This is a genomic window from Bacillus sp. FSL W8-0770 (assembly GCF_038008705.1).
Lineage (GTDB): Bacteria > Bacillota > Bacilli > Bacillales > Bacillaceae_G > Bacillus_A > Bacillus_A cereus.
Genome location: NZ_JBBOZR010000001.1, coordinates 3,020,859 through 3,078,529, shown reverse-complemented (window position 1 = coordinate 3,078,529; position 57,671 = coordinate 3,020,859). Strand labels below are relative to the sequence as shown.

Genomic DNA, 57,671 nt, shown 5'->3' with positions numbered 1-57,671 from the left:
CAGATAAGGAAAAATTGGATGCAGTTGTGAGTATAAAGATTGATTCATATGAAAAGTTTGATTCAATTAAGTTACCAGAAGGGATTCAATAATTTCAATCGTAAAAGGATAAAAAGGAGCGGAAATCTGCTCCTTTTTTATTTTTCCTACTATTTTTAGAAGATTTATATGAATATAGTTGAACGAAACTTCATTTTTTTTCTGGAATAAATGTGAAACGTTGTATAAAATAATCAAGAAAGCCAAAAATTATAGGGGGAAAGTTGTGAAGAAAAATAAGAGTTTAATAAGTTTTTTAGGAGTGTTTATTATGTTGTTTTCTTTTTGTTTTCAAGGAAATGTACAGGCAGATGTAAATACTGTTCAATCTGGAAAAATCAAATCAGGAAACGTAACAGTATGGGAAGTTGGAAATGTAGCGAAAGTATTAGCGGATGTGGAGCGCTTAAATTTAAATACAGTAAATGTACCGATTCAAGTAGATATCCCAAATGTGACTTCTACTAACATGGTAATTAATCAAGCGCAAAAGCAACAAGCTATTATTTTAATTCAAGAATTATTAAAGCGTAATATTCAAGTTATAGTGGAACCGTTCCCATATATTCAGCAGGGGAATGTTGGAGAGACAGAATGGAACCCAAGTAACATTAATGATTTCTTCTGGAATTGGAAGACGGTTATTCTGCAAGATATTTTTAATTCCATTACAAGTAAATACAATGTGTATGGACTAAAGATTGCTTCTAATTTCGTGAATATGGAGTATGCAGAAGGATACTGGAGCGATACAATTGATTTTGTTCGTAATCAGTATAAAGGAAATATTTTGTATCAAATGAACTGGTGGTTAACAGCAAGCTGGGACTCTTCTTATGAAGAGAAGTTTATAGAGAAAATAAACCGTCCGTATTTAAAGAAGGTAGATATTGTTAGTATCGATAGTTGGTTTGAAGTTTCTGGAAAAAGAAATCCGTCATATGAAGAAGTGAAGCAAAGTTTATTTGCGACGACAGTATATAATCGTGGGCAAAATGTTGTTCAGCAATTGGAACAATTACATAATGCAACAGGAAAGCCAGTTTACTTCGGTGGATTTAACGTTCCAGCACGTGAACTTGGATTACAAAATCCATGGAATCCAGATGTTTCAAATGTGTTTTCGAAAGATGTACAATTAAATGGATGGCGTGCTTACCGCGATGTATTAGAACCGAAACCATATTTTAAAGGTTTTTCAATTTGGTTTATTGGCTCTAATGATAGTACACATCCGTATCAAATACATAGTAAAGAAGCAGAGGCAGTTATTAACGGCTGGTACCGAAAATAATTTTTATAAAATAGGTAAGTTTTGAAGTTTACTACATATATTTCTAGTGAAAGGCCTTTCACCATCTTATCACCTAGGGGGCAATCATAATGAAATTTTTGTCTTACCTTACAGTAATTTTGGTGATTCTCGGCGGTTTGAATTGGTTGTTTGTAGCGTTAGATTACAATGTAGTTGAGAAATGGTTTGGTTCTATGCCGGCGCTTGTGGACACTATTTATTGGCTCATTGGTCTTTCTGCTATTTATCAAATTTTTGATCGGTTCTTCACGGACAATTAGCAATTATACTTTATTACTAGAGTGTTAAGTACGATTATGTACTTAACACTTTTTTGTATGTTTATAAAAATAGTTTGCACATGCAAGCGATTCCATTGCGTCTTGCGCCGTAATAATAGAAAACAAATTGACCACGTATTATATTTTGGGTTATAATTCAGAAAGTTTAAAAAATAATAAAAATGAGAAATAGGGAGGTTATGAGGGTAATGGAGAGAGTCTATAATTTTTCAGCAGGACCATCAATACTCCCTTTGCCAGTTTTAGAGAAAGTGCAAAAGGAGCTTGTAAATTATAACGGGACAGGCATGTCTATTATGGAAATGAGTCATCGATCTTCTTATTTTCAAAGTATTATAGAGGAAGCGAGTAACTTACTTCGTGAATTAATGAGCATCCCTGATGAGTATGATGTTTTATTTTTACAAGGCGGTGCGTCATTACAATTTTCTATGATACCACTGAACTTAATGAATACGTATAAAAAAGCTGGATACGTACTAACTGGCTCATGGTCTAAAAAGGCACTGCAAGAAGCCGAAAAAGTTGGGGAAGTACAAGTGATTGCTTCTTCCGAGCAAGAGAAGTTTACTACGATTCCTAAACTGGACGGTTTACTAAGCGATGAAAAACTAGATTATGTACATATTACAACGAATAATACAATTGAGGGGACAAAATATGTGGATATTCCACATATAGAAAGAGTGCCGCTCGTTGCGGATATGTCTTCAAATATTTTGTCAGAACAATATGATGTTTCGAAGTTTGGTCTTATATACGCGGGAGCACAAAAAAATTTAGGACCAGCGGGCTTAACGATTGCTATTATAAAAAGAGATTTAATTGGGGGAGCAGATCGCTCTTGTCCGACAATGTTAAATTATGAAACTTACAGTAAAAATAACTCCTTATATAATACACCGCCATCCTTTAGTATTTACGTAACAAAACTTGTACTAGAGTGGTTGAAAGAGCAAGGCGGAGTATCTGCGATTGAAGAACAAAATAGAATGAAATCTTCACTTATTTATCATTTTTTAGATGAATCTAAATTGTTTACTTCACCAGTTGATCCTGCGTATCGATCACTTATGAACATTCCATTTACAACACCGTCAGAAGAACTTAACAATGAGTTTTTACAAAAAGCGAAGGAACGCGGCCTTGTTACGTTAAAAGGACATCGCTCAGTTGGCGGTATGCGTGCCAGTATTTACAATGCGATGCCAGCACACGGCGTAAAACGATTAGTAGATTATATGAAGGAATTTGAGCTTGAGAATAGATAGGGAGATGGGGATATGTTTCGTGTTCAAACGTTAAATCAAATTGCAGAAAAAGGCTTGCAAGTTTTTACTGAAGAACGTTATGAAGTAGGAGATAGAATCAATCATCCAGATGGAATTTTGCTTCGTAGCTATTCTTTACATCAAGAAGAGTTTTCAAAAGCCTTAAAGGCGATTGCAAGAGCTGGCGCTGGTGTAAATAATATTCCTGTCGAGAGATGTACAGAAAAAGGAATTGTAGTATTTAACACGCCGGGGGCAAATGCTAATGCAGTAAAGGAACTCATTATTGCCAGTCTTATTATGTCTTCACGCAACATTATTAATGGTGTAAGTTGGACGAAAAACTTAGAGGGTGAAGAAGTACCACAGCTTGTTGAATCAGGAAAAAAACAATTTGTTGGATCAGAAATTGCAGGGAAACGTCTAGGTGTTATCGGACTTGGCGCAATCGGTGCTTTAGTTGCGAACGATGCGTTAGCGTTAGGCATGGATGTTATCGGATATGATCCTTATATTTCAGTTGAAACAGCTTGGCGTCTTTCTACACATGTGCAAAGAGCATTTAGCCTTGATGAAATTTTTGCAACGTGTGATTATATTACACTGCATATTCCTCTTACGAATCAAACGAAGGGGATTATTGGGGAACACGCTGTAGAGAAGATGAAAAGAGGGATGCGTCTATTTAATTTCTCTAGAGGAGAACTTGTAGATGAAAAGGTTCTTCAAAAGGCATTAGAAGAAGATATTATTACACATTACGTAACGGACTTCCCAAATGAAAATGTAATAAAGATGAAAAATGTAACAGCGACGCCTCACCTTGGCGCATCTACGTCTGAATCAGAAGAAAATTGTGCAGTAATGGCAGCACGTCAATTACGTGAATATTTAGAGACAGGAAATATTCGTAATTCAGTAAACTATCCAAACGTAGAATTGCCGTATATCGGAAAGAAACGAATTACAATTATGCATCAAAACGTCCCGAATATGGTAGGGCAAATTACAGGATGCTTAGCGGAACATCATATTAATATTGCCGATATGATTAATCGTAGTAAACATTCTTGGGCATACACAATGATTGATATCGATAACGGAATTGATGATATAATAAAAGAGAATATTGTAGAAAATATAAGCAAAATTACAGGTGTTGTAGCCGTTCGAATGATTGTGTAAAGGAGAGAGGAATGTGGCAAAAATACGACCGTTTCGGGCCATTCGTCCAGTAGAGGAAAAAGCGGCACAAGTGGCAGCTTTACCGTATGACGTATTAAATAGTGAAGAGGCAAGGGAAGTTGTAAAAGGGAATCCATATTCTTTCTTGCATGTTGATAAAGCAGAAATTGATTTAGATCCTGAACTGTCACCGTATGATGATCGCGTGTATGAAAAAGCGGGCGACAATTTAAAGCAATTTATACGAGAAGAAGTGTTCATACAAGATGAAGAGCCAGCGCTATATATTTATGAACTGACGATGCAAGGAAGAACGCAGTCAGGTCTTGTTGTTTGTACATCTATTGATGAGTATGAAGATGATACAATTAAAAAACATGAAAGAACACGTCATGAAAAAGAGCTAGATCGTATTCGCCACGTAGATGTGTGTGACGCCAATACAGGCCCAATCTTTTTAACGTACCGTACAAAAGATGAAGTAAAGCATTTAATTAGAAGCTGGAAAGAAGAACATGCGCCAATTTATACATTTACAGCAGAAGACGGTGTTAAGCATGTTGCGTGGAAGATTGCAGATGAAGATGTAATTACGACTTTAGTAAACGCATTTGAAGATATTCCTAATCTTTATATTGCAGATGGGCATCACCGTTCTGCATCAGCTGCAAAAGTAGGACTTATGCGAAGAGAACAATATCCAAATTACACAGGAGAAGAGGAATTTAATTTCTTCTTATCGGTTCTATTCCCTCATGATGAATTATCGATTTGGGACTATAACCGAGTTGTGAAAGATTTAAATGGCTTATCAGAGGAACAGTTTTTAAATCAAATTACGCAGTACTTTTATGTAGAAGAAGCACCTGTTTCTCCGTATAAACCAAATGAGCCAAAAACATTTGGTATGTATGTAAATGAGAAGTGGTATAAGCTTACTGTGAAAGAAGAAACATTTGATGCGAATGATCTTGTTAAAGGTTTAGATGTATCTATCCTGCAAGATCATTTATTAAGCCAAGTACTTGAAATACATGATCCGCGTTCTGATTCACGTATCGATTTTGTCGGAGGAATCCGCGGATTAGAAGAACTAGAACGCCTTGTGAACAGCGGCGAATACAAAGCAGCATTCGCATTATATCCGACATCTATGGAAGATTTATTAGCAATCGCAGATGCCGGAGAAGTCATGCCACCGAAATCAACGTGGTTTGAACCGAAACTGCGTAGTGGGTTGTTTGTCCATTCTTTAAAATAAATAGACTTCTTTAGTTAGAAAAACCGAAATGATTTTAGTTTCGGTTTTTCTTATTTTGGCTCAGTAAACGTTTAATGTTGATTTTAATGTTAAGATTGAAATATGTAACAACAGGTCGCTACAAAAAATGGAGGAAATACGATGAAAATGCAGCTGCAAAAAAGTTTTTATGTTGAATTGAAAAATGCAATTCGTTGTCATTATAACGAACTTTTAACAAGATGCGGTGTTGACACAATATACGGGTACTCCATATTAACAGACGATTGTGTCAATAGCATTGGACCAGTGGCAAATAAAGAAAGACTAATCAAAGTTAATAAATCGGACCCTTTATACAATTATTATAGATACGGAGCTGTTGAGTGGAGCGAATGGGACGATTTTGGAATGTTTGATGAAGTGAACAAAATTATTAAGAAATATCATAATATCGTCGAAGATGACTTTAACATACGAGTACATACACTGTTGAAAGAAACGTTAAATGTGTTAATGGAACTTGAATCAGAAGGGTTGTTTGGAGATAGAGATGATAATCGATTTATTGTCATTTGTGTAACTGATTCATCGAACGAAATCATGATTGAATCAGCTCGATTGCTTAATACATTAAAGACATACGAAGAATATGCTTCAGAATTTGCATAAGAATGAACATAAGTAAAACTGCGCTCTATAAGAGGCGATTTTCATTTAATAGAAAGTCACCAATTAATAGTAACCATTCGTTGTGACGTAACCATTGAACAATTAGAACCTGATGAAAAAACGTCCAAAGATAATTAAAATGTTTATATGTATGAATCAACTTGGAAAAGAAGTAATGCAGGGGAGCTTTTCAGGCATTATTCTTTGATTGGTAGGAAAAGTAATGAATAAGTGGGCCCCCGCTGCCTCTCAGGCTTAGAGTTTTAATTTCCCTCATAACGAAAATTTGATGTATCGTTGAATACTGATAATAAGACGTTATGTAATATACTCTGTTCTTTTCTTAACTATTAGAAAATAGGTGATGGATAAACTCGTCAACAAAAAGGACATTCCTAGTATTACAAGAAATGTCCTTTCCACTAAATTATAAGGTATTTTGCTGAAATTCAAACTCTAAAATTAGTTTACTAGTTTGACCTGTAAACTGATAATTATAGGATCCTCTCAGGTTTTCTAAGTTACCGGTAGCTTTAATAATTGTTCCTGGGGAATCTAAATTTCCTTTATCAAATATTCCTTGCTCTATAGCTGTAAATGTCCCTTGTTGCCCCTTATAAATTCCTTCAAAGTGTAAAAAACCAGAAATTTTAGCAGTAGCCAAGTGACCATCATTTATATTTGAGTCCAAATAATATAATAAGTATTCAACAAAAGCTTTTCCTTGTAATTCCCCATCGATATCATATTCAACATGAGCAATATTAATAGGGAAATCTTTTTTATTATCATCGATTGGTTTTTCATCCCACTTACTTACTGTAAATGTTACCTCCATACACGTAAATCCCCCTTTATCATTAGATAAGTAATCTCCATATCATTTAAAAAGTACTAATTCACAGTCATATCTTATAGGAGTGTTTTTATTTATTTAAGCTCTGTCATATCGTTATCTTATCTCAGAATCACCTGCGCTTCCCCATGAAGGACTTACTGTCGCCACGATATCTTCTGCTTGTAACCTCTTTGGTTTTATTAACATGTTAACTCCGCTGCTACAGAATGTAATGGACTACGATTATACAAACTGTATTATTGAAAAACATGATGTATGACATTAGTTTCTTCATCATCAATTCGTTTACCTGCTGGGATTCAAGAATTCAGTCTTAGTGTTGAATATAGGAATAACCAATTTATATTTGAAAATTACAGTATGCAACATTGTATGAGAAAGACGGTTGATATTTTCTGCAATCTGTAACTGTAATGATTATAAGTTGGTCGTATTCAATCCGAAAAATAAAATCATCATGAATGGAGAGGTTATAGCTTTTCCTGAACAAGAAAGCTATCGCCTTTAGGCATGGGAGGAAAGGGAGGTTTGATACGGATTGTCCCTAAAAATCGCAACGTTCGTGGTACTTTAAGTGTCCGAAGTATAGATAGATTCTTCGTTTTTTTTGATTTTTAGGGAATTATTCTTTAATTAGTAGATAGAGAGGTAAAATAAAAATACACCTAATTAATAGGTGTATTTTTTAGACTTGAAAACCACATATGTATTGGAGATTTCTCTTAGTTAGAATGTATCACAATAGAAATCATGTATATACATAATATTTGTTACATCGAATGGTTTCCTTGTAAGTATATGAAAATGGTAATCTAAATAGATTTTAATTTTGTTAACTTACCAACCTGTACTATGTTCAGAATTAGCAGGGGCGCCGCCAGTATTGCCATGAGATTCAACTTTCGGAGCAGGGAAATGTGTATGCCCTTCTTGTTTAGGAGCTCCACCAGTGTCGCCGATGTTTAAAGCAGGAGCGCCGCCAGTATCGTCACGGGAATCTAATTTTGGAGCAGGAGTATCACCAACATTTAAAGCAGGAGCGCCAGTATTACCATGCGCTTCTAACGTAGGAGCAAAGAAGTCAGCGTGACTCTCTTTTTTAGGAGCCATTCCTTCCCCATGAGTATTTGTATAAGAAGGAGCCCAAGTGTCGCCATGTGAATCTAATTTAGAGCTTAGATCAGCATGTGTCTCTAGTTTTGGAGCAGGAACATCGCCATGCTCTGCTTTTACAACGCCCCCATCCCCAATATTTACACCAAAAAGACCAAAGCTAAACACTGATAACCCTACAACAGCTGTACTAATTTTTCTTTTCAATCTATCTCTCTCCTTTTTATTGTTTTATTTCATTTTGTCTAAACGTGGTAGATAAAATGAAATGAATCGTAAAAAAATACAATTATATTACGATATACGAATAATTCTGTGTAATATTTTGTAAAACCTCCTTGAAATTTGAATTTTATGAAAATAAAATTCGACATGGTTCATTTTTCAACTAGTTGAATAGATTTTGATTGAGTTTTTATAAAGCTATTCATTAACCTTAGGACCGAAAGTAGATCTTAATTTCTTTATACCGTGGTCATAAGGTTATTTTAGCTTTGAATTAAATTAAAGCCCTCTTGCTTTATATTTAAAAAGTACAGTATGCATCATTGCATGAGAAAGAGGGTTGCTATTTTTTATATGCTGTAACTATAATAGTTACAGATTGGTCGTATCCAATCAAAAAAAATCATCATGAATGGAGATGTTTCATAATGGGTATGAAAAAAATAATTTTAGCAGGTGCTTTAGGGATCGCAGCATTATCAGGAACAAATGTACCAGGATTAGAACTAACAAAAGCGAGTGCAGCTTCTATTGAATCGAACTTCTCGACGTTAGAAGGACGAGTAGTAGAAGTAGATAACGGTGTAATTGTTGTAAAATCTCAGCAATATGAGGAACCTGTTAGTGTGTATATTGATTCACTTTCAAACGTTAAAGTAGGAGATGAAGTAAAAGCTACTGGATCTATGATGCGTAATTTTACAGAATATATGGTTGCAACTGCAGTTGAAAATACAACAAACAAGTTAGGTATGCATATGAAAGAAGATGGCTCACCTGATTATGTAATTGGAGAAGTAGCAAAAGTAGGAACGATGGAAGATGAGGGAGACGGTGCTACTAAATATGTCGTAGTTGAGTATCCATCGCTAAATGGGAAGAAAGATATTATTGATGTTTTCTTAACAAAGGGACAAGTATTTAATGTGGGTGAGAAAGTGAAAATTGATATGAAGTATGTAGGGTGGGGCGGAAGTTCTATTAACTGGAACACAGTTGACCATATTGAAAAAGTTCATGAAGCAAAGACGAACGTTGAAAATAATGATGATGTATGGATTTGGTCTTAATAAGGCGAGTATAAGTCGTTATTTGCAATTTTCTCCAAACAATACATGTAAAAACTAAATGTATCATGCAGTACCCATCTAATTATCATTGTGTATGACAATTAGATGGGTACTTTTTTATTTGAAATTTGTGCAAGTCAATGTTCAGCATTTCTTTTTAAGAGTAAATTACGGGTGAAATCAAAACTTTATTTGCAGTACATAATAAATAATGTTGATTTTTTATCTTATATTAAAATAAAAACAAACCACTGTTCGATTTGAATATTCCACGATATAATAGTGAGAGTTTATGGCAGAATAAATATTTACATAAGAAGTGAGGTACTGTATGAAAAAAAGAACGACAGACATTATTTTTATTATTATCGGTGCATTTCTTTTTGCGTTAGGTGTCAATTTATTTGTTATTCCGAACGAGTTTGGTGAGGGCGGGGTAACAGGTATCACGATTATTACGTACTATTTATTTGAGTGGTCACCAGGTTTAGTTAACTTAATTTTAAATGCGATTTTGTTAATAGTCGGTTATAAATTTTTAAATAAGATTACAACGATTTATACGATTATCGCTGTAGTGACTAACTCGCTATTTCTTCATTTAACAGAAGGCTGGACGATTGCTTCTGATGAAATGCTCGTAAATGCCATTTTCGGTGGAATATTTATCGGGTGTGGTATTGGTCTTATCATTCGCGTTGGTGGAACAACTGCAGGTACTACGATTTTAGCAAGAATGACGCATAAGTATTTAGGCTGGAGTATTAGCTATGGTCTACTGTTCTTCGATTTAATCGTTGCGTTTTCATCTTATTTCATCATTGGTGCAGAAAAACTGATGCTGACAATTATTATGTTATATGTAGGAACGAAAGTAATGGAATTTGTAATTGAAGGCTTAAATCCGAAAAAGGCCATTACAATTATTTCTGATAAACCAGATGAAATTGCCGGGAAGGTAACTTCTTTAATGGGTAGAGGGGTTACTGTGTATTCAGGTCATGGTTATTACACGAAAACTCCGAAGGACATTCTTTATGTTGTTATTAATAAGCAAGAAGTAGTGAAGCTAAAGCGGATTGTTCAAACTACGGATCCGGCGGCGTTCATCGCTATACACGATGTTCGTGATGTGTTCGGAGAAGGATTTGTTGATATTTCGAAGGCTTAGAAATTGTTTTTGATTAAAATAATCTTAATACTAAAACGTAAGAATCTATTTTGAATAATTTTTTTCAAAATAGATTCTTTTTTATTAAACACCATACACTTTAAGTTCAAACTTTTACATTTTAAAGAAAACTGCCGATAGAACGCTCCAGTCTGTTCTTTAATTTTGAAATGTGATAGTTGAATAACGATGGATTATATGTGATTTTTTAATCTACTCCCCATGAGTTTCGCCATTTGTTTTGCATCTGGATTTTCTTCATCGTACAATTTCTCAATAATGTTAATATAATCCGTCTCATTTCGATTTTGACTTAATTTATATGCAGCCTGGATGTCTCCCACCTTAACCTTAAATCCAACTATGCCTTTCAGTTCATTTTCTAACAGAGTAGGGGAAAGTTTATCCCATAATACTGGATTTTCACGATGCTCTTCATATTTTTTCAGCATTGTTGTTAATTCATCTATTAATTCCTCTTTATCTAAAATACTTGCTTTACCATATATATGGACAGCTTGATAATTCCATGTTGGAACTTCTTCATTTTCATACCAAGAAGAAGAGATATAAGAGTGCGGTCCCTGAAACATTATAAGAACATCCTCACAGGTTTCAAATGTTCTCCACTGGGGGTTCCCATAAGCCATATGTCCAGTAATAAAATAATCATCACCTTGTTTAGTTAACCCAAAAGGCAAATGAGTTGCGATTGGTTTCTCTTTTTTTGTTGTGACGATTGTTCCAAAAGAGTTTTTTTGAACAAAATCCCAAATTTCATCAACATTTGTGACTTTAAAATACTTTGGAATATACATAATAGCCCACCTCTCAAAAAAGTTATATGAGTGTTTTGATCATGATAAGGTCAACTTGTTCGTCATCGCCCATATAAAAGGAGTGAGAGCCAGCTTGTACAAAACCTAAGTTCTTATAAAAAGCAATAGCATTTTCATTTTTTTCCCATACGCCTAGCCAAATATTCTTTTTATTATTTGCTATTGCAATTTCAATAGCATTATTTAGTAGATGTTTACCAAGACCATGTTTTTGAAAGGAGCTCTTTATATAAATTCTCTCGACTTCAAGTGATTCATCGCCCATTTCTTCAGACTGAGCATCATCAGTATTGATCTTCAGATACCCAGCAATTTCATCGTTGAAGTAGACAAAAAAGAATTGAGAAGAGTTAGTGGATAATTCTTTTTCTAATTGCTTTAAGTTAAATGCCTTTTCCAAATAATGATGCATATTTTCGGGTGAATTTTGATGTTTAAAAGTTTCATTAAATGTTTCATAACTAATTTCTTGAAGTTTGTGTATATCTTTAAGGGTGCACTTTTCTATATGTGTAGTCATATTAATAGTTCGCTCCTTTATATAATCAATAATCTCTCTTATTTCCCTTTTTTACAAATTCCCAATCTTTTTCTATATTTTTTCTTACTCTTTGAAGAAGGTTAGAAATAGTTTCCGCTTCTGTTTCCGAAAATCCCTCTAATGCAACAGTATTTGAATAATCGTTTTCTCTTTTAATAAAAGGATAGACGTTTTTCCCTTTTTCTGTTGGGAAAAGTTTTTTGATTTTCTTGTTAGATTCATCTTCTTTCTTTTCGATAAATCCATTGAGTTCAAGCTTTTTGATAGCACGGGCTGCGGTTGTACGATCTACTTTTATCATCTCAGATAGCTTTTCTTGAATGATTCCTGGGTTTTCACATATTCGCACAAGGTACAAATACTGACCTTTTGTAAGCTCATATTCTTTAAATTCTATATTACTAATAGAATCTAATGCCCTTGCAATCATGCCAATTTCACGAAGAATTTCTTTCATAATGAACTCCTTATCTTCTGTTTTTATTGCAAATGCAACAATTTGAAGTTACATTTAATATAAAATATTTTTATTGTAAATGCAACAAAAATAACGATGAAGAGGTTGATTAAAATGAAGTATGTTTTTTATGTATTAGGAATTTTAATATTAACCCTTGGTATTTCTTTCACAATACAATCAGATCTTGGAACGTCACCTTTTGATGCGCTTTTAGTAGGACTTTCTTTAAATGTGGGACTTACTGTGGGAAGCTGGGAAATAATAATAGCTTTATTATTAATATGTTGTAACTCAATTTTAAAAAGACATAGACCAGAGATACTAGGGTTGTTAACAGCATTCATAACGGGTATTGGTATTGATGTGTAGCTATTTTTATTACGCAATTTAATTACACCTGAAATATGGTACAGTAAAATGATTTATTTTGGAATCGGATTAGTTATTACAGGATTAGGAACTGCGATATATTTACAAACAAATTTTGCTCCCATTCCAATTGATCGATTAACTTTAATCATACAAGAATTAACTAGAACGAATATCTTTATATCACGAACATGTATTTACCTTATATTCTTAATAATGGCAACGATTTTACATGGACCAATTGGTGTTGGGACTATATTAACTGTTTGTTTAGGCGGGCTATTACTGAATTTCTTTATGCCACTTACTAAAAAAGTAATAGATCACTTATTCGTACACCAGAGTACAACATCACCAAGTTATAAGAGTAATAAAGCAGCTGACCACAATGATAACAAGAGTATCTTCTAAGGAATCCTTTTCTTTTTCTTGCAAAAAATCCAATTGTTTCTTAATGTAGTGATGTAGAAGGATGAACGAGAGAGGGTTTAATGAAGATGATACATATTTTATTAGCTGATGACGATAAACATATTAGAGAGTTATTGCATTATCATTTACAAAAAGAGGGGTTTAAAGTTTTTGAGGCGGAAGATGGAAAGGTAGCGCAAGACGTATTAGAGAAGGAAAACATTCATCTTGCGATTGTAGACATTATGATGCCGTTTGTTGATGGTTATACGTTATGTGAAGAAATTCGGAAGTATCATGATATTCCTGTTATTTTATTAACTGCGAAAGACCAGTTAGTGGATAAAGAAAAAGGATTCATTTCTGGTACAGACGATTATATCGTAAAACCATTTGAGCCAGCTGAAGTCATTTTCCGTATGAAAGCTTTATTACGTCGTTATCAAATGCTGAGTGCAGATATTATTACGTTGCACGGAACGACAATTGATCGAAAAGGTGTGGAAGTAAAGTGTAACGGTCAAACAATTTTGCTTCCTTTAAAGGAATTTGAGCTATTATCACAACTTGCTAGTTATCCTGGAAGAACATTTTCAAGAGAAGAGTTAATTGAACTAGTATGGGGAATGGATTTTGAAGGGGATGAACGAACAGTTGATGTTCATGTGAAAAGGCTCCGAGATCGTTTCTCAAAACGAACGGATGATTTTCAAATTACGACAGTACGCGGACTCGGATATAAGTTGGAGCTGAAATAAAATGAAATCACTATATTCTAGATTTGTATTTATGACGGTCGGTATTATGCTACTTAGTAGTATTATCGGCTTTTTATTAACGAACGTATATTATCAAGTGAAGTTAAAACCGTATAATAGTGAAAAGATTTTAAAGTATGCGGAAGAAGTTAAATCGTTATATGAAAAGCAAAGTGAAGAAAATCAAGAGACGTATTTGCATTCTATTGCAAAGTTAGGGTATGAAATTTATATTGTCGATGATCAAAAGAATGGGAAGCGTATCGGTAATGCGTTTCGTAAGACGTCTATTAGCGATGCTACTGTTCATAAAGTATTGCAAGGAGAAACGTTTAATGGTGTTTCTACGTATCCAACGCGTCTCTTTATTACCGGTTTTTTCGATAATGAATTAATAAATAGTGTCGGTGTACCAGTGCAACACGGTGATAAACAGTACGCTTTATTTATTCGTCCCGACATTCAGAACCAATTTGGCGAGATGCGAATTTTCTTAGCGGTATTACTTGGGTTTATCGTACTATTAAGCATTATCTTTATAGTGATTGCAGCAGGTTACATCGTTCGCCCAATTCGTAAATTTACGAAGGCTACGCAAAAAATTGCGAGTGGGGAATATGAAATTGAATTAGATGTAAAACGAAAAGATGAAATAGGAACGTTATCTACAAGCTTCCAAAAGATGACGAAGAGTATTAAAGAACTAGATGAAATGAGACAAGAATTTGTTTCGAACGTTTCACATGAATTCCAGTCGCCGCTTTCTTCCATACAAGGTTTTTCAAAAACGTTGCAAACAGAAAAGATGAGTGAGGAAGAAAGAAATCATTACTTACAAATTATTGAAGGCGAAAGTAAGCGAATGTCTAGTTTATGTAAACAGTTACTTACGCTCGCTTCATTAGATAAAGAGGAAAAGGTTCTACAAATAAGAGAATTCAATCTGCAGAAGCAAATTAAAGACGTCATTTTTATGCTTGAGTGGAAATGGCGCGAGAAAGATATTGCCGTTGAATTTGATGTGCCAGATATCACTATAAAAGGTGATGAAAACTTACTTCATCAAGTATGGAGTAACATTTTCACGAATAGCATCAAGTTTTCAAACGATGGTGGAACGATTGAGTTTTTTGTCGAAGAGTTAGAGTCTAGTGTCATTATCTCTATATCGGATAACGGAATTGGTATGGAAAAAGAAGAAATGGATCGTATTTTTGATCGTTTTTACAAAGTAGATACAGCAAGGGCAAGAAACGTAGAAGGTAGCGGTTTAGGATTATCAATCGTGCAGAAGATTGTTGAACTGCATAACGGAACTGTTTCAGTTTATAGCACGAAAGGGGAAGGGACGACTGTACGGGTGGAACTTCCTAAATAGATGGAAAGAAAGAGGCTGTTTCGGAACGGCCTCTTTTTTGTTCGTTAGTCTATGTGTAAAGTGAAAAAATATGAGTCATTTTAATTGCATAATCGGATGAGTTTATGGAGTGGGATTAGGAGGAAGTTTATTTAAAAATGTAGAACCTCTACAGAGTTAGAGGGAGTGTATTAAAACTTGAACTGTGTAGGGAGGAAATTACTTTGAAACGAATTGACTTGTTATTAAACGTACTAGATTCAACATTCGACAAAGAGAGTTGGTATGCACCGTTTAAACATGCTATAGAAGGACTTACAGCTGAACAGGCTATGTGGAAACCAGCTGGAGAGACAACGAATACCATTTGGGAGAATGTTAATCATCTCACTTATTACAAAGAAAGACTTGCTGCAAACTTGGAAGGACGTGAATGGACACATAATCTTGACGGTAATGACACCTTTTATCTTACTAAGCAATCTAATAATGATACGGAATGGAAGGAAGTCGTTGAACGCTCTGAAAATGCTCAGCGTAATTTAAGACAGGTATTAAGTGCAATTTCTGAAAGAGAGCTTGAACAAAATTCACTTGAAGGTAAATTACTGGACATCATGCTTCATGATGCTTATCATACAGGCCAAATTATTCAATTAAGGAAAATGCAGGGGGCATGGCCATCAAAGCGTTAACGGAACCTTTTAGTTGGTGCTATTGTTGAATAAATTTTAGATATTCAAACGACTTCATTGTTATATTTTTAGTGAAGTATTTTACATCCAAAATGAAATAATTATATTTTTAACCCCGTCCCCAATTTAGAACGGGGTTATGTTTGTTCTGTTATAAAGCCGCACCTTTCCCGCACTCTTCTTTAAACCGAAGCTCAAAAGTATCCGCTGTAATTTCATCAGCTTTTGGAAAAGCCCGTAATTTCGGATGAAGTAGCCATACGAGGGAAATGAATAAAATCCCGATGCTAGCAAGCGCGAAAATGAGTTGGCTACTATATACATTCGCAGTGTATCCGCCAATTAAAGAGCCGAGTGGCATAGCAATTGTGCCCATGCTTCGTGTGACTGAATTGATACGCCCAAGATATTGGTTTGGAATTACAATTTGACCAATAGTCGCAAATAATATGTTGGTCGCACCAATTGGTATCCAAGCTAAGCTGAATAAAAAAATGGATAACCATTGAAACGGTACAACTGTAGAGAGAAACCAAAAGAAAGCGCCAGTCGCAAAGCTAATAATGGAGACACGGCCAACATTATGTTTACCAACCCATGAACTGAATAGTGCTCCAATTAAACAACCGGCGGATATAGCGGCTAAAAAGAAACCATATAATTTTACACCGCCTAAAGAATCAGCGAAAGAAGGGAGTATTGCCATCGTCATACCGATTGAAAAATTAGCGACAACGGAACCGATTAAGAATACGCCCATTAAGGAACGGAAGACAATTGAAAAACCTTCTTTTAAATCAGAGAAATATTGTTTAGTTGAAAGTGATGTGCCCGTTTCGGTTTGCTTTGGTATTTTCAATGAAAAGAACAAAAGGGCAGTAATTGCGAATGTGAAAGAGTCAATTACATATAAAGTGATCGCGCCAAATAGTGCTACTAATATTCCAGAAAGCGTCGTACAAATTAAATCAATGCCTTGATATGCAAATGAGAAGAGTGAATTTCCTTTTAATAATTGTGTTTTATGCAGTAGAAGTGGTAAAGCTTTTGATTGTGCGGGATAGGCGAATTGTTCAATAAAGGCTACGATAGGCATGATGATGAGTAGTAGGTGGACTGTTAGTAGGTCGAAGTAGTGTGTAATAGGAATGATTAAAATAAGAATGCATTGCAGAACTTGTGTAATGACGAGGGTGTTTTTAATGGACCATCTATCAACGAATGGACCAGTAAGAAATTGTAATGCAGAAGGTAATAACGTAAGGAAACCAGCCAATCCAGAATAAAAAGGATTACCACTTAATTTGTATACGAGCCACATCGCGGCTACATAATACAAACTATCTCCTATGTTGGTGAAAATTCTTCCTAAAAATAATAAGAGGAAATTCCGGTTTTTTAATATGTCCACTTTATCTACTCCTTTATAATAAATTTATTCGGTAAAATAAATTTGACCGTTTATGTAAAAAAAATCGTATTACGATTTTTCTTCTTTTTTAATAAATTGCTGCATTGTTCTCTCAGCGATTTGAAGTGCAGTAGTAGAAATATAATAAGGTTTACTATTCGGATCTTTATCTGCACCTTTTGTAATTTCGTTTAATTCAGCCATTAATTCATAAAACTTTTTTACCCACACTTGAAATTGTTCTGGCGTAGCATCAAATTCCCAGCAGGATGAAACGTAATTCCACTTAGCTGGATCTTCACTTGCATTTCGTAATGTAAAAGCTTCTTCTGGTGCAGCGAGAATTTGGCTTTTCGTTCTTTCTATCATTTGTAAAAAGATTTGGCGACCTGATTCGCTTACTATCTCTAAATGAGGTAATAGATCTGTAGCAGGGGTGAAGCCTTTCGCGACAGATTGATAAAACTTTTGAATAATCCCATTCTTTTCCTCTGTATAAACGATCTCTATAAGACCATTCTTTTCTAATTCTTTTAAATGATAATGAATTTTCGCCCTTGAAATGCCGAATTTCTCAGATAGTAATTGTCCAGTATAAGGACGTTCGCATAGACGTATCATCATTTCGGCACGTAGTGGATCGCTTAATGCTTTTAGTTGGCTATAAGTAGTTAGTGTTAATACGGGCTTCAAAATGATCAACTCCTTAAATGAAATTACTCGGTCAAGATTATTTGACTGAATTGTATCAAGGATTTCAATTATTTTCAATACTTTCTGAAAATTAAATCTTACCCTCTGTAATCTTCTGTTCATATTCCGTTCATATTTCTTTTTTATGATAAGTGCATAGAAAGAAAGAGGAAGGAGCGAGCGAAATGTTTTTAGCTCTGCGTGAATTAAAACAATCAAAATTACGATACGGATTAATCGGATTGATTATGGTGTTATTATCATTTTTAGTCCTTGTTATTTCAGGATTAGCAAATGGATTATCATATGATAATGCTTCATCGATTCAAAATATGGAGGCAAATAAGTTCGTTTTAGCAGATGATGCGGAAAATAAATTACTTCGTTCACAAATTAAGAAAGACGATGTAGATAACGTAGTAAATCAAGTAGGTGACAAAGAGGCAGTTCCGTTTCGTGTGAAAGTTTCAACATATGAAAAGAAAGATAGTTCGAAAAAGGTTGATATCGCTATTTTCTCAAGCGAACGAGATTCATTTTTAGAACCGAACATTGTAAAAGGTGAGAAATTAGGTACAGCAAATAATGAAATGGTTGCTGATGAATCCATTAAAGAAAAAGGAATCGATATTGGAGATACAATTATTGATCCTGTTTCAAAGAAAGAATTTACAATCGTTGGATTTACGAAAGATCAAATGTTTAGCCATACACCAGTTGTATATGTAAATGAAGATGTATGGGGATCTATTTCACAACCAAACCAAAAAGATTATAGTGCAATTGTGCTGAATACAGATAAAGAAATTAAAAATGCTCACGTTATCGATAAAAAAGAAGTACTGCAAAGTATTCCAGGATTTAAAGAAGAGCAAGGAACATTAACGATGATCATTGCATTCTTACTTGTTATCGCAGCGTTATTAATCGGTGTATTCTTCTACGTTATTACACTGCAAAAAACACAGCAATTAGGCGTATTAAAAGCAATTGGTACGAAGAACTCGTATTTAGCAAATAGTTTAGTCGTACAGGCGTTATTCTTATCAGTCGTTGCGATGGTAATTAGTATTGTTCTTGTACAAGGGTTAGAACAAATTTTACCAGCAGGTATGCCATTCTTACTAACAACACCGATGATTGCACAATACGCAGCAATCTTTATCGTAATTAGTATTTTAGGAACACTTATTTCGTTATACCAAGTATTAAAAGTTGATGCATTAGAAGCAATTGGAGGCGGGATGTAATGACTTCATTATTGAAATTAGACAAAGTAAGTAAAGTGTACGGAGAAGGGAATACGGAAGTAACAGCCCTTCATCCGATGTCGCTTGATGTGAAAGCTGGAGAGTTTATCGGAATCGTCGGTCCTTCTGGATCAGGGAAAAGTACATTATTATCAATCGCGGGTGCACTATTATCACCGTCAAAAGGGGATATTTACATTCGTGAGCAAAATATTACGAAGCTATCAGAAAAGGAAATGACAGACATTCGTTTGAAAAAAATCGGCTTCATTTTCCAGTTCGCAAATCTTGTTCCATATTTAAATGTGAAAGAACAATTACTTTACATTGCTAAGTTAAAAAAAGAAAGTAAACAAGAATCAGAAAAGCGTGCGGATCATTTATTAGCGGCATTTGGATTAGGAGAAAGAAAAAATCATTATCCAAATCAACTACCTGGTGGGGAAAAACAAAGGGTAGCAATTGCTCGTGCGTTCATGAACAACCCAGATTTAATATTAGCGGATGAGCCAACGGCAAGCTTAGACTCAAAACGCGCACGTGAAGTTGTTGAAATGATGAAACGTGAAGTGAAAGAGAGCCAAAAAGCAGCAATTATGATTACACATGATGAAAGAATGCTTGATGTATGTGATCGTATATTGACGCTTCGAGATGGACAGTTAATATAAAGAAAAAGGCCAACCGTATATGCGGTTGGCCTTTGTATCATTGTTTTTAATAAGTATAATGGCTTTATTTTGAGAATAACGTTTTAATTTTATTGCGTGTTATTAATAAAATCCCGCCTAATACAGATAGCATTCCTAGAGCCATATTGTTTGATTGCTCGCTACCAGCGTTAGGAAGTTCTTTAGCGTTATTGTTTTTAGTACTATTATCTGCTTGCGTTTGTTTAGACTGTGACACTTCATTAATCTTGTTATCAACATTTTGCTTCGTTGTATGTAACTCAGCTAATTTGTCGTCAATTTTTTTCTCAGTATGCTTAAAGTCGTTAATTTTAATATCTAAGTCTTGTTTTTTCTTTGTTAAATCGTCTGAAACAGTTTGTTTCGATTGTTTAATTTCGTTAATTTTATTTAGTAAATCTTCTCTAGCCTTTTGTAATTCAGCTAGTTTGTTTTTTACATCTTGTTTAGCTAGTTCTAAGTTAGCAGAAAGACTGTCTAAATTGCCTTTAATTTTCTTGAGTTCCTCTAACGTGTTACCAGTATTCGGCTTGTTTTCTTTTAGTTCAGCGAGTTTGTCTTCAGCAGTTTGTTTCGCTTTTTTTAACTCAGCTAATTTTTCATCTACTTGTTTTTTAACTTCCTTAAGTTCATTAACCTTTTGATCAATGTTCTCTTTATGTTGCTTCATTTCATTCACTTTTTCATCGACAGTTTGTTTATGTTCTTTAATCTCATTCACTTTGTTATCGATATTTTGCTTATGCTCTTTTACTTCAGCAACTTTATCTTCTACTTGTTTTTTATGCTCTTTAATTTCAGCGATTTTATCTTCGGCGATTTGTTTGTCTTGCTGAAGTTTTGCATCTAACTCTTGTTTATGTTGTTTAATCTCGTTAATTTTTTCATCAGCAACTTGTTTACGTTCATGTAGTTCATTCACCTTCGTATCAACATTTTCCTTAACCTTGTTAAGTTCATTCAATGTTTGATCCACGTTTTCTTTGTGTTGCTGCAATTTCGCATCTAACTCTTGTTTATGTTGCTTAATTTCAGCTAATCGATCTCCCGTACTTTGCTGAGGAGTAGCATCATTTACTTCCGCATGAGCAGGGTTCGCGCCAGCAATCATTGCTAAAGCTAGTGTAGACGCAGCGATTGTTTGTTTTGTTTTCATATTTTTGTACCTCTTTTCTTTCATATGCATGAACTGTTTTGTGTAAAAATGAGCATATAGAAGTAGATTATCTTATTATTATATACTATGTTAGGCGCTTAGAGGAAGGATTTGCATAATAATCTATGATTATGTAATTTTTATAATCTCTTATTTGGGGTAGGGGATAAACCTTTAGCTAGATGAACAATTTCTTCTATAGTAAAGCTTACATCTTTATTATTGCGAATAACAAACAAATAATCAGCCTCGTTTTCTACAGGATCTACCACATTATCGTGAAGTGATTCAGTTTGTTGTCGATCAAGTACTTCTTTGAAACTAGAATATCCACCTCTAAAAATATTCGTACTTCGCGTGCTTCGAGCCACTCTTTCGTAAAGTACATCATCTGGAATGTCAAAATGAACTAATATGCGTACATATTCATTCTGTGGAAATAATTCGTTTAGTAAATAGAATCTTCCGTTTTTACTGCGATTGGAATTACAAATAATAAGGTGTAAATTTGTATGTTCTTTCGCATAATCAACAATGAATTTTGAAAGACTGTGCTTTAGTGTATTTGATCCTTCTGTCGGCTGTAATTTTTCATAATGCGTGTTAATAAATTCAGCTTGATTATCTTGATCCATAACGAAAGAGTGGGGTAACTCTTTTTCTAATGCTCTTGCAAATGTAGTTTTTCCACTGTGTGTTTTTCCAACTGTAATGATGACTAATCTTTTCATGACGCCCTCCATTTGTATTGTTATGAACTGGAATATTCGGTGTAGATCGAAATCTTCCTGCTAGAGATTACACAAATTGTTGGAGCGTTAGTAGGCTGGGAACTTGACAAAAAAACTTATTTATGCTATAATTTACCAATATAAAAATAAGGTGTATAATAGGGTTCTCCTGGCCAGGGGAACCCTATTTTTGTTGTGAAAATGAAGGAGAGTGTATGTGCGTGAAACAAGGTGAAGCAAGTGTAACGTCGTTAGTATCAGCTTTCAGCAGGGCATATCATAGTGAATTTGATAATCCGAAAATCTTTGATGATTATGTAGCTAAAGAGTTCATTTCGCCAAAAGAACGAATTAATATTGAAACGAATATGGTTCAAGGAATACATTTCTTCAATACAGACATTGCACAGCAGTTTCAAGATAATCCAAAAGAAATATTAAAATGGATTACGCAAGTTCAGTTATCACCAACACCTTTAGCACGTGCGGCATATTGTGAAAGAGTATTACTACATGAAATTACATTAGGAGCGAAACAATACGTCATACTCGGTGCAGGCTTAGATACGTTCAGTTTTAGACACCGAGAATTGGAAAATAAAATAGAAATATTTGAAGTGGATCATCCTTCTACGCAGGTGTTTAAGAAGGAAAGAATAAAAGAAACAGAACTTGAAGTTCCAAAAAACCTTCATTTTGTTTCAATGGATTTTACGAAAGGATTTTCCTATGAACAGTTAAGCAATGAAGGATTTGAACATAAAAAGACTTTCTTTAGCCTTTTAGGTGTTACGTACTATTTAACGAAAGAGGAACTTGCTAGTTTATTAGAATGTTTATTCGAGATGGTTCCGGCAGGTAGTTCTATCGTTTTTGATTATCCCGATGAAAACTTGTTTACAGAAAAGGGACTGTCCAATCGAGTTGAAAATATGGTGAAAATGGCTGCGGTAGGCGGAGAACCGATGAAATCATGTTATTCTTATGCTGAAATGGAAGCACTGTTAGAGAAGGCGTGCTTACTCATTTATGAGCATTTATCACCAGAGGATATTGATGTATTATATTTTGAAGGACGAAACGATTATTTGAAAGCTTTTGAGACGGTGCATTATGTACATGCGGTGAAAAGGTAAGAAATTAGTAGGCATGGAGAGGAATCTCTGTGTCTTTTTTTATAAAAAAGGAAATGAGCTGTAGTGGTGGAAAATATAATTATAAATATATAATATCTATAAATTAATGTCTTGTAGAAACTAAAGGAAAGGGGAAATAGAAGATGTTGAAATTACGAGGAAAATACAATGAAGCGAAAGTGTATACTTCGAATGTAGAAGAAACGGCAGCAGGTCAAATTATTGATCTTTGTAACCAAGAATTTGTAAAGGATAGCAAGATTCGTATTATGCCAGATACACATGCGGGCGCAGGTTGTACGATTGGGACAACAATGACAATTCAAGATAAGATTGTTCCTAATTTAGTCGGGGTTAACTAATCGGCTCAGACTTTAAACTACTCACTCAATTGACTGGAAACCCTAACGATAAAAGGCGAGGGCAATCAGCAGCCAGTGGTTATGGTGACATAATCGAATGGTTCAGAGACTTGTACCATGTTAGCAGACTAAGGTACAGAATTATTCCTCATCCATTTTGAATTGAAGAGGAATAATTAATACGGTGAGCCTACAGTAGAGACTGCATATCTCGATGACTGTAGAGAAGGTATAGTCCACTCTTTCAGGAAACTGAGAGGTAAGTACGATATTGGTTGTGGCATGGAAGTTGTGATGATTAATAAGAAAAAAGAGGAAATCAATTTCGATCACTTAGACGAAACGATACGTAAATTTGTCCCAAGTGGTTTTCGTATTCGAGATAAGGAACATCGATTTTCAAAAATGATTGATTTTGATAGTGTAAGAGCCCCGTTTACATTGCAACGTGCTCAAAAAAGTATTGGTACACTTGGCGGGGGCAATCATTTTGTCGAACTGAATGAGGATGATAAAGGAAATGTATACATTGTCATTCATAGTGGTTCGCGTAATTTAGGGAAACAAGTAGCAGAGTATTATCAAAACTTTGCTTACGAGCAACTTATAAACGTTAAATCTATTAAAGAAGAACTGATTGAGCGTTTAACGAAAGAAGGTAGACAACAAGAAATACATGAAGCTTTACGTGAAATTAAGAAACCGGTGATTCGCAAAGAATTAGCTTATTTAGAAGGACAAGGATTTAAAGATTACATGAATGATATGAAAATTGCACAAAAATATGCGGAGTTAAATCGTAAGGCAATGATTGATGAAATCGTCACTAAAATGGATTGGAAAGTAACAGATCAATTCACTACAATTCATAACTACATCGATATGGAAAATATGATTCTACGAAAAGGTGCTATTTCAGCTCAGAAAAATGAACGAGTAATCATTCCAATCAATATGAGAGATGGTTCAATCATTGCATTTGGTAAAGGAAATCCAGATTGGAACTTTTCTGGCCCTCATGGAGCAGGGCGTATTATGAGTCGCAAGAAGGCGAAAGAAGTACTTAACTTAGAGGATTTTCAAAATACAATGACAGAGGTTTGGACTACATCTGTTGCAGAAAGTACTTTAGATGAAGCACCAATGGTATATAAGCCAATGGATGAAATTATTGAGAATACAAAAGAAACAATTGATATTAAACATATTATTAAGCCACTTTACAATTTTAAGGCGAATTAAAAGAGGAGTAACGTTTATTAAAGAAAGAGAACTTGAAAAGATAGCATATTTTGTGGCGGTTATATAACAGAGATTAAAAAGACAACATATTAAACTAAGAGATTCATCATATTCATTTACATTTATGTAATGTTAAAGACTAGAAAGCTATATTGGCGCGAATTGCTAATTGTGGGGTGTGAAAAAAGACAAAATCTCTTAAAAAACACTTAATTTTTTACTCCATCTATCTTTACAATCCCTCCTTATAATGTGAATTGGACAAGCACCTAAGAGAAAGCAGAACATGTCAGTTTGTACATTCTATTATTAGGGGGAGAATTTGTATGAAAAAGACAGTTGCTGCGTTAGCAGTTATGGCGGCATTATTACCGACGTTTTCAGTGCATGCGGAAGGGAAAGAGCAAGCCCGAAAATCAGCTACAACTTTTAATGTTATTAGTGATATTCAAGGGGATTTAGGGGATTTTGATCATGTGCTAAAAGATATGAACAAAGTGACGCCACTTTCTAGAGCGCTTATTATGAATGGGGATATAACGCCGACTGGACAACAGTCACAATATGATGATGTAAAGCGTGTGTTAAATAAAAATAAGCATCCAGAAAATGTATGGTCTACTGTTGGGAATCATGAGTTTTATGCTGGTAAATGGACAGCGGATGGGAAACTCTCTCAAAGTACATGGCCAAATGGTGTAACTGAGGAAACTTTATTTAACCGCTATCTGAAATTTAGTGGACAAGAAAAGGTATATCATAAAAAAGAATTAGATGGTTATCCGCTTCTATTTTTAGGGACGGAAAAATATATGAAATACCATGATTCAAAAATGTGGGATGAAGTATATATGAGTGATGAGCAACTAGGTTGGCTAAAACAAAATTTAGAAGAGTACAGCCAAAAAGATAAAAATAAACCAATTTTCATTTTCTCTCATCACGTTTTACCTGATACAGTATCTGGATCAAGACAATCACCATATTTACAAGACTATTTAAACGTTGATAAATTGTACGATATATTAAAAGACTATCCGCAAGTTGTTTTCTTTACGAGTCATACGCATTGGGATTTAAACTTACCGGACTGGGCTGGTAAAAAGAAAATTGCAGGCGGAGATAAAAAAGGATTTACTGTTGTAAATACGGGCGGGATTGAAACGGGCTGGATGTCGGCTGGACCAAATGGAGGAGAGAGGACTGCTCCTGATGGCTATTCATTTAAACAAGGGTTGCAAGTGAAAGCATATGGTAACGATGTAATTGTGACAGCTTACGATTACAAACGTGATAAGGATATAAAGAAGTTATTAATTAGTGATTCAAAAATTGCGCAGATGGCACCAAATGTAACAGCAGATGATAGTAAAAATATAATTGTCGGTGCAACTGAATATATGGAGTACACTATAGAAGGAACGAATGAGTGGCATACGTATAGTAAAGCAAATCCTCCGAAATTTGATGGAGATAAAGTCGTATACGTACGTCATAAAGGTGAAATGAATTTAGAGCCGGGATTAACGCAGTTACTTCGTTTTTCGGTAAATAAGTGATTGGAGGGAGTCTGCATTTGAATGTGTGGGCTCTTTTTTTGTTGGTGAGAAAGGGGTTGCCTGTTTGTCGTTTTTTGTCGATAGATCGATATATTAAGAAAATCGTTGATATACTGCAAGTTACGATCGATATATTTGAAAAATCGTTGATATATTGTAAGTAATGAACGATATATTTAAAAAATCGTTGATATAAATTTCATGTACCATAATTAAGTTAAAAGCATTAATACGGTTTTACTTATCAAAATGAAATTCTAATACATTTTTAACCGAGAAAGATGACTTCACCATTTTTACGTGTAATAATAGTAACGTTACATATATTGTGAAAGAAGTACAAAAGGAGCGTTACAATGAATTTAGCTAAATTCCCGAGAAAAAAATATACAGAATCATATACACCAATTGAAAAGTTAAACAATTTTTCTGAAGCACTTGGTGGTCCGACTATTTATTTTAAACGAGATGATTTACTTGGTTTAACAGCCGGTGGCAATAAGACGAGAAAATTAGAATTTTTAGTTGCAGATGCACAGGAAAAGGGTGCAGATACGTTAATTACAGCTGGTGGTATTCAGTCAAATCATTGCCGCCTGACACTGGCAGCTGCGGTAAAAGAAAAAATGAAATGTATTCTTGTATTAGAGGAAGGGCTTGAGCCAGAAGAGAAGAGAGACTTTAACGGAAACTATTTCTTATATCACTTATTAGGTGCTGAGAATGTCATTGTTGTACCGAACGGAGCAGACCTGATGGAAGAAATGCATAAAGTAGCAAAAGAAGTAAGTGAAAAAGGTAGTACACCATATGTAATTCCAGTTGGTGGATCAAACCCTACGGGCGCAATGGGATACGTTGCTTGTGCCCAAGAAATTATGGCGCAATCATTTGAGCAAGGAATTGATTTCAGTTCAGTTGTTTGTGTAAGTGGAAGCGCTGGTATGCATGCTGGTTTAATTACTGGTTTTTCTGGAACGCAAAGCCATATTCCTGTAATCGGGATTAACGTAAGTAGAGGAAAAGCTGAGCAAGAAGAGAAAGTAGCAAAACTTGTAGATGAAACTTCAGCACACGTTGGTATTCCAAACTTTATCCCGCGCGACGCTGTTACGTGCTTTGATGAATATGTAGGACCAGGCTATGCGTTACCAACGCAGGAAATGGTAGAGGCAGTTCAGTTACTTGCGAAAACAGAAGGTATTTTACTTGATCCAGTGTATACAGGTAAGGCAGTAGCGGGATTAATCGACTTAATTAGAAAAGGTAAATTTAATAAGGAAGACAATATTTTATTCGTACATTCAGGTGGTTCACCAGCTTTATATGCGAATACGTCTCTATTTGCGTAAGTGTAAAAAGCATTGGGTATCCAATGCTTTTTGTTATATACTGGACTATTTGAGCTGCGGACCAATTCTATCACTTTAATTAACTAAAAGAAGAATTTCCCCATCCCGATTAGACTACTAATCATTCCTATTCCACTCATGGTGCCTTTTCCTGCTGTAAGTAAGTTTCCAAGCATTCCTAGCTGACCGTTACCTCCGTTATTTCCCCATCCCATTGGGGCCCACGGACCACCCCATCCTGGAGGGTTTCCAAAAACACCCGAGTTATTGGTATTGAAATGAAAAGGCTTGGCTGGCGGCGATAGTAAAGCGGCAAGATGACCTTGTGCGAACATCCCTGTATGATTGAATGGTTGGGCCCAGGGGAAGGGAGGTTTTTGAAAATTAAAACCTGCATGACTTGGTAATGGAGTCCAATTAGTAGGGTGACCTTGTGGTATTGTCCCTGCATAATTGATTGGCTGCTGCCCCCAAGAGAAGGGAGGGGGTTGGGGATTGAATCCCGTATAATTGGCTGATGAATCCCAACTAACTGGATAGACTCGATAACTCCAATTCTCAGGAATCTTCAAATCATTCATTACCTCAGATTTAGTTATTTCGGGCTGTGAATATAATGAAATTTGGTTAGTATATTGTTCCCCGTTTCCCTTTGAATTCAAATACCAATATTGGTCCATACGCTTATTCTCCTCACTTTAAAAATGTAATGTTAGACTTAGCCTATGTAATATTCCTTTTTATGGATGGTTACATAACTAGATCTACAAGCCTGTATTTAAAGGAATGGGTGTGTGGACTTGTTGATTTAAAGTTTCACTTTATTTTAGAAGGGGATTTTCAGTTGCTTATTTTGTGTATTTCAGCCTAATTTAAATTCCGTTAACAAACGTTTTTATAAAGGTTTAATCAACAAAAAGATTTTAAAATGTTATGTTGAGCAGGTGGAATTGCTAAAAAGAGAATATCCATTCGAAGAGTTTGGCAAAATACTGCAAGGGTAATGTTTTCTTGTGCAAATATGTAAACGATTTAAACGAATCAATGAAATTTATAATGAAGGGGCAATTAAATATATGAGTGAAACATTACATAAAAGAAAACCACCATATGTAATGCTTGTAATTCTTTTTATTGGGGCATTTGTTTCATTTCTAAATAACTCGCTTTTAAATGTAGCCTTGCCATCAATAATGAAAGATTTAGACATTCAAGATTATTCAACGATCCAGTGGCTTTCTACAGGGTATATGCTTGTAAGTGGTATATTAATTCCGGCATCAGCATTTTTAATAACGCGTTTCTCGAATAGAAGCCTATTTATTACATCTATGTTGATTTTTATTCTTGGTACTGCCTTAGCGGCTGTAGCGCCGAATTTTGGTTTATTACTTACTGGTCGGATGGTTCAAGCGGCAGGCTCTTCAGTTATGGGGCCTTTGTTAATGAATATTATGCTAGTAAGCTTTCCAAGAGAAAAAAGGGGAACAGCAATGGGGATTTTTGGACTAGTTATGATTACAGCTCCAGCAATTGGACCGACACTATCAGGTTATATTGTAGAGTATTATGACTGGCGTTTGCTTTTTGAAATGATTTTACCGTTAGCAATCATTAGCTTACTGTTAGGGATTTGGAAATCTGAGAATGTCATGAAACAAAACAAAAATGCAAAACTTGATTATCTCTCATTACTATTATCTTCTGTCGGTTTTGGCGGTTTGTTATATGGATTCAGTTCTGCAAGCTCCGATGGCTGGACGAATAAAGTTGTCTTAACAGCCTTAATCATAGGCGCTATTGCCTTAATTGCTTTCATTATCCGTCAATTAAAAATGGATGAGCCGTTATTGGATTTACGTGTTTACAAGTACCCAATGTTTGCACTTGCGTCTGTAATTGCAATTGTCAACGCGGTGGCCATGTTTTCGGGTATGATTTTAACACCAGCTTATGTACAAAACGTCCGTGGTATTTCGCCGCTGAGCTCTGGGTTGATGATGCTTCCAGGTGCGGTAATAATGGGGATTATGTCACCAATTACAGGTAAACTATTTGATAAATATGGTCCTCGTATTCTTGGTATAGTAGGACTTTCCATTACAGCCGTTTCAACTTATATGCTAGCAAACCTGCAACTCGACTCTAGTCACACACATATTATTCTTATTTACACACTGCGGATGTTTGGGATGGCGATGGTGATGATGCCACTTATGACAAATGGTCTTAATCAATTGCCAACTCGCTTAAATCCGCACGGTACAGCTGTTAATAATACAGCTCAACAAGTGTCCGGTTCGATTGGTACTGCTATTCTTGTTACGATTATGAATTCTGTAACAAAAACAAAAGTTGAAAGTTTAATGTCTGATATAGATCCAACAACCTTCACAGAAACTACGAAGGCAATAGTAACTCAAAAGGCTTTATTATCTGGAATTCAGTATTCCTTCTATGTAGCGCTTGGCATGAATGTTGTTGCACTACTATTAGTTTTTTTCGTTAAACGTGTAGATACAAGTGCGGAAGCTGTCGAGAAGTTAAATCGGTAGAGAAGAATAAAACGCTAGATAAAGATTCCTATAAGTTTTTTTGCTGCTAAGGCGCCGGTATTTAAAGCTAGAAAAAACTAAAAGAAGCAGGGAAATAATTATATAGTAAAAGAGGACCTGATGTTCATACCAGGTCCTCTTTCATTAATAACAAGGTATACTTGCTTATCGTATTGGTTTAACTAAACTACTGATTTTTCGAATACTACAATCTTAAGCTCGTCACCTTCTTTATTTTGGAGTGTTTTAGAAGAAAATGAATTAAAATGATTGTTTTATAAACAAATACAAGAGATGAGATCCGTTTGCAATTTCTCATAAACATTATAATTTTAGATTATCTTTTAACACCAACATTAAAAGGGTCCAACTATATTTATTCGCTTCATTTTAATTTAGTATTTTTCTACAAGTTATAAATCTAATTGCCAAGCTTATACGTAATATCATAATCATGAATAGTTAGGGAAAAGATAAAATAAGGTAATCAATTACATATCTTTATTTCATGCTTTTTTGAAAGGGTGTTTTTAATGGAAAAAAAAGTATCTGCTATTCCTCAGCCGAAAACATATGGACCGCTGGGTAATCTCCCATTAATCGATAAAGATAAACCGACCCTATCCTTTATCAAGATAGCGGAAGAGTATGGTCCCATTTTTCAAATTCAAACTTTAAGTGATACCATCATTGTCGTTTCTGGACATGAATTGGTAGCAGAAGTTTGTGACGAAACACGTTTCGATAAAAGTATAGAGGGTGCTTTAGCAAAAGTTCGTGCCTTTGCTGGGGACGGATTATTTACTAGCGAGACTCACGAGCCTAACTGGAAAAAAGCTCATAATATTTTGATGCCTACATTTAGCCAACGGGCAATGAAAGATTACCATGCCATGATGGTCGATCTTGCTGTACAACTCGTTCAAAAATGGGCACGGCTTAATCCGAATGAAAACGTGGATGTTCCGGAGGATATGACTCGTCTTACGTTAGATACAATTGGTCTATGTGGTTTTAATTACCGATTTAATAGCTTTTATCGTGAGACCCCTCATCCTTTTATTACTAGCATGACCCGTGCTCTAGATGAGGCGATGCACCAATTGCAGCGGCTGGATATAGAAGACAAACTTATGTGGAGAACGAAACGTCAATTTCAGCATGATATCCAATCTATGTTTTCTTTAGTAGATAATATTATTGCTGAACGTAAAAGTAGTGGAGATCAGGAAGAAAATGATTTACTTTCCCGTATGTTAAATGTGTCAGATCCGGAAACTGGTGAAAAATTAGATGATGAAAACATTCGTTTCCAAATTATCACTTTTTTAATAGCTGGGCATGAGACAACAAGTGGATTGTTATCTTTTGCAATTTACTTTTTATTAAAGAATCCGGATAAATTGAAAAAAGCCTATGAAGAAGTAGACCGTGTTTTGACAGATCCTACTCCAACATACCAACAAGTTATGAAACTGAAGTATATACGGATGATTTTAAATGAATCACTGCGTCTATGGCCTACCGCTCCAGCATTCAGTCTCTATGCAAAAGAAGATACAGTGATTGGCGGGAAATACCCAATTAAGAAAGGAGAAGATCGTATTTCTGTTCTTATTCCACAGCTACATAGGGATAAAGATGCATGGGGAGACAATGTGGAAGAATTCCAACCTGAACGATTTGAAGAGCTGGATAAGGTTCCTCATCATGCTTATAAGCCATTTGGAAATGGCCAGAGAGCATGTATCGGTATGCAATTTGCACTTCATGAAGCCACTCTTGTAATGGGAATGCTTCTTCAACATTTTGAATTAATTGATTATCAAAACTATCAGCTGGACGTAAAACAAACATTAACGCTAAAGCCCGGTGATTTTAAGATTAGGATTCTACCCCGAAAACAAACTATTAGCCATCCTACTGCTCTTGCACCTACAGAGGACAAGCTGAAAAACGATGAAATTAAGCAGCACGTTCAGAAGACACCTTCTATTATTGGGGCCGATAATCTTTCACTTCTTGTTCTGTATGGCTCGGATACAGGGGTAGCAGAAGGTATTGCAAGAGAATTAGCGGATACAGCTAGTTTAGAAGGGGTTCAAACGGAAGTGGTAGCTCTTAACGATCGAATTGGAAGTTTGCCAAAAGAAGGAGCGGTACTTATTGTGACTTCTTCTTATAATGGAAAACCACCAAGTAATGCAGGGCAGTTTGTGCAATGGTTGGAGGAACTAAAACCGGATGAGCTAAAAGGTGTTCAATACGCAGTTTTTGGTTGTGGAGATCATAATTGGGCTAGTACCTATCAACGGATTCCAAGATACATTGATGAGCAGATGGCTCAAAAAGGAGCAACAAGATTTTCTAAACGCGGAGAAGCAGATGCAAGTGGTGATTTCGAGGAACAGCTTGAGCAATGGAAACAAAGTATGTGGTCTGATGCAATGAAGGCATTTGGATTGGAGCTCAACAAAAATATGGAAAAAGAGCGCAGTACTTTGAGTTTGCAATTTGTCAGTCGTCTTGGAGGATCTCCTCTTGCACGAACATATGAAGCAGTTTATGCATCTATACTAGAAAATCGTGAACTCCAATCATCCAGTAGTGATAGAAGTACACGACATATCGAGGTATCCTTGCCAGAAGGCGCTACATATAAAGAAGGAGACCACCTTGGAGTGTTGCCAGTTAATAGCGAGAAAAATATCAACCGAATTTTAAAACGTTTTGGATTAAATGGGAAGGATCAAGTTATACTGAGTGCAAGTGGACGAAGTATAAATCACATACCTTTAGACAGTCCTGTTAGTTTATTGGACCTTCTTAGTTATAGTGTTGAAGTTCAAGAAGCAGCCACTCGAGCACAAATACGAGAAATGGTAACATTCACAGCATGTCCTCCTCATAAAAAAGAATTGGAAGCATTATTAGAAGAAGGAGTTTACCATGAACAAATACTAAAGAAACGGATTTCAATGTTGGACCTTCTTGAAAAGTATGAGGCTTGTGAAATCCGATTTGAACGCTTTTTAGAACTTCTTCCTGCGCTCAAACCGCGTTACTATTCTATTTCAAGCTCTCCACTCGTTGCACAGAATCGTCTGAGCATTACGGTCGGTGTTGTTAATGCGCCTGCATGGAGTGGGGAAGGGACATATGAAGGAGTCGCTTCTAATTACTTAGCTCAGCGTCATAATAAAGATGAGATTATCTGTTTCATTCGAACGCCACAATCAAACTTTGAATTACCTAAAGATCCAGAAACACCAATTATTATGGTTGGGCCAGGTACTGGAATTGCACCATTCCGTGGATTCTTGCAAGCGCGTCGTGTTCAAAAGCAAAAAGGTATTAACTTAGGAGAAGCACATCTATATTTTGGTTGTCGTCATCCTGAAAAAGATTATCTTTATCGTACAGAACTAGAAAATGATGAAAGAGATGGATTAATCTCTTTACACACAGCTTTTTCTCGTCTAGAGGGACATCCAAAAACATATGTACAGCATTTAATAAAACAAGATAGAATCAATTTAATTTCGTTATTAGATAATGGAGCTCATCTTTATATATGTGGTGATGGAAGTAAAATGGCTCCGGATGTAGAAGATACCCTTTGTCAAGCATATCAAGAAATTCATGAAGTCAGTGAACAAGAAGCAAGAAATTGGTTGGATCGTGTGCAAGATGAAGGGCGATATGGAAAAGATGTTTGGGCTGGTATATGACTGTTTCTTAATTAGATACATATTAACTAATGAACTTCTTTCGAATAAATTTCACTTTATTAGTATAGTGTATTTAGATGAATAGTGATTAACCGGACTATTTAGTATCTACTAAATAAAAAACAGGACCTGATATGCATCTATCAGGTCCTGTTTCACATAGACATTATACATCGATATTTTCCACGCATTATCAATGTTTGTAATGTAGTTAGCCTTTTGAGTCAGCTATAAAATCAGATATTATTTTTTCAATATCGAAAGGAGTAATCCCTTTATCCAAAGAAAAAATGCTTTCTGCTTCTTCGATGTCTTGAACGAGTTCACCTCTAGCTTCAATATGTAATCGGAACAAGTCATATAAATTCGGTTTAACTAAATTAGTTAAAGCCTTTCCAACTAGTATCATACCTTTTTGATTAGCCTCGATGGTATTATCATAAGTTAGATCTCTTGTAAGAGACAAATCTGTCCAAATCAATTTTCGTTCCTTTAAGTCTACAATAACTGGAATAGAGATTTGGGTGTCGGCAGTAATATCCACTTTATCTTGAACAGTAGAAGGTTCAAATGTTTCACCTGAACCAGGATATTGACGAACCATCCAACCAGTAAAGCATTCTGGTAAATCTTTATACGGTTGGTCTGTGTAAGAAAGCAAAGTCATGACTACATAGCGTGCACCATATTTCAGCACAGACGGAATATCGAAATCAATGAATTCAGATGCCCCCTTTGGTGCAGAAGTAATATCTCCGCTATGGTAGGCTTTGAAATTTTTTGAACGTAAGTTCGTGAAGGATACATGTTCTTTGTATTGCCAATCTTCGTCGTACATTGCAGCAGATAAATCAATGTCAACGCGTCCTGTATGTTGTCCATTCACATAGCCTTCTTTCCACCATAGGAAAAAACGAATCGTATCTCCTTCTGGCAAATCTACTTTACTTCCTCGAGATAATGTGCGAAGCGCTTTGCTGGCTGAACGTTGAGAGAAGGGAACTAAGTGATTTTTTAACTGTTCATCCAAAAATACTTTTCCGAGACTTGGAAGTTCTGCGAAGCGATTTTTTAAAGTATCTTCACACATTTTTACAATCATTAAACAAATATCCTCTGAGATAAATGGAAGTGTATTTTCGATACCTATAGCTTTTGCTACATTTCCCTTTGGAAAAAAGGTACGAAATTCATTTTTATCATTTCGATGCTTAAAATGAGCTGTGAGTTGAAGTAATACAGGAGTAGAAACGTTTCCTATTATACTTAGAAAATCTTCGAGAATATTGAAAACATCTGTTGACTTATCACTACATAAACGGATTAAATGATCCAAGCGTCTGGCAAATTCCCCTGGGCGAGTTTTTAAAAGATTTTTCGCTGTCATGATATCACGATTCAACAAAGCTGCTTCTATTTTTCCATTAAATGTTTCAACTTTAATGTTGTTGCGAAGAATCTCAAATGCTCGGTGGGTTTTTGGGAAACGAGTATGATATTCTGCTGGATGAAGAATTTCACCTAAACGAATCCAACGTTTTTTGTATCGAAGCATATCTTCGGTAATGTTTCCGCATTGCTCTAACAATCCTAAAAGGAAGCGTCTTTCTGCTCGGTTAAACTTTTTGAATCGGACGGAGGATGCTAAACTCACATCGCCTTCAGATAAAGCAACTGCAAGGCGAAGAACATCAGTTGCTGTTTTAAAATACTTTGCAGCAGCATCGGCTGATATTTTTCTGTTTATTAATAAAACCCCAATTATAAAAGACATATTTTCCTTATGAGGAATTACATTAGGTAGAAAACAGGAAACATCTTCAGTGTGTGTAATAGCCCATTCTACATCCGTCTTATCAGTTGAGGAAATAGAGCTGTTTGCACTAATCAATTGAGAAATCATTTGATTGAAATCTTCTTCACTTCCTAAGTCAATAACTTTCAAATCAACTCTATCTAAAAGAGGGAGTCGTTCTTCTACTTTTGATACAGGTAGGCGCAACGTCACATAATGAATAATGGCATTAATGTATAAATCAGCGTCACTTAAATCCATCATTTGTTGCGGAAAGTTTGGATACATAGGAGTAAACTGAATATGTGCTCCAACCATTTCTTTTAAATGTTTTACCAACTCTTTGTAAAACGATGTGAATGCATCAACCGAAAGTGTTTGCAACTCTTCTATTAAAGGCTCGGAAAAAGTAAATCCTAAATTTTCCAAGTTTTTTAAAACAGTGGCTAAATAAATGTTCGGTAGTTTATTTTCTTCTCTTTTTATAATTACTTTCAAACTTCTTCTTATGTAAATAGAATTTTTCATGAGAACGCCAGCTATTCACGCCTTATAAAAGAGGGGAATAGTCTGACTGTCCTCTTTTCAGTGGTAGATTTTTATTTTTATATGTATAAACACACTAATTGTAGAAAAATGCACAGAGGGTACATAGCTATTTTTTAGTGGAAAATTAGGGATATAACATTTAGTTGTTAAGTGGTAATTTGTTAATTAAGAAAAGAAAACCTCTACATCAATGGTTGATAAACTAAAGTTTATGCAATCCCAAAGAAGAAAGAGGTTTTATAGTCTAATTATTTTTCATAGGGAATTGACAACTCTAAAACAATTTGAAATTTCTACAAAGAAGGAAGAATTGTCATAGCCTATGTGTTTAGCAGGAAAGTAACATCCCTATTTGGCCAAAGAAGTTAGAAGGAAGGAACGTCATAGCCTGCTTTATTAGTATATTCTCATGCGAAGAGCAATTCAAGTATACTGTCTGATTTTTTATTTTTTTCTTAAAGGGGAATTTTCATGATTATCCCGCATTAACGGGCAGCCAGATTGGTGAGGGTGATTAAAGTTTCACTTTATAAATAGGGAGACCATCACATGCCCTTTTTATAATGCTATTACGGGAGGATTTTTATTTTTGATATATTATACCATTTATTTAATGGTATAATATGGTATGCGTTCTGTGGAATGGAGTTGAATGAGTATTATAAATACAAAAGGTGAAATTAAAAAAACAAAAAGAAAAGTATTACTAACTATACTTACTATGTTAGTAATTATAATTGGATTTGGATATTGGAAACTTTTTAGTTTGCAAGGTGTTCTAAAAGGGGAATTCATTCGAACAGTGAAATCTCCAGATGGAAAATATCTCATCAAGACTTATTTTCATAATGCAGGATCATTAAGTGCGGATGCTGTTAGGGGTGAATTAGTTAACCTTGATACAGATTCAGAGAAAAATATATATTGGAACTATCCAGATACAGATCCATATATTGAATGGGTAAATAAGAATATTGTTAGAATTGGAGATCAAACTTTAGATGTTTCACAGAAAGAAACCTATGATTGGCGTGATGACGATAAGCACGTTAAAGAAATGCCTAAACAGTTTATTAGATAAAATAAGAAAAATTAAATTTATTTAATCTTATTCGTTTAACTATAGATAGGATTATATGAGTGAAAAAGTCCATTTAGATTTTCTAAATGGACTTTTTTAGGTTTCTAGATACGACTACTGATAAAAATGGAACAAACTTGTTATTTAGGTTGTCTATTAAGTATACGTATAAAACAGGGGTTCATGATAGTTCACTCATTTTATGAAAAGTGAGATGCAAGAGAGTGATATCCGATACACTCTTTAATTGTATCGATATGTATAACACCTAAAAAACATATATTCTTGAAAGAGGTTGAAAATGTATGATAGTCTTAAACAAGTTTTTTAACATTTTACATTACAAAAAGATGGTACCTGTAGTATTTCTTTCATGTGCAACGCTTATAGGCTGTTCCGATGGTAATACTCAATCTGAATTACCTAAACAAACGAAACAAACAAATCAAATCAAACAAGAAATTACTGGTAATGATTCTTTTGTTAAACTTGAAAAAGAATTTGATGCTAAACTCGGTATTTATGCATTGGACACTGATACGAATCAAACCGTTACTTATCAATCAGATGAACGGTTTGCATACGCATCTACTCACAAAGCTTTAGCTGTGGGAGTACTTTTACAAAAGAAATCAATAGAAGATCTAAATCAAAGAGTTTTGTATACCCGTGAAGATCTTGTTAATTACAATCCAATTACAGAAAAGTATGTTGATAGTGGTATGACCCTGAAAGAGCTTGCAGATGCTTCTCTTCGATATAGTGATAATACTGCACAAAATCTTATTCTTAAACAATTAGGTGGACCTAGTGAATTCAAAAAATCACTAAGAGAAGTAGGAGACACCGTTACAAATCCTGAACGTTTTGAACCAGAATTAAACGAAGTGCTTCCAGGAGACGTACGTGATACTAGTACCCCAAAGGCATTAGCTACTAGTCTTCAGGCTTTTACGCTAGGAGATGTACTTTCAACTGAGAAACGGGATTTATTAATAGATTGGATGAAAAGGAATACTACCGGAGATAACTTAATTCGTGCCGGAGTTCCAGGAGGATGGGAAGTAGCTGATAAGACTGGCTCGGGATCTTATGGAACCAGAAATGATATCGCAATTATTTGGCCACCAAATAAAAAACCAATTGTTCTTGCGATACTTTCTAATCATGATAAAGAGGATGCTAAATACGATGATAAGCTTATTGCAGAAGCAACCAAGATAGTGTTAGATACTTTAAAAGTGACAAATAAATAATAATAGTAACTAGTTATTATTATTTTCCCGGTTTTTCGTCACAATATTGTGAGTCATGATTTTGCTAGCGGACTAATGTTTATCGGGTTCTTCGTTGGAGTTGCATTTTTAGCAACGATGGCAAGTTGCTTAATGTTTAAAGTTCTGTCGGGAGCATCAAAAGATGTGGCACGTTATCAAACGTTTCGTAAAATTGTTGTCCGCCGAGAATTATTAACAAACTCAATCTATAAAGAGTTATACTTCATATTTTTATTCCCAGCAATTGTCGGGATTACTCATATATTATTTGGTATGAACATGTTTAGTCCTATTTTAATCAATCCGTACTCTCGTATTTGGTTACCACTTGTTATTTTTGTAGTAATTTACTCGATTTATTACTTGATTACAGTTCAATTATATAAAGGAATTGTACTCTCGAAAAAAGATCAATGTAATGATGTTATTCATAAAGAATGATAGATAATCCTTTTTGGAAAGAACAATTAAGAGAGAGATAACATTAATTATCGACTGTATCGAAAGTGAAATCACTTCTTTATAGAAGGAGATGGAGAATTAAGTCAATCGAATGAATATTATAGCCTGCTAATATCCCAGAGTATGTTATAAATAATATTGCCACTTGGGTGCAAGGAAGATTGAAATGAAATTAGCAACCATATTTTTAAATAGTTATTTTCAGAGGCAACAAGTGTATTAGGGAGGGGGCATTTGGCTTAGAGGAATCTTCATGTGAAAAGACCTGAAACAGCTTTCCCTATAGCAATAATAAAGATGTCTAATTTCTAATATAGAAAATAATAGCGTTGCTACATTCAATATGTAGCAACGCTATTTAAATTTTTTAAACAGGGTTAAATTTTTCAAGAAATTTACCTATAAAAAATGATATCCAATTAAATTTATAAGTTTATCCTCTATGTATTTTGTAACTACATTTTACCTTGCTGTAAAGAAACAAAAAACACTTTTTTATTCAATAATTCCAATTTCTAGAGCCTTTTGAACAGCTTCTTCTTTGTTACAGACTCCTAGCTTTGTATAAGCTGTAGAAGCATAATTTCTGACCGTACCATTCGATAAATATAACCTTGATGCTATGGTAGTGTATCGAAGTCCCTTTGCTACTAGCTGTAATATTTCTATCTCCCTAGCTGTTAGCTCATAAGCGGCTGCTTTTGATTCTGGTGTCTCTTTTTGCTCATCAAACTTCTCAAATATTTTGTGAGACATTCCCTGATCAATTAGTGTCCCACCTTTGTGAATAAGTCGGATCGTATTGGCTAGCTCCAACGTTTCAATAGATTTAAGTAAAAAACCATCCGCACCGTTGCGAAGTGATTCCAACGCCTGTTCGGTATCCTGAAACGTTGTGAAAATTAATACGCGGATATGTGGCCATTGTTGCTTGATTTTTTTGGTTGCTTCGACTCCATCCATGTGCTGCATATCTAAATCCATAAGTATAACATGGGGTTGAAGGCGCCCACACAAATCGATGGCTTCATTGCCATCTTCAGCTAAACCGACTACATTTAAATCTTCATATCTATCGAGTAGTGTCCTCAAACTTTCCCGGACAAATGGCTGATCGTCTACAATTAACAAACGAATAAGTCCATCTTTTATTTCAGTTTGTCGCGGTATGGTACAAGTAACAAGCATTCCTTCCTCTGGCTTTGTATATACAGACAATTGACCTTGCAAGTTCATTGCTCGTTCTTTCATCGCATTCATACCGAAGCCTTCCTGCCATTCTACATTTCCTTTTCCATTATCTTGAATTTCTAATCTCGTATATTGTTGTTCAAACTGCAATGAAACTATAATTTCAGTTCCCTGACCATGGCGTACTGCATTCGTAAGGGACTCTTGTAAGCAACGAATGAACGCTATCTTTGCTTGCCGAGACAATTCATATTCCTCTCCGTATGCTCGAAAACTTACATTAACCTGAGCGTGCTCCTGAAATTCGGCTCCAAGATTTTGGAGAGATTGAATTAAGGAAGGCGATTGACACGGAGAATCCATTTGATGTAGGTAACCTCTCACGTCCTCGATGCTTTTCCGTCCCATTTCAAGCAGAGAATCTAGCCTCTGTATACCCATTTCAGTAGCAAGTTCGGTGCGCAACGTTTCCATCCCCATAATAATAGAAGTATAAGCGTGACCAACTGTATCATGAAGCTCACTCGACAGTCTGTTCCGTTCTTCCGCCAGTGTGATGCGTTCAATCTGAGACATATATTGCTCAAGTACCGCGTTTTGTTTACGAATTGATTCATTTTGTTTATGATTGACGATTAATAAATGAAAAGCGAAACCCATTACATATGCGAATCCATAATAGGTGACCATAACCCAATAGCTATTACTTGGCGCAACCGCATAGAAAATTCCAGTCGTTATAAAAACTGTTATTGGAGCTGTCCAATAATAGGACAAATGCTTACTATTCGCAGCAATTAGAAACACTGATATAAGAAATGTGTTGTAAGCTCCTGGAAATAATGAGGTTAAATATATACATAGTCCACCATACAGCAGTATTTCTGTGAACAAATAATATTTATAATTGAATAGTAAGGCTACCCATGGAATAGAGAAGGCAATAATTTCCCAAAGAATAATACTCCAAAGTGGTAATGTTAAACCATCCTGAAAATTTAATGTAGCTAGAATGATAGACACACTAGCAAGTAGGCGTACCCCCAACATAATCCAATCATACCAAAACCAATACTTAACCATATCTAACAAGTTCTTTACCCCCTAAATAGCCTACCATTTTCTTCCTATATTATAATTTAATCCTTCCTGCCTTATTATACTTTTTAATTTAAAACTACGATACTATTCACAGACTGCAAACTTTTATTGATTTAGTTGCCGAATCATACTACGTGTATAGCCCCCAATTTTCTTTGTCAAACCTTCTACTATCCTAATACTTATGGCGGTAAATACTATACCTATAAACATTACAAAGAGTGACTTGGCAAAAGTATCTATCTGTATGAATATAATATTCATATCGATGTATCGATACAGTAGTGGTGCCAACAGGAGCATAAGTGGCATTACATAAAAAATGATTGCACAAATGAGACTGAAAATGCCAATCACTAATTTCTGCATTAACCAAAAGACAGCAGACCAAGTGCGACGATCTGTAAGCACTAATTTCACCTGAGTCCAGTTTGATGTAGCCATTTTTATACTTTTATCGTAAGAGTCGGTCGAAATATCAGTATAAATTTTCGTCTGTATGCGCTCGAATTGGATAAAAGGTGTCGTAGTCTGTAGTACGTGTATAACTAGTGGAATCCCAATTACCGTAAATGAAAGGGTAAAACTGAATAGCAGAGCTATAAGATAAAAACAAAAATAAAATAATCCTGTAACGAAAGTTAGCAATAAAAAATAACCATTCTGGATGAATTTTGATTTCATAAAGTTCATCGCTCCTATCTATGTAATAACCGAATTGTACTGCTTTTTTTGTCATTCTCACTAGTGTAAAAGTGTCATATGACATTTTTAAATGATGATAAAAAGGGGAGAGTAACCTACTTCTGGTTAAAAAAGATGCTTATATGAATCACCATAAAACAATCCCGTTCTTGCATCTGCAAGAACGGGATTGTTTTGTACTTTTATTCCACTTTAATGGGCAGTAAGACCCCCACCTCAAAATGCAGCGAAAGCAAAGAATTTAGGTGGGGGATCAACTGCCCATAAAAGTCCGATTGGTGAGGGCTAATAATCAGTGGGGGATGAAGAAAATCCCCACTGATTAAAGTTTCACTTTATTTAATATGAGATGGACTTGTTTTTCGAATATGAAAAATAATATCAAATTGCTCAAGCAATGACGTATCAAAGTATGCCGATTCGTTCGGGAAGATTTGTCCCCCTATACTTAGTAATGGTCTTTTTGCTTTAACCCATTTTTCTGCTTGTCCTTTAAGGTGACGGTTATCCAATAAAAACATGTTATATGGTACTTTTCCGAGAGTATAATTGAAACTTTTTACATCTTGTGGAATAGTGTCGGTTGTAATCTTACCTCCAGTGGAAGGATCATATTCGCTGTATAAGGTAAAATTCCCCTCCGTAGTTGTACTACCAATTGTGACATAATTATTGTCTAAACGTTCCTTCAAAAATTGCCCCGCAACATAAGGGTATAATTTCTCATCGATAATTCCTTTAGCTATATGAATATTGTGTGCCCATACCATCGTTTTACCACCAAATGTTTCTTGTGCCCACATTGCATGATCGGCCAAGTATTGCTCATGTAGCTTTAACATACTTGGATAGTCGTTAGGAATTAGCATTGTGGTAAATTTCTCTATTGCACTTGCCGTTGCTTGTGCCCAGATGTACTCGGGTGAAGCTATTTCTGTGTTGGCTTGCCCATTCTCATCTTTTAGTAATTGGGCTACTCTCTCAGCGTTTGCTTTGAACTTTTCTTTTATTTCAGGAGCAAGGTCCATATATTCCTTTGTACTTCCATTAAAAGCCGACAATTCTTTATAATTTTCTTCTACTTTTGCCAGCAAATCTGGTCGATGTAGTCTTACATAATCAATCACTTTATTAAAGCAACCTTGGTCCAACTCCTTTAAGTCGAGCCCAATAAATTGGATCTTTTTTTTATTGGATGGATCAGCATTATAATCTTTCATCCACTCAATCATGGCTATAATTTCATCAGTAGGATATAACAAGTTTAAAAATTCCCTAGGGTTTCCTTTTCCTGTTTGGATATATTCATTTAGTTTTAAGCCGTTTCCCCAATCTTCTTCCATTGTGAAATTCGTAAAACCCATCTCAGTAACCAAATATTTCACAAGGCGAAACTTCATAGTGAAAATTTCAGAGCTTCCATGAGTATTCTCTCCTAATCCTACATATTGTGCGCTCCCAATCATTTTCTTAAGTGGTTTTAAATCCTCAAATGATTTTGACGGCTCTATCGTTTTTAATGGGTAAGCCTGTGATTGTATGGATTTAACTATATTTTTTTGTATTGATTGACCTGAATTTTCGACTGCTACTGTTTGAGCCTTTCCTACTTCTACACCTCCTGTGACTAATAGAGCTGTACTAACCATTGCAATTATTTTTTTCTTATTCATTTTTTCCACCTCAATTGAATTATTTGTAAAAGCAAGAATGATTCATTGTACTTGCACGAATCAATTGCCTTAATTCAATTGTTATTTATTCCATATCATATTTTCTAGTTACATAGTGTCATAAGGTTAATTGACACAGGTCATAGACTAATCATTACACTTTTGTACTATCGGTTATGACAACTTATAAATAATAATTACATGGATGAGTTGCAAGTAAAACTAGATTATAAATTTGGGAGTGATGTTAAAGATGAATGAATCTGTATGCCAAAATATTTTTATTCTAAGGTGTGTCTGTAGAAATGACAAGAAGTAAATTCGATAAACAAGTGAATGAAAGGGGGAAGGCGGATTACAATGATATTACACGCAAAATCGTTCCACAATAAAGATAAAATCCAACGTGCTAAAATAGGAATTCAACTCTTTCTGAGTATTTTAATCATTACTTCTATTATCCTAAATGTAGTAGTAATAATTACGAAAAGTATGCCGCTTATTGTGGTATATATGTTTACCCCAGCACTTTCTTCTATTTTGACTCGCATAATACTGAAAGAAGGGTTTAAAGATGTATCTTTTGGTCTCGGTAACTTAAAGGTATGGAAGGGGATTGGTTTTGCTCTGCTAATCCCTATGATTATTTGTGGAATTACTTATTCTATCGCCCGGCTGAGCGGAATTGCGAGGTTTCAGCATCCTGAAGGTGGTATGTTAGAACCGATCTACAATATACTTGGACTTCAGTATGTAGCGGCACCATTCAGTTTCATTTATCTAGTTGTATTGAGCGGCATCTTCGGAAGTTTGCTTAACTTAATCCCAGTTTTGGGAGAAGAAATGGGTTGGCGAGGTTATATGCTCACAAGGCTAGTCGATGCAGAGTTTTCACGGCCGATCCTTATTAGTGGATTGATTTGGGCAACGTGGCATGTTCCAATTGTTATTGCTGGTCTATATGTAGAGGGACCATCTGTCCTACTTTCAGTGCTTGGCATCTATTTTTGTATTGTGCCATTCAGTTATATTACAGCTTATTTACGACTAATCACAGGTAGCGTTTGGCCTTCGGTTATCATCCATACTACTTGGAATGCCATTATTCAAGGACCTTTCGCACGTGCAAGTACAGGATATCAAACTGAGATTTGGGTTGGAGAATCTGGCTTGATAACCGCTATTATTATCTTAATTACTGCAATAATTACGTCTCGAATCGTAAATTTTACTAAATAGCATACGGATGTGTTTTAAATTCAATTAGTGAAATATGACGAGGCGAAATAAGATGCTCCTAAAAATATTAGAAAAAATCTAGTTGAACAGACTCTTACTTCATCTTAGGCTGCTGGATATGTGGGGGACATCAAGCTAAGAAAATAAACTTGGTTTGCCATAAAAAACATAATGTTTTCATTTAAAGGCTATGAGATGAAATTTCATCATTTTCATCACGTTTGACCTTCAGGAAATAAAAAGTTAAACGATTATACAAATACTCTAACTGAAAAAATGATAGTCCTTCTACATTTTAGATAGAAGGACTATCGTTTATTTTTTTGACAAAATTAGGAGGTGATGTTTATAAAATGGATAATATAATTCGTATTTTGCGTAAAGAGAAAAAATTTTCCGAAGAAGATGTAGTTAATTCCCTTGGTATAACGGTTGATTGAAATTTCATTTTATAACTTGTAAAGGGCTGTTCAATGCATCGTACTATTAAAAAATCTAAATTTAATCATTAAATTGCGATAAAATGTGTTCGGAAATAATGAAATTTTAGGAAAAATAAGGTACACTAGTTTATGATTTTAGTTGAAAATCGTTTGACGTTAATGCATACGGGGGAAAGATTGATGAACAACAATACAACAAATGAATCAGTTGAAGAAATTGATCAAAAACGAGTAAGATCAAAAAAACGTTATACAAATTGGAAGTTTATTGCAGTGGGTATTGGTGTAATTGCACTTCTTATTGGGGGAATGAGTTATTATCAGGCAACTCACTTCAATTCGAATGTTACAATTAATGACACAAAAGTTGGTGGTCTGAGCGCTGATCAGGCAATACAGAAACTAAAGACATCTGGACTAGCAAACAAAGTCTATGTTGATCAACAACAAATTTTAGATGAAAAAGATACAAAAACGGAACTTACGGAAAAAGATTTGCCTCAAGTTAAGAAACTATTAAAAAGTCAGTGGACATTTTTTCCTTCCTCAAAGGGAGAAAATTATTCATTGCTACCAGAGAAGGCAGATCAGTATCGTAGTGAAACGATGAAAAAACTTGTAGAAGAAAAGCTCATCTCTATGAATGAGAAATTAAAAGCGCCTCAAGATGCTATGGCGAAGCTAGAACAAGGGAAAATTGTTATTTCGAAAAGTGTTGAAGGAAAACAGTATGATGTTACTAGTCTACTGAAAGATTATGATAAACAAAAATATAAAAGCGAAATTCATCTGAAGTCTGCATACATAAAACCTATTAAAGAAGACGATCCGATTGTCAAAAAAGAGGAGAAAGCACTACAGAATCTTCTTGGGCAGTCTGTTGAGTATAAAGTGCAGGATGAAGTTTATCCTTTAAAAGCGAAAGATTTAATTCAAAATGCCTCTATGTCAAAGGATATGAAAGTTACAATTGATGCGAGTGACATTAAGAAGAAAATCACTGAAATTAATAATGCCAAATCAACATTAAATAAAGATTTCTCATTTAAAACTCATTCCGGTTCAGTCATATCAGTAAAAGGACAAGGATACGGCTGGGCACTAGATGTTGAAAAAGAAACTAAACAAGTTCAACAAGCCTTTGAGAAAGGCGACAAATCGCTTTCTGCTTCTAATATTCACGGGAATGGTTGGGAGAAGGAAGGTATCGGTTATAAAACAACATCGAATAATGGCATCGGAGACACGTATGCAGAAGTTTCAATTGCAGAGCAACAAATTTGGATTTACAAAGATGGAAAATTAGTTGTTACAACAAATGTAGTAACTGGTAAACATAGTACTGGTGAAGATACATCACCAGGTGTGTGGTACGTCCTTTATAAACGAACACCATATACGCTAAGAGGTAACGCAGTAGGAAAAGCTGATTATGCGGTTAAAGTAGATTACTGGGTTCCATTCACAAATAGTGGTCAAGGATTTCACGATGCCGGCTGGCGAAAAGACTGGGGAAATAATGCTTATTTAACAGGAGGATCAGGTGGGTGTGTGAACCTTCTTCCTAATGTTGCAAAAACTGTATATGATAGTTTGAACACGTATGATCCAGTTATTGTGTATTAAAAAATAGCTACGTATCAAGAAATAAACAAAGCAGGAAATCTTACCTGATGGTATATGAAAAAACACCTCTTGCATTCGCATACTAAGTGTGCAAATGTAATGGAGGTGTTTTTGTTTGAATATAAAAGTGTGTTGCTTATAAGAAACAAAGTAGAAAGAAATAATAAGTATTCAAATAGTCAATAAAATTGACGATGAATATCATTTTCATTTAATATAGAATCGTTGCATGTAATTAGACATGAATTTTTTGTTAATATAATAGATTTCTATTAAGTTGTCACATTTAAGAACTATCATTAAATATTTTAAGAATTTAAACGTAGGAAAGGGTAATATAAAATGAACTGGAAAAAAGGCGGATTATGGGTTATTATTTTTTTTGTTGTAAAAGGCACGATTTCTACACTTTTAATCGTTACAGGTGCTAAATATTTTGATTTATCATTTATGCAACTTATCTTATTAATTCTGACCTTATTAGTGATTTCTCTAATAAGCCGAAAATTGCTGTATAGACATAAACAAAACAAAAAGCAAAAAGAGCTAAATATATAAGGAAGCCCCAGAGACCGTTGGATTTCTGGGGTTTTATTTTGATAGTTTTTTCGCATGTATATCAATTTAACAGAATAGGTTGTCCAAAATGATAAAATCGATGATGTTTAAAATGCGTCAGTTATTTTTAATAACGATTGATACCCGTATTTCTACAATCTATATAAATGGCTCAAGCTTCACATCTTATGAATTCCTTGAAGCGCTAAACTTAAGCAAAATAATGAACTATCCTATGGAAGAAAGTTGAGGGAGCCAATCGCATATGTTTTATTGAAAGGATGTGATTGAATTATGGAACGGCCGAATTGGGGAATTGGAGGATTAGTATTCGTTGGCTGTATGTTTCTTGGTGGAGGAGTGGGATCTATGTTAGGTAATGCCCAAACTGGATGGCTAATAGGAATGGGCGCTGGATTTCTTGGTATGGCTTTAACGAGACTGTTCAGAAAATAATGTAACTGGGATTCTTCTTCTGGTAAATAAGGAAATATGTAAGTAAGTCATGACATAAGAGTTCTATAAATTATAGTTAGAATCTTCTCTTTTGTATTTGTTTTTTCTAAATTTCTCCATACATAGATACGATTCTCAAGTCGGAGGATAGCACCTTAGGGTGTCTTTTTTATGCTTTTTAAAAATGTCTTACCATATAATAGCTGAGTTTTGCTTTCAGTCTCCGATGCCCATTAAGCATAGAATAAAAATTCTGCACCATTTAAACTCTGATAACAATTCATACAATCAAGAATAATTGAGTTAATAGCTTTCGGTAGATTGCCATCATTTTTTTTATAATAGATTAGATTCATTGCCGTTTCAGACCTATGTATGAATTCATAATCTAATAGTAAAAGGAGGAATGATTAAAGGTATGGCGGTTAATGAGGAATCAATTTGTCAACAGTTTGCAAGAATCATTGGCGGTCAAGAAGGATTCGCCGGTGGGAAATGCGTGGCAACAATAAACCGAGATGAAATACGAGCAACAATCTTGGGAAAACGTTTTAGAGTAACAACTTCCTTTTCATTCGAATCACGAGACAATAAAACCGGACGGGCATTATGCCTAGGCCGAGTAGCACTCTTACAAAAAGAAGTCACTGAATTTGTGGCGACAATTATTAAACAAGGAATAATCGTTTCGTCTATACACAATGAGTGGTTATGTGATGATCCAAATTTAATTTACGTTAATATCGAAGACGTTGATGATCCACTAAATTTTGCAAGAAAAGTGAGAAGAGCGTTATGCACGTAATCAATTTCTTTAGTTAAACGAGTCATTATATTAAATTGAAAAGTTCAGCGTGTTGGATGGTTTTATAAAACGAAAGAAGGTGTTTCATATTTGGAATGCCTTTTCTTTATGTTTTCGTTACTAATGTGGGTGGTTAACTGATTACATGCTGTTTATCTTGCAACAGCAAGAAAACTGGATGAGGTATCTTTAAAGGTGTTTGACTGTCTATAGATACCATATTTTATCAAATGTTATTAGCATATCATAAAACGATAAGGGAGAAATCGCCAGAGAAATACGTCAAATTAGTCATTCCTTCTATAATCTAAAGGGACGATTTGGTTTTCGAAAAATAATAGGTAAATCATTTGACAATTAAAATAATCTACTTTAATATATGTGCCATAGCATATATATGGTGAAACAAATACATTCATTGTGAATGATTGACTGGTATGCTGTATCCTTTTATATCTTAATTTATAGAGGTGATATATGAACTTACATGATTTAATAGGCTATCTTGTTCACCGTACTGATGTGAAAATGACCAATTATTTTACGAAGAAATTAAAGCCGTATGGAGTTACGCCAGAGCAGTGGGGGATTATTAGTGTTCTTTGTAGCCAAAGGAGCACTACTCAAAAAGAGTTGGCGGAAGCTATTGATAAAGATCAAACTACTGTTGTTAGAATGATACAGTCAATGGAGAGAAAAGGGATTGTAAGGAAGGCTTTGAATGACCAAGATAGGCGTTCACATAACCTTTTTTTAACTGAAAAAGGCGACGAGCTAAAGAAAACAATCTTGCCTGTAGTGAAAGACGCTCACCATTTCGTTACGAGTAATTTGAGCGAGGAAGAAATTAAAGTATTACAATCGTTATTAAACAAATTGTATGATACACACTATTAATATTTGTTCCTTATTGATGCTATGCTATTCATAAGGAACAAACTTTGTTTTAGGTATTATATATGCTGTAGCATATAATTTTTTGTTTGGACGAATGGGAAGATAACTTTATTTTGTATGATATCTGATTCAGGGTCACTTTTTTGCTTAGTACCAGTCAAATTTTTTGTATTATATATGCTATAGCATGTAATTTCTGGCCCTTTAATATTGAAAAGGGTAATGTAAATTGAAGCGACTTCCATACGGGTAATCTCAGGAAATAGGATAAAGGTAGTGACTACTATCTGAACAATACTGAGTTTTTACCAAATAATAAGAAAGGTGTGATTACTATTTTAATTTTCATCAATATTGTAAAAGTAGTGTTGTTTCTGTTCTTTTTAATGACAGGAACGAAAATTATATCCGGGAAAATGGCAGATGAGTTCAAACGATTTGGTTTACCTTCGTTTTTTAATTTCTTAACTGGAGCTTTTGAGATTGTAGGAGCGATTGGAATGTTGATAGGAATCTGGATTCCAGTAATAGCTTTATGGGCAGGAGTGTTATTAGCTGGTACGATGCTTGCAGCCGCATTAACTCTAATTGTATTAGCGAGAGATCCCTTTAAGAAAGCGATACCTGCACTTGTTTTGTTTGTCCTTAGTTTAGGGATAAGTTTGTATCACATTTTTTAAAAATAACCGAAAACTATTAAACTTTCACTTTATGCGTTCAAGTTACTATCATTATGTGATTATTTTACAAATAGGGGGATTCTCAAATTAGTGCTTGAATAATAATAGCAATACGGATTTAGACATTACTATCATTTGAATCATAATCAGTAAAAGAACGGGAAGAATTTTATATTAAAATAGGAGTGAGTGAAGGTGGCATATTTACTACAAGTTGATTTTCCGTTTGAAGGTCCTTTTGGTGAAGAAATGGAAAAAACATTTTGGGATTTAGCAAATAGTATTAACGAAGAAGAAGGATTTCACTGGAAAATATGGACTGAGAATGAAGAAAAAAAAGAAGCTGGAGGCATTTATGTATTTGAGGAAAAACAAGATGCTGAAAAATACGCTGAAATGCACAAGAACAGACTTGAAGCAGTTGGTGTTAAAGATATTAGAGTAAGAATTTTTAACATCAATGAAAAATTAACGGAACTGAATCGTGGGTATATTAAATAATTTCGACAGTCGGAGCAAGCGTAAAAAGGAGGGGGGATAATCCCCTCTTTTTTAATTCTTAAATTGACGGTGAGGGGACTTGCACAAAAAAATCCCTATATAAATAGGGATTTGTATATCGGTATATTGTTCCTTGGAAAAGGATGTATGAAGTGTAATATATGAGAGTTCTTACATTTGTGAAAGTGATGTAAAAGTACTTTAAAGAAATTTTATTGAAATAATTTCTTCTCCTTTAATTCTTTCAGTCTGCTTTTTCTTAACGTTCCATGCCCATCAAGCTAAGAAAACAGATGAACCCAAAAACAAAAAAACTTCGCAAAATTTGTGAGAGAAAAGGAGAGATAAAGGTATTTTAACCTTATCTCTCTTTTTCTATATTAATTTATTTTCAGGTAAGGAGTTGATTAGTTATTACTAGTAATAAGAACGTGAAGAAGTGTTGATGCCGGTTGGAACTGTTGTAAAGGTTGAGGGGGGATGCAAGGAAATATCAGAGATGTGCATGATGATTTGGCGCAGGGGTATTAATCCATCTTCTATGAAATCGTGGGATTATATAAGCAGTTATTATCCTGGGGATTTTAAAATAAAACCTACCTAATTATAGAAGTGATTTGAACGTAAGGAAATTGTAAGAAATGCATAAGAAAAAAGAAATTTTTATTATGTAGGATACAAATATAGAGAAGCACAAAAGAGGGAGGATAAATAGGATTTATTTATACGAAAACCAAACTAGTAATAAGTACATTCTAAATAAAAAAATCATTTATGGTACTAACATACATGTGAAAAAGAGAGGTTTTACCGTTTGTTACGACAGTAGGGATAAAGCCAGAATAGTAGTTTATGTGATGTTTGTAATTGAACAAATAAAAGATGAAATTAATCATTTATCTAAGGAGGCATTTTTTTATGGAAAATAAATTATCTGGGGTGTTAGCCGCTACTTTAGCTCTAACGATGAGCCTGCCAACAGGAGCGATAGCGTCTTCTAGCAGTAAGGCTCCGGTTGTATCTAGCCAAGCAGTTGCTAGCAAAGATTTGGAGAAGATTGCTGCAGAGAACGCTGAACTACTCACGAAGTCCTATGAGACGACTAGCGTGCAGTATGCGCTGATTGATAATGGTAAACTTATTTTGTCGGGGCAGACAGGCAAGAACGACATAGAAGGGAAAGAACCATTAACTAAAGATACTCTATACGGAATTGGTTCAACCAGTAAAGTATATACAGCAGCGGCTGTTATGAAACTAGTAGACGAAGGAAAAGTTGATTTGGATGCTCCTGTTACTGGCTATATTCCTGAGTTCAAAATGAAAGATAAACGATATAAACGCATTACACCGCGTATGCTGTTGAATCACTCCTCAGGTTTGCAAGGTTCGACGTTCAATAATGCATTTTTATTTAAAGATAATGATGCTTATGCCCATGATATCTTGTTGCAACAATTGTCCAACCAAAACTTGAAGGCAGACCCTGGCGCGTTTTCAGTATACTGTAATGACGGTTTTACGCTGGCTGAGATCTTGGTAGAAAGAGTCAGCGGTATGAGTTTTACTGAATTTCTACATCAAAAGTTTACAGAGCCATTAAAACTGAATCAAACGATAACATCGCAAGACAAATGGGAAGACGAAAAGCGGGCTGGACAGTATTCTCCGACATACCAGGGACAGCTTCCAAGTGAAATGGTAAATGTGATTGGTACGGGAGGAATCTCCTCTACTGCAGAAGATGTGGTGCGATTCTCACAAATATTTATGGGACAGGGAAAAGAAATTCTCTCTAATAAAGCAATCAAGGCGATGGAACAAGAAGAATATAAAAAAGGAATGTGGCCAGGAGATAGCGGAAATATGTTCAACTATGGTCTTGGCTGGGATAGTGTGAAACTATACCCATTCAGTGAATATGGGATAAAAGCGTTGACTAAGGGTGGGGATACGATGCTGCAACATGCTACATTGGTCGTGCTTCCAGAACAGAAGATGGCAGCAGCTGTATTGTCCTCCGGTGGGAGCAGCATGACAAATCAACTATTGGCAAATAAATTACTGCTAGCTAGGCTTAAAGAGAAAGGGGCAATTAAGGATATAAAACCAGATAAATCCTTCGGCAAGCCAGTCAAGGCTAAAGTGCCTCAAGATGTGGTAAAAAAAGCAGGATTGTATGGAAATATCCAAAGCCATTTCAAAATAGAGATTACGAAGAAGGGAGAACTGTTTTTACCAACTAAACCGGAAGAAAAATATGTATATACGGCGGATGGAAGCTTTATAAATGAAAAGGGTACTTCCAAGCTTAACTTCGTCACTGAGAAGAATGGAAAAGTTTATTTAAGAGAGAGCACATATGAATTATCACCGGGATTGGGGCAAAATGTGCTGACTCACTATTTAGCTCAGAAATTAGAAAACAATGTGTTACCGAAGAAAACAGCTGCTGCATGGGCGAAGCGCGAGGGCGGCAAGTTCTACCTTGTTAACGAAAAATTTAATTCTATAAATTATCTAGGACAACAAATACCTCTTAACACACAAATTACGATCAAGGATGGCTATTGGGACGGCAAAAAAATTACAGGTCCGAATACGGCGACGCATCAAATTCAGATTCCTGTGATGAATGGGAGGGATACGAAGGAAGCTCATTTCTATACAGAGAATGGTACTGAATATATGGAGATGGCCAGCTTTTTATACGTCAGTGAATCTAACGTAAAATCCCTTGATGCAGGTCAATTATCGAAAGTTACACTGCAAAAAAATGGGCATGCGAAATGGTTTACGATTCCGCAAGAGGTAGCAGGGAAAACGATGAATGTGGAGTTGCCATCAGGAAGTTCATTCGCGGTGTATGATGGGAATGGAGTATGCGTCAATTTTAGCGTTGTTAGTAATAATAACAAAGTGAAACTACCAGAGAACGGAACAGTTGTATTTGCTGGCGAACCGAACTCCGAATTTACAGTCGCATTGAACTAGCTATAACTCGGGATAGACTTCAATAAAACAGTGCGACATGGAAAAGATATTTTATCTGTATCTTAAGTATTACCTTAAATGATATTACACTTAAATTCTTAGCTTAATAGCAATGGGATAGCACCACATGTCTACTAACCTAAGAAAATAAATCAACCCCATGTCCATCAAGCTAGTAAAAATAAATACCCCAAAAATAGTAAAATTGACATTCTCATAGTAAAAATGTAAAAAATTATTGTTTAGGGGCAGCGTAAAACATTAGTTTGATAGCGATATGGCGCTACTCATAAAAAAAGAAATAGGATAGAATATCCTATTTCTTTTTATTGATATAATAAAATGTAAAGAATAGATCCAAAGTAATGATAATAATTAGAAGTAACAAGTGTATAAGTGCATCAGTTTTTCCGTTTAGTAAAGACTTTACAAAGAAATCCCATTCTGTTTCATAGGGAGATTCTACCCAATTTCGTTGCAGACCTAACACCATTCCATTTATGAAATAGAAAATGCTTAATAGAATCCTTCCAACAAATAAGGCAACTATTTTTATATTCCAATCCTTTATCTTGATTACATAAAGGATTGGAAATAGTATCAGTATCCAAAAAAACAATAATAAAGACTGTATTTCCCATTCTCTCCTCCTAACAAAATGATTGTGTTTTTAATCTTGGTAAATTCTTAGGTTGGAGGTATGTTTCATTGTTACTGGTTAAAAACAAGGGGCGGAATTCCGGCTCCTTTTCTATCCCGCAAAATAAAGGTTTGCTTTATCTCTCCGTCTCAAAAAACTCAATCCACTCTCCATCAGGACCAGCGAAGAATATGTAACGTGTTTCATCTGGTAATGTTTCGATTTCTTCTCCTAGTAAAAAGGTTACTTTTTGTTTCTTCAGTCTTTCGATCTCATCCTCTAATGAATCCACTTTAAAGCAAATGTGATGTACTTTTCCTTCTGCCGGAAGAGAAGAGTTGTAGCCTTCAATGAGTTCTAGTATCGTTTCTTTTGATTCTTCCACACCTAAAAAAGCGAGTTTTAAGTCTGGATTTGGATGACCCATACGTTTCATGAGCTGTAAGCCGACTACTTCTTCATAAAATGAAATAGATGTTTCTAAGTTTGCAACCATAAGTCCAACGTGTTCAATTCTTCTAACTGGCATGTAGATTCCTTCTTTCTGAAAATTATACACAATATATTATTGAAAATTAAGAAAATAAGCAAGATAAAAACCTTACAAATTTTAGCGTGTTATATGGTATAGTGAGAAAGTATGTTTGGGGAGAAGGAAGGAGATTATACGATGAATACAACTACTCAAACTCCTTCATTATCGGAAACGATGAAAGAGTGGCATTATGCATTAGCATATGAAATTAAACATTGGAAAACGATAGGTGGTAGTAAAATTTCTATCATGAATGGTCGTTTTTTATATACAGATTATGAAAGTACAGTATACGTATTTCAGCTTATTTCGGAAGTAAGCTTACCTGAAGGTTCACCCATTCGAATTGAGTTTGATGGTGAGGAAGCGACAGGAGAAGTATTGTCTGTACATGGATTAGAAATAGAACTGAAATTAAATGATTATATACAAGGTGAAATACGAGAAGCTGTTTTATATAGTGAACCGTGGCAATTGTTAGAGCAACTACAAGAGAGGTTGAAGGAAGCACGTAAAGATAAGCTAAAACGTAATCGTATAAAGCGTCTTGTTGATGGGACGAGCAGTCCGAAACATATTGAGAAGATGAAAAATCCGAAAAATGAATTGGCATATCGTGCGTTTTATAATCCAACAACTTACGTATGGGGACCACCAGGAACAGGGAAGTCTTACAATTTATCACGTATTATTTCGGCTCATTATCAAAAAGGAAAATCGGTACTTGTGTTGGCTCATAGTAATGCGGCAGTAGACGTATTAATGAGTGAAGTAACGAAGCAAATTGAGAAGAAAAAGAAATGGATGCCTGGCGAAATTGTTCGTTACGGTTATAGTCAACATGAACATATACGAAATCATGAAACGTTACTTGCGTCGAAGTTAGTTGAAACGACGAACGGATCTTGGGGTGAGGAAAGACTCTATTTAGAAGAGACACGACAAGATCTTCGTGAAAAAATCTTATCGTATAAAGCAACATCTGCTGATAAGAAGCGTATACAAGAGATTGAAAGTGATCTTCGAAAGCAAAAGGCTAAAATTAAAGAAGTAGAAAAAGAATATATTGAAAATGCGAAAGTAATTGGTGCAACTTTATCAAAATGTGCCATTGATTCACTTATTTATGAGCGCACATTTGATTTAGTTGTTGTAGATGAAGTAAGTATGGCATATGTTCCGCAAATTGCATTAGCTGCTTCACTTGGAAAACGTATCGTCGTTTGCGGTGACTTTTTACAGTTACCTCCAATTGCGATGGCAAATCATGAACTCGTTCGCAAATGGCTTGGGGAAGATATGTTTTACCATGCTGGGATTGTTGAGTCTGTTAATAAATCAGAAGCACACCCAAACCTATTTATGTTGCAGGAACAAAGACGTATGCATGCGGATATATCGAAGTTTACGAATTCGTTTATTTATAAAAATAGAGTATACGATCATCCGTCTGTTTCAGAGCGTAAAGAACTTGCGCAATTGCAGCCGTTCGCAAATGAAGCGAGTGTTTTATTTGATACGAGCCAAATGGGAGCTTTTTCGTTAAAAGATGCTGCTTCTGGTTCACGTTTTAACATTATGTCTGGTTTAGTAGCAATGCAAATGATGTTAATCGGATTGTTAGACGGTGTGCAATCAATTGGTATTGTGACACCTTACAGGGCGCAGTCACGCTTTTTATCAACGTGTATTAGAGAAATGTTGCAGAGAACAAAATATCAAAACATACCAGTTTTAGCGGCGACAGTTCATAAGTTCCAAGGTTCTGAAAGAGATATGATGATCTTTGATACGGTTGACAGTTATCCGCAAGAACGACCTGGTGTATTATTCTTTGATCACAAAAACCATCGCCTCGTCAATGTAGCAGTGACAAGGGCGAGAGGGAAGTTCATTCAATTATCAGATTGCCATTATATGCGTAAAAACCTTTCTAGAAAACAAGCGTTATCACAATTAACAGCTCATATAGAACGTCACGGAGATGTGTATGATCGCACGACATCAAGACAATTGTGGGAACGGAAAATTTCGAAACGTTTACGCTGGTTTATGGAAATGAATCTTGAAGAGCCGAAAGGGCTATTAAAAGATATTTTAGCCGCAAAACGAAAAATTATTATTTCACTTCCAAGTACAAAACAAGTGGATAAGCGAGTATGGCAAGCGTTAATGCGTACAAATGCACAGATAACAGTTTATAGTGATGGACCAGTTCCACTGAAAAATGTAAAGTTACAAAGACAAAATAAAGCATTCCCATTCTTAGTAATTGATGATGAAATCTTCTGGGCAGGGGCACCGCTTACATCTCAAATGATGTTTGAAGGTAGTACAGAATTTCCGTACGTATGTGCAAGACTGCAAGCGCCAGAAACAATTGGTGTATTAAAAGGATTTTTAGATATTCGGTAAATTCGGATAGGAATTCCTTGACTTTTATTTGGAATGAACTTAGAATGAATTTAATTTAATATAATTTTATGAAAATTCTTATCACGAGAGGTGGAGGGACTGGCCCTATGATACCTCGGCAGCGGATTCGTTATGAATACTGTGCCAATTCCAGCAAGGTAACTTGAAAGATAAGAAAGAAGCTCATTTTGATTGTATATACAGAAGCCTCTTTCTATCTTTTAGAAAGAGGCTTTTTTTACGTGAAAATAAAAGGAGGAAGAACAATGGGAGCGACAGGAGTAACGTCACAAAGAAAAACAATTGA

51 protein-coding genes, 3 pseudogenes and 1 riboswitch (2 of these 55 cut by a window edge) are annotated in these 57,671 nt (G+C 35.1%); of the genes and pseudogenes, 38 read left to right on the top strand and 16 right to left on the bottom strand.

Annotated features, from left to right (window positions below):
- The 7 genes from NST27_RS15760 to NST27_RS15730 all read left to right on the top strand — a co-directional run.
- On the top strand, nt 1-92 hold the final stretch of the coding sequence (locus tag NST27_RS15760) for a hypothetical protein (RefSeq protein WP_047386522.1). 697 nt of this gene lie to the left of the window's left edge; the window shows 92 of its 789 coding nt (coding positions 698-789); its start codon lies beyond the left edge, outside the window; it ends in the stop codon at nt 90-92.
- A gap of 173 nt (nt 93-265) precedes the next feature.
- The gene (locus NST27_RS15755; protein WP_000739761.1) at nt 266-1,333 is read left to right on the top strand and encodes a glycoside hydrolase family 113; all 1,068 of its coding nucleotides are present in this window, start codon (nt 266-268) and stop codon (nt 1,331-1,333) included.
- Between the two features lie 89 nt (nt 1,334-1,422).
- Nucleotides 1,423-1,614: a DUF378 domain-containing protein gene (locus NST27_RS15750; RefSeq protein ID WP_000670803.1), complete on the top strand. Its 192-nt coding sequence runs from the start codon at nt 1,423-1,425 to the stop codon at nt 1,612-1,614.
- A gap of 209 nt (nt 1,615-1,823) precedes the next feature.
- Nucleotides 1,824-2,906, top strand: a complete 1,083-nt coding sequence (gene serC, locus NST27_RS15745) for a 3-phosphoserine/phosphohydroxythreonine transaminase (RefSeq protein WP_000442937.1) — start codon at nt 1,824-1,826, stop codon at nt 2,904-2,906.
- 12 nt (nt 2,907-2,918) lie between these two features.
- Nucleotides 2,919-4,091 carry a 3-phosphoglycerate dehydrogenase family protein gene (locus NST27_RS15740; RefSeq protein ID WP_000490224.1) on the top strand — a complete coding sequence of 391 codons (1,173 nt, stop codon included), beginning with the start codon at nt 2,919-2,921 and terminating at the stop codon, nt 4,089-4,091.
- A 13-nt stretch (nt 4,092-4,104) separates the two neighbouring features.
- Nucleotides 4,105-5,352, top strand: a complete 1,248-nt coding sequence (locus tag NST27_RS15735) for a DUF1015 domain-containing protein (protein ID WP_047386518.1) — start codon at nt 4,105-4,107, stop codon at nt 5,350-5,352.
- A 141-nt stretch (nt 5,353-5,493) separates the two neighbouring features.
- Nucleotides 5,494-6,003 carry a DUF4303 domain-containing protein gene (locus tag NST27_RS15730; RefSeq protein WP_000783832.1) on the top strand — a complete coding sequence of 170 codons (510 nt, stop codon included), beginning with the start codon at nt 5,494-5,496 and terminating at the stop codon, nt 6,001-6,003.
- A gap of 427 nt (nt 6,004-6,430) precedes the next feature.
- Here the strand turns inward: NST27_RS15730 and NST27_RS15725 are convergent, their stop codons facing one another.
- A complete protein-coding gene (locus NST27_RS15725) occupies nt 6,431-6,841 on the bottom strand; it encodes a DUF3224 domain-containing protein (protein ID WP_000454094.1) in 411 nt (136 codons plus the stop codon).
- An 858-nt stretch (nt 6,842-7,699) separates the two neighbouring features.
- Nucleotides 7,700-8,182: a hypothetical protein gene (locus NST27_RS15720; protein ID WP_000823365.1), complete on the bottom strand. Its 483-nt coding sequence runs from the start codon at nt 8,180-8,182 to the stop codon at nt 7,700-7,702.
- A gap of 446 nt (nt 8,183-8,628) precedes the next feature.
- On the opposite strand from NST27_RS15720, the gene NST27_RS15715 reads away from it, so the two are divergent.
- Both NST27_RS15715 and NST27_RS15710 read left to right on the top strand, forming a co-directional pair.
- The gene (locus NST27_RS15715; RefSeq protein ID WP_000525490.1) at nt 8,629-9,270 is read left to right on the top strand and encodes a F0F1 ATP synthase subunit alpha; all 642 of its coding nucleotides are present in this window, start codon (nt 8,629-8,631) and stop codon (nt 9,268-9,270) included.
- A gap of 331 nt (nt 9,271-9,601) precedes the next feature.
- Nucleotides 9,602-10,441, top strand: a complete 840-nt coding sequence (locus NST27_RS15710; protein ID WP_000747495.1) for a YitT family protein — start codon at nt 9,602-9,604, stop codon at nt 10,439-10,441.
- 194 nt (nt 10,442-10,635) lie between these two features.
- On the opposite strand, the gene paiB is transcribed toward NST27_RS15710, so the two are convergent.
- Genes paiB through NST27_RS15695 form a run of 3 tightly spaced genes read right to left on the bottom strand, consistent with a single transcriptional unit; the run spans nt 10,636 to nt 12,278 of the window.
- Nucleotides 10,636-11,259, bottom strand: a complete 624-nt coding sequence (gene paiB, locus NST27_RS15705) for a protease synthase/sporulation negative transcriptional regulator PaiB (RefSeq protein ID WP_000275824.1) — start codon at nt 11,257-11,259, stop codon at nt 10,636-10,638.
- Nucleotides 11,260-11,281: 22 nt separating this feature from the next.
- Entirely contained in the window at nt 11,282-11,800 is a 519-nt protein-coding gene (locus NST27_RS15700) for a GNAT family N-acetyltransferase (RefSeq protein ID WP_000207068.1), read from the bottom strand.
- A 25-nt stretch (nt 11,801-11,825) separates the two neighbouring features.
- A complete protein-coding gene (locus NST27_RS15695) occupies nt 11,826-12,278 on the bottom strand; it encodes a MarR family winged helix-turn-helix transcriptional regulator (RefSeq protein ID WP_000658990.1) in 453 nt (150 codons plus the stop codon).
- 114 nt (nt 12,279-12,392) lie between these two features.
- Here NST27_RS15695 and NST27_RS15690 point away from each other — a divergent pair.
- The 4 genes and pseudogenes from NST27_RS15690 to NST27_RS15675 all read left to right on the top strand — a co-directional run bounded on the left by NST27_RS15690 (nt 12,393) and on the right by NST27_RS15675 (nt 15,871).
- A pseudogene (locus tag NST27_RS15690) lies at nt 12,393-13,061 on the top strand (YczE/YyaS/YitT family protein).
- Nucleotides 13,062-13,141: 80 nt separating this feature from the next.
- Complete coding sequence (locus NST27_RS15685) at nt 13,142-13,819, top strand: response regulator transcription factor (protein ID WP_000781961.1); 678 nt, start codon at nt 13,142-13,144, stop codon at nt 13,817-13,819.
- Between the two features lies 1 nt (nt 13,820).
- A complete protein-coding gene (locus NST27_RS15680; RefSeq protein WP_000839523.1) occupies nt 13,821-15,197 on the top strand; it encodes a sensor histidine kinase in 1,377 nt (458 codons plus the stop codon).
- 203 nt (nt 15,198-15,400) lie between these two features.
- Nucleotides 15,401-15,871 (top strand): DinB family protein, encoded by a 471-nt coding sequence (locus tag NST27_RS15675; protein ID WP_000821001.1) that lies wholly within the window; start codon nt 15,401-15,403, stop codon nt 15,869-15,871.
- Nucleotides 15,872-16,022: 151 nt separating this feature from the next.
- Here the strand turns inward: NST27_RS15675 and NST27_RS15670 are convergent, their stop codons facing one another.
- Together NST27_RS15670 and NST27_RS15665 are read right to left on the bottom strand one after the other, a co-directional pair.
- Nucleotides 16,023-17,282, bottom strand: coding sequence for an MFS transporter (locus tag NST27_RS15670; protein WP_061661830.1), 1,260 nt, complete (start codon nt 17,280-17,282; stop codon nt 16,023-16,025).
- A 69-nt stretch (nt 17,283-17,351) separates the two neighbouring features.
- On the bottom strand, nt 17,352-17,975 hold the full coding sequence (locus tag NST27_RS15665; protein ID WP_000805790.1) for an ArsR/SmtB family transcription factor: 624 nt from the start codon (nt 17,973-17,975) through the stop codon (nt 17,352-17,354).
- Between the two features lie 185 nt (nt 17,976-18,160).
- Here NST27_RS15665 and NST27_RS15660 point away from each other — a divergent pair, with 185 nt between their 5' ends.
- Both NST27_RS15660 and NST27_RS15655 read left to right on the top strand, forming a co-directional pair.
- Nucleotides 18,161-19,225: an ABC transporter permease gene (locus NST27_RS15660; RefSeq protein ID WP_000477744.1), complete on the top strand. Its 1,065-nt coding sequence runs from the start codon at nt 18,161-18,163 to the stop codon at nt 19,223-19,225.
- On the top strand, nt 19,225-19,896 hold the full coding sequence (locus tag NST27_RS15655; RefSeq protein ID WP_061661932.1) for an ABC transporter ATP-binding protein: 672 nt from the start codon (nt 19,225-19,227) through the stop codon (nt 19,894-19,896). The genes NST27_RS15660 and NST27_RS15655 overlap by 1 nt, the downstream gene beginning before the upstream one ends.
- Nucleotides 19,897-19,960: 64 nt before the next feature.
- On the opposite strand, the gene NST27_RS15650 is transcribed toward NST27_RS15655, so the two are convergent.
- Nucleotides 19,961-21,073 (bottom strand): LPXTG cell wall anchor domain-containing protein, encoded by a 1,113-nt coding sequence (locus NST27_RS15650; RefSeq protein ID WP_000851000.1) that lies wholly within the window; start codon nt 21,071-21,073, stop codon nt 19,961-19,963.
- Between the two features lie 140 nt (nt 21,074-21,213).
- Nucleotides 21,214-21,804 carry an ATP-binding protein gene (locus NST27_RS15645; protein ID WP_000826991.1) on the bottom strand — a complete coding sequence of 197 codons (591 nt, stop codon included), beginning with the start codon at nt 21,802-21,804 and terminating at the stop codon, nt 21,214-21,216.
- 215 nt (nt 21,805-22,019) lie between these two features.
- On the opposite strand from NST27_RS15645, the gene NST27_RS15640 reads away from it, so the two are divergent.
- The 5 genes from NST27_RS15640 to NST27_RS15620 all read left to right on the top strand — a co-directional run bounded on the left by NST27_RS15640 (nt 22,020) and on the right by NST27_RS15620 (nt 27,455).
- Complete coding sequence (locus tag NST27_RS15640) at nt 22,020-22,940, top strand: class I SAM-dependent methyltransferase (protein WP_080451362.1); 921 nt, start codon at nt 22,020-22,022, stop codon at nt 22,938-22,940.
- A 143-nt stretch (nt 22,941-23,083) separates the two neighbouring features.
- Nucleotides 23,084-23,302 (top strand): RtcB family protein, encoded by a 219-nt coding sequence (locus tag NST27_RS15635; RefSeq protein WP_012593282.1) that lies wholly within the window; start codon nt 23,084-23,086, stop codon nt 23,300-23,302.
- 282 nt (nt 23,303-23,584) lie between these two features.
- Nucleotides 23,585-24,544 (top strand): RNA-splicing ligase RtcB, encoded by a 960-nt coding sequence (locus NST27_RS15630; RefSeq protein ID WP_000454390.1) that lies wholly within the window; start codon nt 23,585-23,587, stop codon nt 24,542-24,544.
- 326 nt (nt 24,545-24,870) lie between these two features.
- Nucleotides 24,871-26,103: a DUF4073 domain-containing protein gene (locus tag NST27_RS15625; RefSeq protein WP_000754260.1), complete on the top strand. Its 1,233-nt coding sequence runs from the start codon at nt 24,871-24,873 to the stop codon at nt 26,101-26,103.
- 356 nt (nt 26,104-26,459) lie between these two features.
- Nucleotides 26,460-27,455 carry a D-cysteine desulfhydrase gene (locus NST27_RS15620; RefSeq protein WP_001046603.1) on the top strand — a complete coding sequence of 332 codons (996 nt, stop codon included), beginning with the start codon at nt 26,460-26,462 and terminating at the stop codon, nt 27,453-27,455.
- A gap of 83 nt (nt 27,456-27,538) precedes the next feature.
- Here NST27_RS15620 and NST27_RS15615 read toward each other — a convergent pair whose 3' ends face one another.
- Complete coding sequence (locus NST27_RS15615; protein WP_000373135.1) at nt 27,539-28,135, bottom strand: hypothetical protein; 597 nt, start codon at nt 28,133-28,135, stop codon at nt 27,539-27,541.
- Nucleotides 28,136-28,531: 396 nt separating this feature from the next.
- On the opposite strand from NST27_RS15615, the gene NST27_RS15610 reads away from it, so the two are divergent.
- On the top strand, nt 28,532-30,010 hold the full coding sequence (locus NST27_RS15610) for a DHA2 family efflux MFS transporter permease subunit (protein ID WP_000005122.1): 1,479 nt from the start codon (nt 28,532-28,534) through the stop codon (nt 30,008-30,010).
- Nucleotides 30,011-30,543: 533 nt separating this feature from the next.
- Nucleotides 30,544-33,741: a bifunctional P-450/NADPH--P450 reductase gene (cypD, locus tag NST27_RS15605; protein ID WP_000412776.1), complete on the top strand. Its 3,198-nt coding sequence runs from the start codon at nt 30,544-30,546 to the stop codon at nt 33,739-33,741.
- Nucleotides 33,742-33,952: 211 nt separating this feature from the next.
- On the opposite strand, the gene NST27_RS15600 is transcribed toward cypD, so the two are convergent.
- Entirely contained in the window at nt 33,953-36,064 is a 2,112-nt protein-coding gene (locus tag NST27_RS15600; protein ID WP_001986347.1) for a TerD family protein, read from the bottom strand.
- A 673-nt stretch (nt 36,065-36,737) separates the two neighbouring features.
- Here NST27_RS15600 and NST27_RS15595 point away from each other — a divergent pair.
- The 4 genes and pseudogenes from NST27_RS15595 to NST27_RS15580 form a co-directional block, all read left to right on the top strand.
- Nucleotides 36,738-37,166, top strand: coding sequence for a DUF5412 domain-containing protein (locus tag NST27_RS15595; RefSeq protein ID WP_000022537.1), 429 nt, complete (start codon nt 36,738-36,740; stop codon nt 37,164-37,166).
- 305 nt (nt 37,167-37,471) lie between these two features.
- Nucleotides 37,472-38,422 (top strand): class A beta-lactamase, encoded by a 951-nt coding sequence (gene bla, locus NST27_RS15590; RefSeq protein WP_000636456.1) that lies wholly within the window; start codon nt 37,472-37,474, stop codon nt 38,420-38,422.
- Between the two features lie 81 nt (nt 38,423-38,503).
- Nucleotides 38,504-38,884 (top strand): ABC transporter permease, encoded by a 381-nt coding sequence (locus NST27_RS15585; protein ID WP_098022627.1) that lies wholly within the window; start codon nt 38,504-38,506, stop codon nt 38,882-38,884.
- Nucleotides 38,884-39,075 (top strand): annotated as a pseudogene (locus tag NST27_RS15580) (alpha/beta hydrolase); the annotation flags it as partial. The gene NST27_RS15585 and the pseudogene NST27_RS15580, both read left to right, overlap by 1 nt.
- A gap of 325 nt (nt 39,076-39,400) precedes the next feature.
- Here NST27_RS15580 and NST27_RS15575 read toward each other — a convergent pair.
- The 3 genes from NST27_RS15575 to NST27_RS15565 all read right to left on the bottom strand — a co-directional run bounded on the left by NST27_RS15575 (nt 39,401) and on the right by NST27_RS15565 (nt 43,575).
- The gene (locus NST27_RS15575; protein WP_000886433.1) at nt 39,401-41,188 is read right to left on the bottom strand and encodes a helix-turn-helix transcriptional regulator; all 1,788 of its coding nucleotides are present in this window, start codon (nt 41,186-41,188) and stop codon (nt 39,401-39,403) included.
- Between the two features lie 114 nt (nt 41,189-41,302).
- Entirely contained in the window at nt 41,303-41,881 is a 579-nt protein-coding gene (locus tag NST27_RS15570) for a sensor domain-containing protein (RefSeq protein ID WP_001986324.1), read from the bottom strand.
- Nucleotides 41,882-42,237: 356 nt separating this feature from the next.
- On the bottom strand, nt 42,238-43,575 hold the full coding sequence (locus NST27_RS15565) for an erythromycin esterase family protein (RefSeq protein WP_001035216.1): 1,338 nt from the start codon (nt 43,573-43,575) through the stop codon (nt 42,238-42,240).
- 360 nt (nt 43,576-43,935) lie between these two features.
- On the opposite strand from NST27_RS15565, the gene NST27_RS15560 reads away from it, so the two are divergent.
- The 10 genes from NST27_RS15560 (at nt 43,936) to NST27_RS15520 (ending at nt 53,774) form a co-directional block, all read left to right on the top strand.
- Nucleotides 43,936-44,814 carry a CPBP family intramembrane glutamic endopeptidase gene (locus NST27_RS15560; RefSeq protein WP_000600459.1) on the top strand — a complete coding sequence of 293 codons (879 nt, stop codon included), beginning with the start codon at nt 43,936-43,938 and terminating at the stop codon, nt 44,812-44,814.
- A 623-nt stretch (nt 44,815-45,437) separates the two neighbouring features.
- The gene (locus NST27_RS15555; protein ID WP_001064068.1) at nt 45,438-46,883 is read left to right on the top strand and encodes a L,D-transpeptidase family protein; all 1,446 of its coding nucleotides are present in this window, start codon (nt 45,438-45,440) and stop codon (nt 46,881-46,883) included.
- A 342-nt stretch (nt 46,884-47,225) separates the two neighbouring features.
- A complete protein-coding gene (locus NST27_RS15550; protein ID WP_001104104.1) occupies nt 47,226-47,441 on the top strand; it encodes a hypothetical protein in 216 nt (71 codons plus the stop codon).
- A gap of 294 nt (nt 47,442-47,735) precedes the next feature.
- Nucleotides 47,736-47,897, top strand: a complete 162-nt coding sequence (locus NST27_RS15545; RefSeq protein WP_000441008.1) for a hypothetical protein — start codon at nt 47,736-47,738, stop codon at nt 47,895-47,897.
- 418 nt (nt 47,898-48,315) lie between these two features.
- Complete coding sequence (locus NST27_RS15540; RefSeq protein ID WP_001986336.1) at nt 48,316-48,702, top strand: DUF1259 domain-containing protein; 387 nt, start codon at nt 48,316-48,318, stop codon at nt 48,700-48,702.
- Between the two features lie 477 nt (nt 48,703-49,179).
- On the top strand, nt 49,180-49,599 hold the full coding sequence (locus NST27_RS15535; RefSeq protein ID WP_001048566.1) for a MarR family winged helix-turn-helix transcriptional regulator: 420 nt from the start codon (nt 49,180-49,182) through the stop codon (nt 49,597-49,599).
- 329 nt (nt 49,600-49,928) lie between these two features.
- Nucleotides 49,929-50,279 (top strand): DoxX family protein, encoded by a 351-nt coding sequence (locus NST27_RS15530; protein ID WP_029960785.1) that lies wholly within the window; start codon nt 49,929-49,931, stop codon nt 50,277-50,279.
- A 195-nt stretch (nt 50,280-50,474) separates the two neighbouring features.
- A complete protein-coding gene (locus NST27_RS15525; RefSeq protein ID WP_000323774.1) occupies nt 50,475-50,780 on the top strand; it encodes a monooxygenase in 306 nt (101 codons plus the stop codon).
- A gap of 445 nt (nt 50,781-51,225) precedes the next feature.
- Nucleotides 51,226-51,384: a hypothetical protein gene (locus tag NST27_RS29615; protein ID WP_001143945.1), complete on the top strand. Its 159-nt coding sequence runs from the start codon at nt 51,226-51,228 to the stop codon at nt 51,382-51,384.
- Between the two features lie 314 nt (nt 51,385-51,698).
- Nucleotides 51,699-53,774 (top strand): serine hydrolase domain-containing protein, encoded by a 2,076-nt coding sequence (locus NST27_RS15520; protein WP_000428428.1) that lies wholly within the window; start codon nt 51,699-51,701, stop codon nt 53,772-53,774.
- A 316-nt stretch (nt 53,775-54,090) separates the two neighbouring features.
- Here the strand turns inward: NST27_RS15520 and NST27_RS15515 are convergent.
- A pseudogene (locus NST27_RS15515) lies at nt 54,091-54,415 on the bottom strand (hypothetical protein).
- Between the two features lie 135 nt (nt 54,416-54,550).
- Nucleotides 54,551-54,943, bottom strand: a complete 393-nt coding sequence (locus NST27_RS15510; protein WP_001145285.1) for a VOC family protein — start codon at nt 54,941-54,943, stop codon at nt 54,551-54,553.
- Between the two features lie 111 nt (nt 54,944-55,054).
- Between NST27_RS15510 and NST27_RS15505 the strand changes: the two genes are divergently transcribed.
- Nucleotides 55,055-57,364 (top strand): AAA domain-containing protein, encoded by a 2,310-nt coding sequence (locus NST27_RS15505; protein ID WP_033689291.1) that lies wholly within the window; start codon nt 55,055-55,057, stop codon nt 57,362-57,364.
- A 75-nt stretch (nt 57,365-57,439) separates the two neighbouring features.
- A riboswitch (SAM riboswitch) is annotated at nt 57,440-57,541 on the top strand.
- Nucleotides 57,542-57,630: 89 nt separating this feature from the next.
- Nucleotides 57,631-57,671, top strand: the 5' portion of a protein-coding gene (locus tag NST27_RS15500) for a M20 family metallopeptidase (RefSeq protein ID WP_000501377.1). It continues 1,165 nt past the right edge of the window; only the first 41 of its 1,206 coding nucleotides appear in the window; the start codon lies at nt 57,631-57,633; its stop codon lies beyond the right edge, outside the window.

Excerpts from the sequence above, each read along its gene's own strand:
- NST27_RS15750 (WP_000670803.1), top strand. The coding sequence starts at position 1,423 with ATGAAATTTTTGTCTTACCTTACAGTAATTTTGGTGATTCTCGGCGGT.
- serC (WP_000442937.1), top strand. The coding sequence starts at position 1,824 with ATGGAGAGAGTCTATAATTTTTCAGCAGGACCATCAATACTCCCTTTG.
- NST27_RS15740 (WP_000490224.1), top strand. The coding sequence starts at position 2,919 with ATGTTTCGTGTTCAAACGTTAAATCAAATTGCAGAAAAAGGCTTGCAA.
- NST27_RS15730 (WP_000783832.1), top strand. The coding sequence starts at position 5,494 with ATGAAAATGCAGCTGCAAAAAAGTTTTTATGTTGAATTGAAAAATGCA.
- NST27_RS15725 (WP_000454094.1), bottom strand. The coding sequence starts at position 6,841 with ATGGAGGTAACATTTACAGTAAGTAAGTGGGATGAAAAACCAATCGAT.
- NST27_RS15715 (WP_000525490.1), top strand. The coding sequence starts at position 8,629 with ATGGGTATGAAAAAAATAATTTTAGCAGGTGCTTTAGGGATCGCAGCA.
- NST27_RS15710 (WP_000747495.1), top strand. The coding sequence starts at position 9,602 with ATGAAAAAAAGAACGACAGACATTATTTTTATTATTATCGGTGCATTT.
- paiB (WP_000275824.1), bottom strand. The coding sequence starts at position 11,259 with ATGTATATTCCAAAGTATTTTAAAGTCACAAATGTTGATGAAATTTGG.
- NST27_RS15700 (WP_000207068.1), bottom strand. The coding sequence starts at position 11,800 with ATGACTACACATATAGAAAAGTGCACCCTTAAAGATATACACAAACTT.
- NST27_RS15695 (WP_000658990.1), bottom strand. The coding sequence starts at position 12,278 with ATGAAAGAAATTCTTCGTGAAATTGGCATGATTGCAAGGGCATTAGAT.
- NST27_RS15685 (WP_000781961.1), top strand. The coding sequence starts at position 13,142 with ATGAAGATGATACATATTTTATTAGCTGATGACGATAAACATATTAGA.
- NST27_RS15680 (WP_000839523.1), top strand. The coding sequence starts at position 13,821 with ATGAAATCACTATATTCTAGATTTGTATTTATGACGGTCGGTATTATG.
- NST27_RS15660 (WP_000477744.1), top strand. The coding sequence starts at position 18,161 with ATGTTTTTAGCTCTGCGTGAATTAAAACAATCAAAATTACGATACGGA.
- NST27_RS15655 (WP_061661932.1), top strand. The coding sequence starts at position 19,225 with ATGACTTCATTATTGAAATTAGACAAAGTAAGTAAAGTGTACGGAGAA.
- NST27_RS15650 (WP_000851000.1), bottom strand. The coding sequence starts at position 21,073 with ATGAAAACAAAACAAACAATCGCTGCGTCTACACTAGCTTTAGCAATG.
- NST27_RS15645 (WP_000826991.1), bottom strand. The coding sequence starts at position 21,804 with ATGAAAAGATTAGTCATCATTACAGTTGGAAAAACACACAGTGGAAAA.
- NST27_RS15640 (WP_080451362.1), top strand. The coding sequence starts at position 22,020 with ATGTGCGTGAAACAAGGTGAAGCAAGTGTAACGTCGTTAGTATCAGCT.
- NST27_RS15635 (WP_012593282.1), top strand. The coding sequence starts at position 23,084 with ATGTTGAAATTACGAGGAAAATACAATGAAGCGAAAGTGTATACTTCG.
- NST27_RS15630 (WP_000454390.1), top strand. The coding sequence starts at position 23,585 with ATGGAAGTTGTGATGATTAATAAGAAAAAAGAGGAAATCAATTTCGAT.
- NST27_RS15625 (WP_000754260.1), top strand. The coding sequence starts at position 24,871 with ATGAAAAAGACAGTTGCTGCGTTAGCAGTTATGGCGGCATTATTACCG.
- NST27_RS15620 (WP_001046603.1), top strand. The coding sequence starts at position 26,460 with ATGAATTTAGCTAAATTCCCGAGAAAAAAATATACAGAATCATATACA.
- NST27_RS15615 (WP_000373135.1), bottom strand. The coding sequence starts at position 28,135 with ATGGACCAATATTGGTATTTGAATTCAAAGGGAAACGGGGAACAATAT.
- NST27_RS15610 (WP_000005122.1), top strand. The coding sequence starts at position 28,532 with ATGAGTGAAACATTACATAAAAGAAAACCACCATATGTAATGCTTGTA.
- cypD (WP_000412776.1), top strand. The coding sequence starts at position 30,544 with ATGGAAAAAAAAGTATCTGCTATTCCTCAGCCGAAAACATATGGACCG.
- NST27_RS15600 (WP_001986347.1), bottom strand. The coding sequence starts at position 36,064 with ATGAAAAATTCTATTTACATAAGAAGAAGTTTGAAAGTAATTATAAAA.
- NST27_RS15595 (WP_000022537.1), top strand. The coding sequence starts at position 36,738 with ATGAGTATTATAAATACAAAAGGTGAAATTAAAAAAACAAAAAGAAAA.
- bla (WP_000636456.1), top strand. The coding sequence starts at position 37,472 with ATGATAGTCTTAAACAAGTTTTTTAACATTTTACATTACAAAAAGATG.
- NST27_RS15570 (WP_001986324.1), bottom strand. The coding sequence starts at position 41,881 with ATGAAATCAAAATTCATCCAGAATGGTTATTTTTTATTGCTAACTTTC.
- NST27_RS15565 (WP_001035216.1), bottom strand. The coding sequence starts at position 43,575 with ATGAATAAGAAAAAAATAATTGCAATGGTTAGTACAGCTCTATTAGTC.
- NST27_RS15560 (WP_000600459.1), top strand. The coding sequence starts at position 43,936 with ATGATATTACACGCAAAATCGTTCCACAATAAAGATAAAATCCAACGT.
- NST27_RS15555 (WP_001064068.1), top strand. The coding sequence starts at position 45,438 with ATGAACAACAATACAACAAATGAATCAGTTGAAGAAATTGATCAAAAA.
- NST27_RS15550 (WP_001104104.1), top strand. The coding sequence starts at position 47,226 with ATGAACTGGAAAAAAGGCGGATTATGGGTTATTATTTTTTTTGTTGTA.
- NST27_RS15545 (WP_000441008.1), top strand. The coding sequence starts at position 47,736 with ATGGAACGGCCGAATTGGGGAATTGGAGGATTAGTATTCGTTGGCTGT.
- NST27_RS15540 (WP_001986336.1), top strand. The coding sequence starts at position 48,316 with ATGGCGGTTAATGAGGAATCAATTTGTCAACAGTTTGCAAGAATCATT.
- NST27_RS15535 (WP_001048566.1), top strand. The coding sequence starts at position 49,180 with ATGAACTTACATGATTTAATAGGCTATCTTGTTCACCGTACTGATGTG.
- NST27_RS29615 (WP_001143945.1), top strand. The coding sequence starts at position 51,226 with ATGCCGGTTGGAACTGTTGTAAAGGTTGAGGGGGGATGCAAGGAAATA.
- NST27_RS15520 (WP_000428428.1), top strand. The coding sequence starts at position 51,699 with ATGGAAAATAAATTATCTGGGGTGTTAGCCGCTACTTTAGCTCTAACG.
- NST27_RS15510 (WP_001145285.1), bottom strand. The coding sequence starts at position 54,943 with ATGCCAGTTAGAAGAATTGAACACGTTGGACTTATGGTTGCAAACTTA.
- NST27_RS15505 (WP_033689291.1), top strand. The coding sequence starts at position 55,055 with ATGTTTGGGGAGAAGGAAGGAGATTATACGATGAATACAACTACTCAA.